Below are 56669 nucleotides of genomic sequence, written 5' to 3'. Positions count from 1 at the left end.
AAGTACGGCCTGCCGCTGAACCTGGCGATTGGTGACCGTTTGTACTGGCTGTCGACCGGTGCGTACACCACCAGCTACAGCGCCGTGGAATTCAATGGCTTCCCACCGTTGAAGTCTTACTACGTGTAAGCAATTCGCACACAAAAAACCCATGACATGTCATGGGTTTTTTTATCGGTCAGCAAAGGCTCGCGGCGCGCTGTTGGTAGGCCTCGGCCATTGCACGAACCTGTGGGTCAGTGGCTGCGGCCAACGCAGCGTGGGCCGTTCGCAAAAATTTCAGATTGCCGCCCGCCAGCGCCTTGCGCAGCCACGCCAATGCCTCGTCGATTCGACCTCGGTCAGCCACTATCGCGGCATAACTGAACTGCCCGCGAAAATCCCCGCCTTCGGCTGAGCGCCGATACCACTCGACAGCCGCCTCAAAATCCCTCGGGCAATAGTGGCCGTCTTCCAAATAACGCCCCACCAGGTTCATCGACTTGGCGTGGCCCTGCTCTGCAGCCAGCCGATAAAACCCCAGCGCTTGCGGTCGGTCTTCGTCGACACCACGACCGGTGGCCAGCAGGTTGGCATAGTTGTATTGGCCCCAGTCCAACCCGGCCTCTGCCGCCAGGCGATACTCCCGCGCAGCTGCCACCTCATCTACGGCGCAGCCCCAGCCATGTTCCAGGCAACGCCCGGCCATATTGCGTGCCATCAGCTGCCCGCCGTTGGCGGCGATCTGGAACCAGCGCAGCGCCAGCGCTTCATCGCGCGCAATGCCGCGCCCTTCCAGCAGAATTTGTCCCAGCAAGGCCTGGGCATCAACCACGCCCGCCTTGGCTGCCATCAAAATCGCCTGGGCGGCGCGCACCGGGGAATCGTCGAGCATGCTCTGCAGTTGCTCGACGTTGAGCACTTCTTCACGGCGCAATAAAAAGCCCACGTCAGACCTCGACCCAGCGGCGCAACAGGTTGTGGTACGTGCCGGTGAGCTGGATCAGCGCTGGATGGTCAGGAACATCGCGGGTCAGTTGCTGGATGGCGCCGTCCATCTCGAACAGCAAGGTGCGCTGGCTGTCTTCACGCACCAGGCTTTGGGTCCAGAAGAACGAAGCGTAACGCGCGCCACGGGTTACGGCGTTGACTTTGTGCAGGCTCGAACCTGGGTACAGCACCATGTCGCCGGCCGGCAGCTTGACCCGCTGCAGACCAAAGGTGTCCTGGATCTCCAGCTCGCCACCGTCGTATTCATCCGGATCACTGAAAAACAGCGTGGACGACAGATCGGTCCGAACCCGTTCATGGCTGCCCCGCGCCTGGCGCACGGCGTTGTCGATGTGGAAGTCGAAACTGCCACCGGCCGTGTAGCAATTAAGCAAAGGCGGGAAGACCTTGTGCGGTAACGCCGCTGACATAAACAGCGGGTTTTTCCACAAACGCTCGAGCATCGCCGCGCCAATTTCCTTGGCCAGCGGGTGGCCCTCGGGCAATTGCAGGTTGTGTTTGGCTTTGGCGGACTGATGCCCGGCGGTGATTTTACCGTCGGCCCACTCGGTATTTTCCAAGGCTTGGCGAATGCGCAGCACCTCCTCGCGAGAGAACAGGCCGGGAATGTGCAGCAGCATGGGGCGGTACCTGAAGGCAGAGAGGCGCCAATGGTATTGATTCTTATCCGCCCTGTAAAACGCGGGAGACGAACGAGTTCGTAAAAACCGTAAGCAAAAAGTGTAAAGAATGTAAATTCAGTGCGAATAGTAATGTATCGCAATTGATAGAAACTCTTGTTGACCCTATATTCCGCGGCCTTACAACCTTGGGGAAGGGACACGTCAATGTCGCGCACACTGCTAAAAACACCAGCCAGTTCACCACGCATGCTGGCTTCGGCCATCGGCGTCGCACTCAGCGCCAGCTCTGCCGCCCAATTGGCGCAAGCGGCCGAAAGCACCGAACACAAAGGCGAGCGCAACAGCATCTCCCTGGGCGCCACCAGCATTACCGGCCAGGAGCAGGACAACACGTCCTACCAGGTGGAAAAAGCCGCTTCGCAAAAGTACACCGCGCCACTGGTAGACACCCCGCGCTCGGTGACCGTGGTGCCGCAACAAGTGCTCAAGGACACCGCCGCCACCTCGTTGCAGGACGCCTTGCGCACTGTACCGGGCATTACTTTCGGTGCCGGTGAAGGCGGTAACCCTCAGGGCGACCGTCCGTTCATTCGCGGTTTTGATGCCCAGGGCGACACTTACCTGGACGGCGTGCGCGACACCGGCGGCCAGAGCCGCGAGATCTTCGACATCGAATCGATCGAAGTCAGCAAAGGCCCGAACTCCTCGTTCGGCGGTCGGGGTTCGGCTGGCGGCAGCATCAACCTGGTGAGCAAAACGCCACAGGCGCGCGACTTCACCAACGGTGGTTTCACCTACGGCTCCGACCAGACCCGCCGCTACGTGCTCGACGTGAACCGCCAGTTCCTCGACAACGCCGCGTTCCGCTTGAACCTGATGAGCCACGAGCAGAACGTGGCTGGCCGCGATGTCATCGACTATGACCGCTGGGGTGTTGCGCCGTCGCTGACCTTCGGCCTGGGCACGCCGACGCGCGTCAACTTCAGCTACTACCACATGGAAAGCAACGACCTGCCGGACTCGGGCATTCCCTACGGCTACAGCTCGCCGACCGCCACTGCCCACGGGCACGACAAACCCACCGATGGCGGCGACAGCAACAACTTCTACGGCTTGAAAGACCGCGACTTCCGCAAGACCCGCGCCGATATCAGCACGTTCTCCATCGAGCACGACCTGAACGACGACATGACGCTGAAAAACACCCTGCGCCATGGCAGCACCGGCCAGGACTACGTGCTCACTCAGCCGGACGACAGCCAGCGCAACGTCAGCCGTTTCGGCACCGTGTGGCGCCGTGCCAACACGCGAGTGTCGACCACCGACACCACCACCAACCAGACCGACCTGTTCGGCAGTTTCCAGCTGGCGGGCATGAAGCACTCGTACTCCACCGGCCTGGAATTCACCGGCGAAGAAACCCGCGTCAGCGGCTACACCGTCAGCCCGAACGCCAACCCGACCTGCACCGTGGCCAAAGGCAGCCTGGGCGGGCAGTGCACCTCGCTGAGCAACCCGACGCCGGATGACGCCTGGACCGGCAGCGTCGCGCGCAACTACTACGGCACCAACACCAAGGCCACCAGCCGCGCCGCCTACGTGTTCGATACCCTTGAGCTGGACCCGAAATGGCTGTTGAACCTCGGCCTGCGCTACGACACCTTCGACACCGAAGCCAACACCAACGCCGCCGCGGGGCGCAGCAAAATCAAGGACGACAGCCAGTTCTTCAACTGGCAGGCGGGCCTGGTCTGGAAACCGCTGGAGAACGGCAGCATCTACACCTCCTACGCCACCTCGGCATCGCCTGCCGGCGGCATGGTCGGTGAAGGCCAGGAAACCAACGGCTTCGTCACCGGCATCAACACCAGCGACCTGAAACCCGAAGAAACCGTCAACTACGAGCTGGGCACCAAGTGGGACCTGTTCCACAACCGCCTGTCCCTGACCGGCGCGATCTTCCGTACCGAGAAGAAAAACACGCGCATTCTGGTGGACTCCAACACCTACGAAACCGCGGGCGAATCGCGAGTGGACGGCATCGAACTGTCCGCCAGCGGCAAGCTCACCGAACAATGGCAAGTGTTCGCCGGCTACAGCTACCTGAAAAGCGAGCTGGTTGACCCCGGCAAAAACGGCAACCGCCAGGGTGTCGTCACTGCCGGTTCCAACAAGGGCAACCAAATGCCCAACACGCCGAAAAACACTTTCAGCCTGTGGACCACCTATGACATCACGCCAAAGCTGACCATCGGCGGCGGCGCGTTCTACGTCGACCAGGTTTACGGCGATGCGGCCAACACCGTTTACGTGCCGTCGTACACGCGCTACGACGCCATGGCCAGCTACAAGCTGACCAAGAACGTCGACCTGCAACTGAACGTGCAAAACCTGACCGACAAGACCTACTACGACAAAGCTTACGCGGCGCACTTCGCCAACCAGGCGGCCGGTCGTACGGCGTTGTTGACCACCAGTTTCCACTTCTAAACGCGGCCAACTTCTGGCCCAAAGCCCCACGCATCGGATGCGTGGGGCTTTTGCGTGTAAAACAGAATATTTCTCGTTAGCCCACGGCATAATGCGCGCCGTGACTTATATATCCAGATGAGCGAGGCGGTCCGACGTGTTGAAGAAAACCCTGTTCCAGTTGCACTGGTTCTTCGGCATTACCGCCGGGCTGGTGCTGGCATTGATGGGGATCACCGGGGCTGCGGTCTCGTTTCAGGATGAAATTCTGCGCGCGCTCAATCCGACCGTCTTGAGCGTCGAAAAACGCGAAGCCGGCGTGCTGCCGCCTGCCGAACTGGTGCGCAAGCTGGAGGCCACCGAAGGCAAGACCGTGTCGATGCTGTGGGTAGAAAGCGACAGCGGCAACGCCGCGCGCGTGTTCTTCACCGCACCACCGGGCGAGCGGCGTGGCCAGATGCGCTACTTCGACCCGTACACCGGCAACTACATGGGCGACGCCGTCGGCCAGGACGTGTTCGGTTTCATCTTGCAGCTGCACCGCTTCCTGGCGGCTGGCGATACCGGCCGGCAAATCACCGGTGCCTGCACGCTGATCCTGGTGTTCTTCTGCCTGTCGGGCCTGTACCTGCGCTGGCCGCGCCAGGTGGCAAGCTGGCGCGCCTGGCTGACGTTGGACTGGCGCAAAAAGGGCCGCAGTTTCAACTGGGACCTGCACTCGGTGTTCGGCACCTGGTGCCTGCTGTTTTACCTATTGGCCGCGCTCACCGGCCTGTATTGGTCGTATGACTGGTACAACCAGGGCGTAACCAAACTGCTCTCCGACGCCCCGCAAAATGAACGCATGCGCAAGCGCGGCCCGCCGCCCGAAGGCCCGGCGCCCGTGGCCAACTACGACGCGATCTGGAGCAGCATCTACGCCAACGCCGGCCCCGGCTTGAGCGTCTACAACATCCGTATGCCGGCCGTCGCCGGGCAGCCGGCCATTGTGTATTACCTGCTCAAAACATCGCCGCACGACCGCGCGCTGAACCAGATCAACCTTGACCCGGCCACCGGCGAGGTCAAGTCCCATGACCGCTACGCGAGCAAGACCTTCAAGTCGCAGTTGCTCACCAGTGTCTACGCGCTGCACACCGGCAGCTACTTCGGGCTGGTAGGCCGCATCATTCTGACCGTCAGTGCGCTGTGCATGCCGCTGTTCTTTATTACCGGCTGGCTGCTCTACCTCGACCGCCGCCGCAAAAAACGCCAGGTCCGCGATGCCCGCAAAGGCCTCGGCGCCAACCACAGCGACGCCCCGGCGTGGCTGATCGGCTTTGCCAGCCAAAGCGGCTTTGCCGAACAGCTTGCATGGCAGACAGCCGGGCAATTACAGGCCGCCGGCCTGCCGGTGAAGGTGCAGCCGTTGGGCAGTGTCAGCCAGCAAGACCTGTGTGAGTCAGAACATGCACTGTTTGTGGTCAGCACCTTCGGCGACGGCGAAGCGCCCGACAGCGCCCGTGGTTTCGAGCGCAGCGTGCTCGGCCAGGACCTGTCGCTCAAAGGCCTTAACTACTCGGTGCTGGCCCTGGGTGACCGCCAGTACGAACACTTCTGCGGCTTTGCCCGGCGCCTGCATTTCTGGCTGACCCACCAAGGCGGCAACCCGTTGTTCGCGCCTGTGGAAGTCGACAGCGGCGACACCGAAGCGCTGCTGACCTGGCAACAGCAACTGGGCCAGCTCACCGGGCATGCGCCGGCATCCGCCTGGCAGACCGCCCAGTACGAAAACTGGACCCTGACCCGACGCACCCTGCTCAACCGCGACAGCGTCGGCTCGGACATTTACTTGCTCGGCCTCACACCGCCTTCGCCACACACCTGGCTGGCCGGCGACCTGGTGGAAATACTGCCGCGCAATTGCCCGTGGGCCATCGAACACTTCCTTGCCGGCCTGGGCCTGGCCGGCAGCGACGGCGTGTTGATCGACGGCCTTGCGCAAACCCTCAACCAAGCCCTGGCCACCCGCCAACTGCCGGACAACCGCGCGCACTTGGTCGGCCTGCACGCCCAGGCACTGGTGAACGCCCTGGTGCCCCTGGGCATGCGCGAATACTCCATCGCCTCGATTGCCAGCGACGGCGTGCTGGAGTTGATCGTGCGCCAGGAACGTCACCCCGACGGCAGCCTGGGCCTGGGTTCCGGCTGGCTGACCGAACACGCCGCCCTCGGCTCAAGCATCAGCCTGCGCCTGCGTCGCAACAGTGGTTTCCACCTGCCAGATGCGCCAGTGCCGCTGATCCTTTTGGGCAACGGCACCGGCCTTGCCGGCCTGCGCAGCTTGCTCAAGGCACGCATTGCCGCTGGCCAGCAGCGCAATTGGCTGCTGTTTGGCGAGCGCAATATTGCCCACGACTACCTGTGCCGGGACGAGCTGCAAGGCTGGCTGGCCAGCGGTGATCTGGCCCTGCTGGACCTGGCGTTTTCACGCGACCAGCCAGAAAAAATCTACGTACAGGATCGCCTGCGCGAGTCGGCGGACGTGCTGCGTCGATGGCTGGCAGACGGCGCGGCCATTTATGTCTGCGGCAGTTTGCAGGGCATGGCGACGGGCGTGGACCAGGTGCTGCATGAGGTGCTGGGCAGCGAAGCAGTCGAGCGCCTGATCGAGCAAGGGCGCTATCGCCGGGATGTGTACTAAGCCCTCATAAACACCGAGGATCAAAATGTGGGAGCTGGCTTGCCTGCGATGCAGGCACCTCGGTGTATCAGTGACACCAGGGTGATGCAATCGCAGGCAAGCCAGCTCCCACCGTTTTTAAGTGCATTGCAGGTCAGGCCGGCTGCAGTTTTTGCTCAAACACAGAGACCCCATCCAAGTCGCGCAAAATCACCGTCAACTCCGCCGTCTGCCCATCAATCTGCACCTCACCAAAAAACTGAAACCCGGCCAGCGGCGAGGTGTTCTGCGCAGGCGGCGCCTTCTCGAACACCACCTGCGGGCCAAAGGTTTTATCCAACGGGTTGGGTCCAAAACTCCCTGCATTCAAAGGCCCGGCCACAAACTCCCAGAACGGCTCGAAATCCTGAAACGCCGCCCGGTCGGGGTGGTAATGGTGCGCCGCGCAGTAGTGCACATCCGCCGTCAGCCACACATGGTTACGCACCTGCTGGGCACGCAAAAACCCCAACAGTTCGGCAATCTCCAGCTCACGGCCCTGGGCCGGGCCAGGGTCGCCGTTGGCAATCGCTTCCCAACGCGGCACGCCGGGACTGACCTCGCCGTCAGGCACGCCAAGGCCGATGGGCATGTCGGCGGCGATGACCTTCCATTGCGCCGTTGAGGCCTTGAGTTCGTGCTTGAGCCAGTCCAGTTGCTCACGGCCCATGAACGGTTTTTCGCCTCCCAGGTTGTCGTCGTTGGGGCCACGGTAACTGCGCATGTCCAGTACGAACACATCCAGCAACGGGCCGTAACTGAGCTTGCGATAGATTCGCCCGCCGCCGTCGGCGCTTTGCCGACGCATCGGTGAATACTCCAGCCAGGCCTGACGTGCGCGGCCCACCAACGTGTTGATATCCCTGGTCTGATAGCGCTCATCGAGTTGCTTGCTCGGCGACCAGTTATTCACCACCTCGTGATCGTCCCACTGCCAGATCTGCGGCACCTCGGCGTTGAAGCGGCGCACGTTTTCGTCGAGCAGGTTGTAGCGGTAATTGCCGCGGTACTCATCCAGGGTTTCGGCGACTTTGCTCTTGGCTTCGGTGGTGATGTTGCGCCAGATGCGCCCGTCTTCAACGCTCAACTGCGCCGGCACCGGGCCGTCGGCGTAGATGGTGTCGCCGCTGTGAATAAAGAAGTCCGGCAGGCGCAGGCGCATCGCTTCGTAGATGCGCATGCCGCCAATGTCCGGGTTGATACCAAAGCCCTGGCCGACGGTGTCGCCGCTCCACACAAAACGGATGTCACGGCGTTGCTGCGGCACGCTGCGCAGGTGGCCGAACCACGGCTCGCTGGCGACGCCGGTCTGGGCGTCTTCAAAATGCACGCGGTAAAAGATCGCCTGGTCGACCGGTAACCCGGTGAGTTCGACGCGGGCGGTAAAGTCGGTGCGGCTGTCGGCCAGTGGCGAGATGAATTTTCGCGGGTTGCTGAACACGCTGCGGGTGTCCCATTCCACCACCATCTTGGCCGGGCGGTCGCTGCGGCTCCAGATCATCGCGCGGTCGCCCAGCAGGTCGCCGGACTGCACGCCATCGGTGAGTTGCGGCCGGTCCTTGACCGACGCGATCACCGCCGGCGCCAGGCCCGGCAGCAGCAGGCCGGCGCCGACGGCTTGCATCACGCGGCGACGGCCGAGATCGAAGTGGCTCATGCAGGTGCCCTCTTGAGTATCAAAAGGTCAACTAAAGCACGCGGGGATGAAGCGGATGTGACACCGACTCGGCAATTGCGGAGCGCCAAATGTGGGAGCGGGCTTGCTCGCGAAAGCGCAGTGTCAACCAACGACTGCATTGACTGGCACACTGCTTTCGCGAGCAAGCCCGCTCCCACATTTTTGACCGGTGTCAGGCCTTTCCTGCAGCTACGGTGAGTTCCACCGCCTCAGGGCGCTTGATCAGCGCATACACCAACCCAGTCAACAGGCTGCCGGTAACAATCGCCAGCAAGTACAGCAGGGCATGGTTCATCGCATTCGGAATGACCAGCACAAACAGGCCACCATGAGGCGCCGCCAGTTTGCAGCCGAAGTACATCGACAGCGCGCCGGTCAAGGCGCCACCAGCGATGCTGGCCGGGATCACGCGCAGCGGGTCTTTGGCCGCAAACGGAATCGCGCCTTCGGAAATAAAGCACAGCCCCAGAATCATCGCGGCCTTGCCGGCTTCGCGTTCGGTCTGGGCGAACTTGCGCCGCGCCAGGAACGTGGCGATGCCCATGCCAATCGGCGGCACCATGCCTGCGGCCATGGTCGCGGCCATCGGCGCGCCGCTGGAAGCGGCCAGCAAGCCGACGGAAAACGCATACGCCGCCTTGTTGATCGGCCCACCCAAATCGACGCACATCATGCCGCCCAGGAGGATGCCCAGCAGCACCGCATTGGTGGTGCCCATGGTGCTGAGAAAGTCGGTCAGGCTGGTGAGCAGCCGTGCGACCGGCGGGCCGACCAGATAAATCATCGCAAGGCCGGTGAACAAACTCGCCAGCAATGGAATGATCAGGATCGGCTTGAGCGCCTCCAGGCTCTGCGGCAATTTCACCGCGCGGGTGATCAACTTGACGCAATAACCCGCGAGGAAACCGGCGAAAATCCCGCCGATAAACCCCGCGCCCAGCGTGCCCGCGAGCAGGCCGCCAATCATGCCCGGCGCGAGGCCGGGGCGGTCGGCAATCGAGTAGGCGATATAGCCCGCCAGCAGCGGCACCATCAGCATAAAGGCCTGGTCGCCGACGGTTTTGAGTGCCGCCGCCAAGGTGCCTTTTTCTTCAAAGGCATGAATGCCGAACACAAACGACAAGGCGATCAGCAACCCGCCGGCCACCACCATCGGCAACATGAACGACACACCGGTGAGCAGGTGTTTGTACACGCCGGTCTTTTCCGATTTTTTCGCCACCGCGCTGCCGGCCGCACTTTCCACTGTGCCTTCGGCCAAGGCTTTGTTGAGCGTGGCTTCGGACTGTTTGAGGGCAATGCCGGTGCCACAGCGGTAAATCTTCTTGCCGGCGAAGCGCTCGGTGGCCACTTCAATGTCGGCCGCCAGCAACACCACGTCGGCATTGGCGATGGCCTCCGGGCTCAAAGGCGTGCGCGCGCCCACCGAGCCTTGGGTCTCGACCTGCAAGTCGTAGCCCAAGCGCTTGGCGGTTTGCTGCAAGGCTTCGGCAGCCATAAAGGTGTGCGCTACGCCGGTGGGGCAGGCAGTGACCGCGACGATACGCGGCGCGGTGTTGGCTGCCTGCTGCGTCGCCACATAGACCTCAGCCTCTGCGGCGCCGCGACGCAATACTGCGTCTACATCCGCCAACGCCTGGGCCGGCGTGCTCTGGAACACACGCTTGCCGACAAACCGCTGCATCTCCACCGGCGTGCTGCTGACCAGCAACACCCAATCGGCGTCATCGAGCGTGGCCTGGGACAACTGGCGCTCCGGGTGCTGCACGTCCACCACTTCGACGCTGGTGTGCAAGCCCTGGCGCTGCGCGGCAGCGTCCAACAAGCGGGCGCACAGCACACTGGTGACCATGCCGTTCGGGCAGGCGGTAACAATGGCTAACTTCATCACAAACCCTCTTATTGTTCTGTCAGCGCGCGCACATGGACGCCGCTTTCGAGACGCGCCAACTGCGCGTCATCGCTGATGCCAAACCCGATCTGTGTGACGGCCATCGCGGCAATTGCCGTGGCGCGCCGCAAGGTGGTTTGCGGCAGATCAACCCTGAGCAAACCGTGCAGCATCCCGGCCAGCAGCGAATCGCCGGCGCCCACCGTACTGGCGACGCTGACCTTGGGCGGCGTGGCGTGCAGCGCGGTGCCCGGGCTGAACCAGTTCACGCCGTCGGCACCGTGGGACACCACCACATGTTCCACGCCTTGAGCGTGCAACCGCTCGGCGGCCTGGGCCTGTTGCGCGATGGAGTCCGTGGCGCAATCCAAGGCCTCGGCCAACTCTTCAGTGTTGGGCTTGATCAGCCACGGGCCCGCCTGCAAACCGGCGCGCAAGGCTTCGCCGCTGGTGTCGAGGGCGACTTTCAAACCGAGGCTTTTCAGGTGTACCAGCAAGCCCTGAAACCACTGCGCGCTGATGCCGCGCGGCAAACTGCCGGCAACCACCACCGCGTCGTGCCCCGGCGCAATCAGCGTCAGTTGATTGAGCAACGCCTGCTGGGCCTGCTCACTGACCTGCGGCCCCGGCGCATTGACGTCGGTGACCCGGCCGTCCTGCTCGGCGATCTTGATGTTGCTGCGGGTTTCGCCCGGTACGCGAATAAACGCGTCGGCAAAACCACGCCGGGCAATCAACGCCTCGAAGGCTTGCGGATTGTCCTCACCGAGAAAGCCGCCGACGGTGACGTGATGACCAAGGTCCGCCAACACTTGGGCGACATTCACACCTTTGCCGGCGGCATGGGTCAGCAGGGTTTCGCTGCGGTTGACCGCCCCCGGCTCCAGGCGTGCCAGGCGTACCGTAAGGTCCAACGCCGGGTTCAGCGTCAGGGTCAGAATCTTTGCCATTTACACGGCCTCCACTAGGGCTCGCACTTGCGCGGGCGAACCCACCGCAAGGGCTTTTTGCGCCAGGCTCTGGGCCTCGCTCAGACTGAATTCGCGTACCCGCGCCTTCACTTCAGGAATGCTGCGGGCCGACACGCTCAACTCATCCACTCCCAGCCCGATCAGCACCGGCACTGCCAGCGGGTCCGCCGCCAATTCGCCGCACACGCCGACCCACTTGCCATGGGCGTGGGCAGCACGCACGGTGATATCGATCAATTGCAACACCGCCGGGTGCAGGCCGTCGGCCTGGGCCGACAGCGTCGGATGGCCGCGATCGATAGCCAGCGTGTACTGGGTCAGGTCGTTGGTGCCGACGCTGAAAAAGTCGACTTCCTTGGCGAGTACCGGCGCGAGCAAGGCGGCGGACGGCACTTCGATCATGATGCCCAGCTGCAAGTCGGCGACCGGGATTTCCAGGCGCAGGCGCTCGGTCATGTCCCGGGCCGCGCGCCATTCATCGACGCTGCCGACCATGGGGAACATGATGCGCAGCGGTCGGTTGTCCGCCGAGCGCAGCAGCGCACGCAATTGCGCTTCCATGATCTGTGGGCGCTGCAAGGTCAGGCGAATACCGCGCACACCGAGGAAGGGGTTTTCTTCCTGGGCGATGGGCCAATACGGCAGCGGTTTATCACCCCCAACATCTAGGGTGCGCACCACCAGCGGGCGGCCGCCCAGGCCGTCGAGTACGCGGCGGTATTCGGCCTCCTGAGTGGCTTCATCCGGCGCTTGTGGGTGAGCCATGAAAATCAGCTCGGTACGCAGCAGGCCGATGCCTTCGGCGCCCTGCTCCACCGCGCCGGCAACACCGGCGCTCTCGCCGATATTGGCGAACACTTCCACGGCATGACCGTCACGGGTCAACGCCGGTTCGTGGCGCTGCGCCGAAGCCGCTTGCAGGCGCTGCTCGCGGGTGTCGCGCTCAACGCCGGCGCGTTGCAAGGTGGTGGCATCGGGGTCGACATGCAAGCGACCGCGCTGGCCATCGAGCAACAATGGCGTGCCGGACGCGAGCAGCAACACCGCCGCGCCCGCGCCTACCAAGGCGGGAATGCCCAGGGCCCGCGCGACGATGGCGCTGTGCGCCGTGGCGCCGCCACGCGCGGTGAGAATGCCGGCGACACGGGCCGGGTCCAGACGCGCGACGTCGGAGGGGCCGACTTCGTCCATCACTAAAATGTAGGGTTCGCTCGGCTCCTGGGCGGTTTCGACGCCGCACAATTGCGCCAGCACCCGACGGCCGATGTCGCGCAGGTCGGCGGCACGCTCGGCGAGCAAGGCATCCTGCAGCGACTCCTGCTGTTTGGCGGCGGCCTCGATCACGCTCATCCACGCCGCTTCGGCGCTCTCGCCCTGCTTGAGGCGGGTGTCGACTTCGTCGGTCAGTTCCGGGTCGTCGAGCATTTCCTGGTGGGTGATGAAGATCTCGCGGATGGCTTTGGCCTGGCTGCGTTCGATCAGGCCCTGGATATCGCGGCGCACATCGGCCAGGGCGCTCTGCAGGCGCTGGCGCTCAACGGCCGAGGACTCGCCGCGAAGGGGGTAATCGAAGACGTGCTGAATCTGGATATGTGCAGGCCCGATGGCGATGCCCGGCGCGGCAGCGATGGCCTGGATCTGGCTGCCGGCTGCGGGCGCGCTGATGGCCGGTTCGCTGTCGACGGTGGCGGGCTGGGCACTTACGGTCGGCAGTGGCTCGACCTCTTCGCCCAGACCCTCTTCTACCGCCGCGAGCAACGCAGGCAATGCATCGCCGGCAATTGTCGGTTCAGCGACAAACTCCAGCACCTGGCCGCGACGGGCGCCAAGGCTCAGCAACTTGCTCAAACTTTTCACCGACACGGCGCCCACCGGGCCATCCACCAGGCGCACGCGAATGTCGCCGTCAAAACCTTTCGCCAATTGCGCGAGGATCTTCGCCGGCCGCGCATGCAAGCCATGGGCGTTGGCCAGGGTGACGCGCACGCTGGGCCAGTCAGGCGGCAGTTCGCCGCCGAGCACTTCGAGCACCGCGCGGCTGCTGGTGGCACGGCCGAGTTCCTGGCCGCGCCCTTCAATGAGCAACGCACACAGGCGTTCGAGCAAACTCTGGTGCGCTTCGCCGAGGCTGGCCAGGCAAAACAAACCGTTGAGCGGCTGGCCGAGGTAACGCATGGGTTTGTCCGGCGTGACGAACGCAAGGCCCGGACGCTTGACCGTCTGCTCGCTGTGCAACCACCACAGGCCATCGCCCAGCGGCAACGCGTCGACCTGCTGCAACACGGCAGCAAAACCATTGCTCACGCAATCAGCCTGGCGCAGCAGACGCGCGCCTCGCCAGACAAGCTCCTCGAAGTCATCGGCGGACACGCCAAGGCTGATCATTTGCGCGTCCAGCGCCAGTTCCTGCGGCGCGCCTTGCAGCAGCTTCAGCAAGGCGTCAGCCGAACCGGCACGGCGCAGCGCCTGGCCCAGATCGGTTTCACCGAGGGCGCGGGTCAGCAATTGCAGCAAACGCAGGTGTTCATCGGATTTGGCGGCAATGCCGATGGCCAGGTAGACGATCTGGCCATCACCCCAGTCCACCCCTTCGGGGAACTGCAGCAGGCGCACGCCGGTGGAAAAAACCTGGTCGCGGGTTTCGGGGGTGCCGTGAGGGATGGCAATGCCTTGGCCGAGAAAGGTCGAGCCTTGGGCTTCACGCGCTTGCAAGCCACTGAGGTAACCCTCGGCGACCAGGCCGTCGGCCACCAGTTTGTCAGCGAGCAGGTGCAAGGCAGCAGATTTATCCACAGCCACCTGGCCCATGGATATCTGCTCTACAGTGAGCTCAAGCATGCCGTTCTCCTAGTTAGTGCGGTGGGCGCACTAGGTATTGTTTTGAATAAATCAGCGGGGCTGCGTTCAAAAATAGCTGACTGAGTGGTCAATTGGCAGTAGCCACTCAGTCACGAACGTCGTAAAAATACGCTGGCTGAAACGTTTAATCTAGAATTTATGGCAGATTACGCGCTAATTATGCAAGCTTGAAGCGCCACTCGGCGCTTGAGCTCAGCCAATAGTCGTGTGCAGTAATCGGTTACGATTGGACAAAATGTCGGGGCAAGCTCTAAAAAACAAGGAAATCCCGGTTTGAAACTCAGTGATATCGCACGTCTGGCCGGTGTGTCCGTGACCACCGCAAGCTACGTCATCAATGACAAGGCCGCGCAACAACGCATCAGCAGCGCAACCGTCGAACGGGTGCGCGCGGTGGTTGAAGCCCATGGCTTTACCCCAAACCCTCAGGCGGCCGGGCTGCGCAGTCGGCACACGCGCACCTTGGGCTTTATCCTGCCGGACCTGGAAAACCCCAGTTACGCACGGATCGCCAAATTGTTGGAACAAGGCGCACGGGCACGCGGCTATCAGTTGCTGATCGCCAGCTCCGACGATGAGGCCGAGAGCGAGCGCCAATTGCTGCAGCTGTTCCGCGCGCGGCGCTGCGATGCGCTGTTTGTGGCCAGTTGCCTGCCGGCCAGCGATGACAGCTACCGTGAGCTGCAAGCCAAAGGCCTGCCAGTGATTGCGATCGACCGGGTGATGGAAACGGAGCAGTTTTGCTCGGTGGTCAGTGATGACCGCCAGGCCTGCCAGCAGTTGACCAGCAGCCTGCTGCAACCGTTGCCCAAACAGATCGTATTGATCGGTGCGCGTCCCGAGCTGGGCATCAGCCAGGAGCGCGCCGCCGGTTTTCATGAAGCGCTGCAAGGCTTCACGGGTGAGGTCATCGTCGAACAGGGCGAGGCCTTCAGCCGAGATTGTGGCCGACAGCTGATGGAGCAACTTCTGCAACAACTGGGGCATTTGCCTGACGCGCTGGTGACCACTTCATACGTGCTGCTGCAAGGTGTGTTCGACGCGCTGCACGACTTCCCGCTCAAATCCCGGCCGCTGCGCCTGGGCACTTTTGGTGACACCCAGTTGCTGGACTTTCTGCCGCTGCCGGTCAACGCCATGGCCCAGCAACATCAGCTGATTGCCGACACCGCCCTGCGCCTGGCGTTGGCCGCCATCGAGGAAGAACAGTACCAACCGGGCGTGCACGCCATCGGCCGGACCTTCAAGCAGCGTATTCACGAGGCTTGAGCGTGGAGCTGATCGACACCCATACCCACCTGGATTTCCCGGACTTCGACCATGATCGCCGGCAAGTCCTCGCCCACAGCCGCCAACTCGGCGTGCAGCGCATGGTGGTGTTGGGCGTGTATCAGCAAAACTGGCAACGGCTGTGGGACCTGGTGCAGGAAGACGAAGGCTTGTTCGCCGCCTTTGGCCTGCACCCGGTGTACCTCGATGAGCATCGCCCCGCCGACCTGACAGAGCTGGGCGACTGGCTGACGCGCTTGAAGGGCCACCGGCAACTGTGCGCCGTCGGTGAAATCGGCCTGGATTACTTTCTCCAACAGCTGGACCGCGAGCGCCAGCAGCGTCTGTTTGAAGCGCAGCTGAAACTGGCAGTGGACTTCCAGCTCCCGGCCTTGCTGCACGTGCGCCGCAGCCACGCAGCGGTGATCGCTACCCTCAAGCGCATTCGCCTGCCACGCGGTGGCATCATCCATGCGTTTGCCGGCAGTTTTGAGGAAGCCCGCGAGTACATCAAGCTGGGTTTCAAACTCGGCCTGGGCGGTGCCGCCACGTGGCCGCAGGCGCTGCGCATGCACAAAGTACTCGCGCGATTGCCCCTAGACGCGGTGGTGCTGGAAACCGACTCGCCCGACATGGCGCCCGCCATGTACCCAGGCCAGCGCAACAGCCCGCAACACCTGCCGGACATCTGCGCCGACTTGGCCGAACGCATGGCGATCAGCCCATTACTGCTGGCCGAGACGAGCGCACGCAATGCGCGCGAGCTGTTCAACTGGTAGCGGTTTGACCGCCTGCAAGTTCAATGTCAGCCGTTGCCGATGGCGGGCGTAACGCAACACGAGAAAGTGCATCAGCACCGCCACCAGCGAAACGTTGAGTTGCCCTACAACGCTGAGCAACCCGACCCACTCAGCCACCAGCGCCACAATCAGCACCGAGCAGGTCAATACCACCATGCTCGGGGCCACCATGGCCCAGTGGTCCAGCGCCTTGAACTGGCGCAACTGCCTGGGGCATATCAACTGCAGGGTACGTTGGCAATAGGGGCATTCGAAGGGCTCGTGGATGGCAATCGCATTCACTTGCCAGGGCTTGAGTTCAAACGTGATGTCGCAATGGGCGCAATGCCCTTTGATCCCCATGGCAGTGGCCATCGCTGTGCCTCCCTTGAACCGTGACGGGTTGAAACAAATTCTCACCCATTCAGGCATTCAAAAAAGGCATACAGAGAAATCAGGACGGGCACCACGGCCCACAAAGGCCAAGTCCTACGCGCCTGCCCTACACACGAAACGCGCCGATCAATTGCTTCAACTGGACGACTTGCACCGACAGCAGCCGACTGGCCGTTTCGGTCTGATGCGCGCCCTCGGCGGCATGCTCGCCCGCACGATTGATGGCAACGATGTTCTGGTCGATATCGTGGGCAACGGCGGTTTGCTGCTCCACGGCCGCGGCAATCTGCTGGTTCTGATCGACGATCATACCGACGGCGCCCAGGATATTTTCCAGGGCTTGCTGGACCTTTTCCGACTGCCCCACGGTGCCATTGGCCATGGCATGGCTGGTGCCCATGGCCTTGACGGCCGCGCCGACACCGCTATGCAGTCGGCTGATCATCTGTTCGATTTCTTCAGTGGACTGCTGGGTGCGTCGGGCCAGGGTGCGCACCTCGTCGGCCACCACGGCAAAACCGCGGCCCTGCTCGCCGGCGCGCGCCGCCTCAATAGCGGCATTCAGCGCCAGCAGGTTGGTTTGTTCGGCGATGCTCTTGATCACCTCGAGCACGCCACTGATCGACTGGCTGTCGGTGGCCAATTGGTTGATGACCTGCACTGACGCCTCTATCTCTGACGCCAGGCTCGCGATGCTGCCCTGCTGGGATTGCACCAGGCCCCGGCCGCTGACGGTTTCGTCGTTGACGCTGTGGGCACTGCTGACCGCCGCCGCCGCACTGCGCGCCACTTCCTGGGCGGTGGACGACATCTGGTTCATGGCCGTCGCCACCTGCTCGATCTGGCTGCGCTGCCCGGAAACCGCCTGGTTGCTGTGGGCCGACACGGCTTGCACTTGACCGGCTTGCCACTCGACCTGGCAGACGGTGTGACCGACGCGCTCGATCAAGTCATGAATCCTGGCCACCGTGCCGTTGAATACCTGGCCCAACTCCCCGAGTTCGTCGCGGCTGTGGGCAACAAAGCTGACGGTCATGTCGCCGCCCGCGACCTTGTCCATCATCGCCCCCAGGCGACGCAACGTGGTGCGGGTCGACGCATAGAAACCGGCATACAAATAAAAGATCAGCACAAACACCGCCACCAGCGCCGAGATCAGCACCACCATGTGCGTGCGTTTTTGAGCCAGACGCTGCTCAAGTTGCCGTTCGAGAAACGTCAGGGTCGCTTCATTGAGTTGGTAGGTTTGAGCCATCAACTGGCTGACGCTTTCATAAAAACCCTGCCACGGCGCATCGAGGGTTTCGGCCATCACCACCTGCTCTTCAAACAACTCGCTGCCGTGCTTGAGACTCGCGCTGCTGGCCGTCGCCAGCGGGTCGAGCGCCGTATGCGCGGCGGTGCTGGCGCCCAGTGCGTCCTGCAACTTCAGGGCGTACTCGGCCTGGAGTTTTTCCAGTTGCTGCAGCAGTTCATCAAAGCGCGTACTGGACGATGAATTCAGAAACCCCTGGCCCAAGGAGTACGCGCCCATGGCCCGCCCTTCACCCAGGGTTTGGGTGACTTGCGGGGTAACGCTGGTGACCAGCTCGCTGAGTTGGCGCAAATCGCCCTGAGGGTCACGGCTCAAGCCGGACTGGCTGGCGATGATCTGGCTGAGCATCTGGGCCTTGTTGAGCAATTTGCCAATCAGCGCGCTTTTGCTCAGCAGCGAGGTTTCCTGTTGCTGAGCCTTGAATACGGCGATCATCTCGTCGCGCTTGCCATCAAAAACACGCGTGTGTTCAGGGTCGCCGGTCATCGCGCTGAGGCCTTGCAGGCGGCTCAACACGCTCTGTTCCAATGCACTGATCTTGCCCTCCAGATCACCGGCCTTGCCGGACTGCCCCAGCACCGCGTTGATCTGCACCTGGTTATTGAGGGTTTCCAGGTCACGGCGCAGCGCCAGGCTGCGGCCGAGCAGATCGAGGCTTTGCAGTTCGATGCGAGTGCCCTGCCATTGCGACCAGGAATCACGCACCAGGAAATAGTTGGTGGCCAGCATCGGCAGCAGGAACAGCACGCTGATCAGGTTGAATTTCATGCCGAAACTCAGGCGGTTCATCAGCGCGACGGCGGGATAGAGCAAGCTCTTCACAGGTGAACTCCCTTTCTATTATTTTTATTGAGGCGCAGGGGCGCAGCGGCAGATAGCCACTATTTGGCGCTCTGCCTGTATAGCTCAATTTGAAAGGGAGTTTTGTAACGTAAGGTTAACGAGCTGTGGTGAGCGGTTTTTTGTGGCGTGGCTACAAAGTCCCTCGCCACAAAAACCCGGTCGTCTGGCCAGCTACGGCAGTACGGTCCAGATCGCAAACCCGGCATACCACAGCACCGCCGCGCGCAGCAGCAGTTCCCACAGCCGATCCAGGCTGTTGATACCCTCAGGCCCCACCACGGGCGGTGGGATTTCAGCCGCCGCCAGGCCGACTTTTTCTACCAGTTGTGCAGCGCTGATGTCCCAGCTCAACAACTCATGCAACATCACGCGCCCGACCGCGACAAAGTTACCCACCAGGGCAAAACTTGCCGCCAGAAGGCGCACCGGCACCCAGTCAAACGCGTGACGCAATTGCCCGGCACGCTCGGCGACTTGCGGGTTCTGGCTGTATTCGCTGGCCAATGCCAATAGGCGATACGCCAACGCCGCCACCGGCCCCAACAGGAAGTACCAGAAGATCACTGCAAAAAAGCTTTGGTAGGCCTGCCATAGCAAATGGCCTTGAACGCGCTCCAGCAGTTGCTCGCCATTGTCAGCCACCACCTTCAGGTCTCGTTCGGCCACATGCTCGGCGGCCTGCAGGTCACCGCGTCGCCATGCATCGCGAAATGGCCCAAGCCCAGCCAGCAGATCGCCGCGCCCAAGGCTGTAAATCACCACCAGCAGATGCACCGGCAGCGCCAGCAGGCCATAAGCCACTGGTTCCAGCACCAACAGCAACAACGCCAGCAAGGCCACCGGCAGTAACACCAGCAGGACAAGAATCAGCCAGGGCCGCTTCCCCATACGCGGGCTGGATTCCAGCTTGGCCAGCTCACGCAACCATCCACCGTCGCGTTGTAACCGCTGACGCAAGGCCGAGAACTTCTCGATCCAGACCGCCAACACCAACACCAGGAAACTCATCGTGCGTGTCCTCCATCCTGCAGGGCGCTGCGAAAGCGCGTCCAATCAAAAGCCGGGCCCGGGTCGGTCTTGCGACCCGGTGCGATATCACTGTGACCACAAATACGCTGCCGGGTGATGTCTGGATAAGCCGCCAGCAGCTGTCGTGTGAGGTCAATCAGCGAAACATACTGAGCCTCGGTAAACGGTAGCTCGTCCGTCCCTTCCAGCTCGATTCCCAGGGAAAAGTCATTACACACCTCGCGCCCCTCGAAGCTCGATATCCCGGCATGCCAGGCGCGGTCCAGGCACGACACAAATTGCGTCACGCTGCCGTCGCGCTCAATCAGAAAATGCGCAGACACCCGTAGGTCGGCAATGCCTTCAAAGTAAGGATGTTGCGTGACATCCAGGCGATTCTGGAAAAACTCATGCACCTTGCCGGTGGCAAACTGTGCCGGTGGCAGGCTGATGTTATGCACCACCAACAGTGAGATCTCGCCGGCGGGGCGCTCGTTGAAGTTGGGCGAAGGGCAATGGCGAATGCCCTGGCACCAACCGCTGGTGGGGTCCAACTGCATACGGGTTCCTTGATTGAGACGAGGTGTTACCAGTATGCCGCGTTCAGGCCTGCGGTTGCGATCACTTGCCGCGATTGAGTTGACGCAGGTTGCCCACCACGCACGCCAGCGCGCGGTCGAACAGCAGCCCGTCGTCCAGGGTACGCAGGGCTCCGCGCTTGAACGCCATGGCCAACTGGTCGGCACTTTTCTCCAGGACTTTGAGCCCGGTACGGCTGACAAAAATGTAGCTGTTGGCCGGCGCCATGATCGCCGTCAACTTGCAGCGCAACGCTGTGGTTTCGTCCTGCTGGAACTCAAACCAGCCACCAACGCGCAGCTGGTGAGCCTTGAGCAGGTCCGGGTCATCGCTCGGCAAGGGTTGCAGTGAATCAGGCAACCCGACACTGAACGAAAACGGCTCACGCACTTTGATCAGCGCGTCGATGCATTCGCCTTCGGCAGACTGAACATGCATGGCTTGCAACTGAACAAAAAACTCACGGGTGCTGAAAGGGTCGAACGCCGCGCTGGTCAAGCCGTTGCGCAACGCCGTGAGCAGCCCGGGCAGTTGCTCCAGCAGGTGCCGGCCGGCCTCGGTGCCTGTCTGCAGGCCCACACTCCAGATCAACTCGTCCATGGTCCGCACGCCCGCCTGCCACTGCACCGATTGTTCGCCGTGCTTGAGGCTGGCCAACAACAGCACCTGGCTCCACGCCTGTTGCAGAAAGCGCACCACCGATTGCGGCAAGACCTTGCCGAGCAAGCGCCGATTGAGCAGATCGGCCACACGTTCACGTGCGGCGTGCGTGCGTATGCGCCCCTCTTCGGCTTCACGGGTGTGTTGTTCCAGCAACGCGCTACGGCGTTGTTCATCCGAGGTGAACGCCGTGAACTGCGCCAGCAGTTGGGAAAAAATCGTCAGGTCTTCGACGAAGTCATTCAACAAACACTGCACCACTTGCTCAATATGCAGGTACAGGCTGTCGCGCTGATAGCCATCGTGCGGGCTCCAGCCCATGGCAGCCGAGGCGATTTCATTAAGCAGTCGACGTGCCGGGTGGCTGGCGCGGCTGAAGAGGCTCTTGTCCAGCACCGCCACTTTCAACATCGGAATCTGCAAGCGCGCGATCAAGCCCTTGAACGCATCAGGCACGGTGCGATCGTTGAGGATGAACTCGAAGAGCAAGGCGACCAGATTGATCACATCTTCATCGGCGCCTTCCACCACACGCGACTTGCCACTCTTGACGCTGACGCGGGTCAACAGTTGTTCAAGCTGGTTACGCAGGTCGAAATCGTCTTCGGCCTCAGGTTCTGGCACATATTGTTGCAAGTGCGAGAGCAGGCGCAGCAGGTCGCGCGAGGCAATGGGTTGCGGTTCGGCGCAGGCTTCCAGGGTAGGCGCCACGCTGCCACGCACCGCCGCCAACAAAACCTGCAGGGCGGCGAAGGCTTGCTGGCCGTTCTCATCCTGGGGCGGGTCGATGGTTGGCGGGTTGCCTTCACGCTGCTGGTCACGGGCGGCACGCCCACCAGGCCGACGCGAGGGCACCGCCTTGAGTTCGGGCAAAACCCCGGTGGCGACCAGCAACTGATTGGCTTCGCCGAACAATTGGTCGGCGTCACTGAGCACGTACTTTTCAAACAGTTTGAGCATGATCAGCTTGACGCGAATCTCTACGCCCAGGCTGCGCCCCGCGCGCAAAAAGAACTCGCACAGCAGCGCCGGACCCAACGGGTTGTCGCGCTCGCTCAGAGGCTTGCCAAGCAATGCACTCAAGCGCGCGGTCAGTTGGCCCAGCGCCAGGCCATCGCGATGTCGCACCCGGCCGAGCATGGCCTCCAGCGCAACGGCCTTTTCCAATTCGTCGCTGGACGTGCCGCGCGCCGCCTCATACGACACCACCGGCACCAAATGCGGCTCGCCTGGCTCTGCGTGGCCCAGACTGGCGAAAGCGGCAAACAGCTGCTCCATGAACACGCGTTCAAAATTTTTGCGCTTTAGGCGCAAGTCACGCATCGCTTCAAAGAAGATGTGATGGTCAACGTTACTGCGAGCCTTGTCGGCCATTTCGAACAGCGTGTCATCGGCGTTATCGAACAGTTCCTGCAGACCTTGCTGCAACTGTTGGGCAGCCTTGTCGCGAACCTGCAGCAACACCACCGGCAGGCGCGCAAGCGGCGATGGCGTGGCGTGCGCCTTGTTGATTGGCACCACCTTTCCGTCAATGTGCATCCTGGCCTCCTGAAACGGCGGTGTTGGGGTGGGGAACGATCAGCTACAGGCCCCGATGGGGGCTGCGAAAACCGGTTATCACCAGGACGTCAAAGCTATGACGCCAATTGCAAGGCGCAGGATTATCTTGCAAATGAGGGTAGTTGCGCCAGCAAACTCTGCCTTTGCTGTGTAAATGAGTGTTGAGTATGGGTTCACAGCCGCGCTGCCCCTATAATCCGAGGCACTTTGTTTGTGGAGCCTGTTATGCCGAATCTCCGTCTTGCCGACCTCACCGCCGAAATCGAAGCCAACGTGCGCCGTGCACTGCTGGAAGATATCGGCAGCGGCGACATCACTGCGCAATTGATTCCGGCCGAACGGCTGGCGAAGGCTACGATCATCACCCGCGACGCGGCCGTCATCGCCGGTACGGCCTGGGTCGATGCAGTGTTCCGCCAGCTCGATCCGCGGGTCGCGGTGCATTGGCAGGTTGCCGACGGTGAGCGTGTCAGTCCCAACCAGGCGCTGTTCCACCTTGAGGGCCCTGCCCGCTCACTGCTCAGCGGCGAACGCTGCGCGTTGAATTTTCTGCAGATGCTGTCAGGCGTTGCCACGCGCGCTCAGTACCTGGCGGATTTCGTCGCCACGACTCAGGTCAAACTGCTGGACACCCGCAAAACCCTGCCGGGCCTGCGCCTGGCGCAGAAATACGCGGTGACCTGCGGCGGTTGTCATAACCACCGCATCGGGTTGTATGACGCATTCCTGATCAAGGAAAACCATATCGCGGCGTGCGGCGGGATTGCGCAGGCGATTGCCGCCGCGCACAAGATCGCGCCGGGCAAGCCGGTGGAAATCGAAGTGGAAAGCCTGCTGGAACTGCGCGAAGCGCTGGCGGCGGGCGCCGACATCATCATGCTCGACGAATTGAGCCTGGATGACATGCGTGAGGCCGTGCGCCTGAATGCGGGCAAGGCCAAGCTGGAGGCCAGCGGCGGGATCAATGAAACCACGCTGCTGCCCATCGCCCAAACCGGAGTGGACTACATCTCCATCGGCGCAATGACCAAGGATGTGAAGGCGGTGGACTTGTCGATGCGGCTGAGCATCTGACGCTTTAATGCAAGCGCCGGCAAGCCGGCGCCTGCACAGTGTTTCAGATCGCGAGATTGTTCATCCCGCAATACTCGTTCCAGTCGACACCCAGCACCTCGGCGGCCTCCTTGTGCAAGGCCAGACGTGCGGCCTCGAACTCTTCCGGCGTCGAGGTGTACTTGAGGGTCAATTCCCATGGCTGCAGGCCCTGGGCCTCGGCCTCATCCTCAAATGACCATTGGATCTGGTCCCTTTGATCATCGGCGCTCAGGTCCTTGATCTCATCCAGCAGTTCCGGCGACTCCGCAACGTACTTTTTGAGGGCTGCTTCGTGCCGCGCTTCCTGGGTCATTTCTGGTGTGGTCATGTTGTTCTCTTAGATCGAGGAATGGGGATGCATCTGGGTCATCAAGGTTGCGCAGATACGAAAGAGCAAGCATGAATGCCGGCTCGTCTGGCCTTCAGAACCATTCTGGGATCATCTGAAAACAGTGTTGCCTTTTAAAACAGTGTTGCCTTGTGCCCGAGACAGGAATCGAACCTGCGACCTTCGCGTTACGAGTGCGCTGCTCTACCGGCTGAGCTACACGGGCGGTGGGCTAAAGCTAGCACCGCATTGGGCAGGCGGCAACTAACTCGCCTACCGCCCGACGGCCGTCAGGCCCCGTCGGCGCCGCAGCCTTTGGCAACGTATTGCGCTTCAGCCGTGGTCGCGCACGTCCAGCCCGTGGTGGCGCTGCGCGTCAACGTGATGGTCTTGCCCAGCACGGGCGCAGGCGCATCAAGAATTTCACAGCGAATGGAGCCTGCGCCGGTGGCCACATCGCCTGCCACGTCGATCTTGCAATTGGCAGTGGGACTGGTGCCGCCGATCAAGGTCAGGGTCGGTACGGTGCCCTGGTTGAGGGTGTCCTCGAAACCTGCCTTCAGCGCGGAGACTTCAGCCAACCCCGCGGTGAACTTGGCCTTGGCCTGGTACTTGGTATACATGGGCAAACCGATAGTGGCCAAAATGCCGATGATTGCCACGACGATCAACAGCTCGATCAAGGTAAAGCCTTTCTGACGCATCACATTCACTCTCCAGAATAAAAAACGCTCACAAGGCGCGTCCTGCGCCCCGCATTGTGCAACGGCGCCAGTGTACTCATCCACGCACGACCAATCGCCTGCAATACGCACAATCTGACATTTTATCCTTCGCCGCCAGCCTGTCCGAATCCCTCACCTGACTAAGCTATAAATCTTCAACGACCTGTGTGCGGAAACGTGACATGAATGACGCTGCAACGATCTACGCCTGGGAAGGCATCAACCGCAAAGGACGCAGAGTCTGCGGGCAAACCACAGGCCAGAACCTGGCGCTGATCAAGGCACAACTGCGCGAGCAAGGGATTTGCCCCGGCCGCATCCGCAAGAAAACCCCACGCCTGCCAAGCTTCGCCCCGCCGATAAAACCCGCCGATATTGCCCTGTTCACCCGCCAGCTGGCGACATTACTGAAGGCTGGCATACCGCTGTTGCAGGCGTTCGACATCATTGGCGAAGGCTTCGACAACCGCCTGATGCGCCAGCTCATCAAGGGCTTGAAACAGGAAATCGCTGCCGGCAACAACCTGGCGGCCGCGCTGAAAAAACAACCGCGCTATTTCGATGACCTGTATTGCCACCTGATTGCCGCCGGCGAGCACGCCGGCGCCCTGGAAACGCTGCTGGAGCGCGTTGCCATCCATCTGGAAAAAAGCCAGCAGCTCAAGGCGCGCATCAAGAAGGCCATGACCTACCCCATTGCCGTCATTGTGATTGCAGGCCTGGTCAGCACGGTCTTGCTGATCCACGTGGTGCCGCAGTTCCAGAACCTGTTTGCCGGTGTCGATGGCACACTGCCGGGCTTCACCCTGAGTGTCATAGCCTTGTCCGAGTTCCTGCAGCATGCCTGGTGGATGGTGGCACTGGGCCTGGCCGCGACACTTATCGGGCTGCGCCACGCCTACCGCGAATCTGCCGGTCTTCGTCACTGGCTGGACCTTGGTTTGTTGAACGCGCCACTGGCAGGCACACTGGTGAAAAAAACCGCGGTTGCCCGCTACGCCCGCACACTCTCAACGACCTTCGCCGCGGGCGTGCCGTTGGTGCAGGCGCTGGATTGCGTGGCGGGAGCGGTGGGAAATGGGTTGTTCAAACAGGCGATCGAGCATATGCGTCACGATGTATCCACTGGCATGCAGTTGCACCAATCCATGGCCAACAGCCGCCTGTTTCCCAGTATGGCAATCCAGATGACGGCCATCGGGGAAGAATCGGGAACCCTGGACCGCATGCTGGAAAAAGTCGCCAATCACTACGAGGCCGATGTGCAAAACCTGGTCGATAACCTCACCAGCCTGATGGAGCCCCTGATCATGGTGGTATTGGGCGGCATCGTTGGCGCACTGGTGATAGCCATGTACCTGCCAGTGTTCCAGCTGGGGTCGGCATTTTGAACCCGTTGCTGAATGAACAACCGTGGCTCTTTGTCGGGCTGTCAGTGGTGCTGGGCCTGATTGTCGGCAGTTTCCTCAATGTGCTGGTGTGGCGCCTGCCGAAAATGCTCGAGCGCGAATGGCGCGCCCAGGCCCAGGAGGTGCTCGGCTTGCCTGCTGACCCTGGGGGCCCGGCTTACAACCTGGTGCGCCCTCATTCCTGCTGCCCCCGGTGCAATCATCCGATTCGCGCGTGGGAAAATATTCCGCTGCTCAGTTACCTGCTGCTCAAGGGTCGTTGTGCCCATTGTCGTGAACCTATCAGTGCCCGCTACCCGATCACCGAACTTGCCGGCGCGCTGGTCTCGGCGGCGGTAGCTTGGCATTTCGGCTTCGGCTGGCAAGCCGGTGCAGTGATGCTGCTGAGCTGGGGGTTGCTGGCGATGAGCCTGATCGATGTGGATCATCAACTGCTGCCCGACGCTCTGGTGTTGCCGCTGTTATGGCTGGGGCTGATTCTCAACAGCGTGGGCTTGCTGGCAACGCTGCCGGATGCGCTTTGGGGGGCGGTCATCGGATACATGAGCCTGTGGACGGTGTTCTGGCTGTTCAAGATGATCACCGGCAAGGACGGCATGGGCTATGGCGACTTCAAGTTATTGGCCTTGCTCGGCGCCTGGGGTGGCTGGCAGATTCTGCCGATGACACTGCTGATGTCTTCGTTGCTCGGGGTGCTTGCAGGGCTGATCCTGCTGCGCTTGCGCAAGCCCCAGGGGTCGGCACCGATGCCGTTTGGTCCGTGTCTGGCGATTGCCGGCTGGATTGCATTGCTCTGGGGTGGTCAAATAACCGGCTTCTATTTGCAGTCCGTCGGTTTCAAATGACCACTTCTGTCGCAACACCCTGGATTCTTGGCCTCACCGGCGGCATCGGCAGCGGCAAAAGCGCGGCCGCTCAGCACTTCATGGACTTGGGCATCGACCTGGTCGACGCCGACCATGCCGCGCGCTGGGTGGTTGAGCCCGGCCGCCCGGCATTGAAGCAAATCGCCGAGCACTTCGGTGCAGGCGTGCTGTTACCCGACGGCCAGCTGGACCGCGCCGCGTTGCGCAAACTGATCTTTGAGGTGCCGCAAGAACGCCGCTGGCTGGAAGCCTTGCTGCACCCGCTGATTGGCGAGGAGATTCGCAGCCACCTGGCGCGCGCGCGGTCGCCTTACGCGATCCTGGTGTCACCGCTGCTGATCGAGTCCGGCCAGTACAGCATGACCCAGCGCATCCTGGTGATTGACGTGCCGCAATCACTGCAAATTCAGCGTACCCTGCAGCGCGACGGCATCAGCGAACAGCAGGTGCAGGCGATTCTGAAGGCCCAGTCCAGCCGTGAAGACCGCCTGAACCATGCCGATGACGTGCTGGTCAATGACCAGGACCTCGCCTGGCTGCACAGCGAGGTCGAGCGACTGCACCACTTTTACCTTACTTTGTGTGGAGGCCGATCATGAGCCAACCTATGACCGTCGACTGCCCAACCTGCGGTGCACCCGTGGAATGGAAAACAGACAACCTCAATCGGCCGTTTTGCTCGGACCGTTGCAAACTCATCGACCTGGGCGCCTGGGCATCAGAGGAGCACAAGATTCCGGTCAGCCCGGATGCCGAAGACGACCTGTTCTCCGAAGACTTTCAGCCTAAGCACTAAGGCCGCATAAAGGCGTATTCCTGCTGGTCGTCGAGGTTCTCTGCAAGGTATTGCAGCTCGTCGGCCAGGTCTTCGAAACTGCGCACACCTTTACTCTGCTGCACCACGGCGCTGAGCATGGCGCGCAAGGTCAAGCCTGGGTCGAAACCGATTTCCTGTGCGGCGTCCTGACTTCTGCGCAACTCCTGCCGTGCCCATTCATACACACTCATGCCCTGCGCTCCTTCAAGAATTTCGCAGAGCATGGGCCTGTGTGGCCGCCCGGGATTTGATCTGGGTCAACGCCGCGAATCGTCGTCCTTCCATGGCGCAGAGAGATAGCGCGTACGGTTGAAGGTCTCAAGCCACTCCGGGGAAAACACCACCAGGGCGCTGATGACCATGCCGTTGATAAAGGCTTCGGGGAAGATAATCAGCCACAGGTAGCCGATAAAGTCTTCCAGCCACTCCGGCATCGCAAAACGCCCGTCAAACCACAGCAACCCCAGCGCAGCCAGCAAACAGAGCAGCGCCGACAGTGCGGCGGCGAAAAAGCCCGAGCAGAAGATATACACAAAGGGATTGCGGGGTTGGGCGCGCTCTACCAGCACTGCACAGCCTTCCGTAACCAGCACCGGCAACACGATCAGCAGCAGGCCATTGACCCCGACGGCGGCCAAGTCCTGACGCCCCAGCAACACCAGCCCGAACTGCGCCGCCAACCCGCCGACGATTGCCAGAGGCCAGTCGAGCAGCAGGGTCACGGCGGTCATGCCGATAAAGTGGTAGGAAACGCCCGTATCGAAATCCCGCCGCACCAGCCACAACATGAACAGCGCGAACACCGTACCAAACAGCAGATGCTGACGCCGCCGGTCGGCGAACAGCTCGACCCATGGCGAGCGCAGGATTGCCCACATCACCACGGGCGCATACAACAGCCAGCCGATGCTGAGGGTTTCCGGCGCCAGCACGGCGGCACTGATCACGGCTTCACCTGCTCCAGTGCCTGGCGCAGCTCGTCGGCGGAGCTGTATTCGTGCTGCGCAATCAACTTGCCGCTATCGAGTTGCAGCCACAGCACTTTATCCACAGCCCCTGGGTAACGCGGGGCAATACGCGCATCACGGTCCAGCATGACCCGGTAGTTGTAGGCCTGCATCGCCGGCACGGCGAACAGCTTGGCGATGAGCCGGGGCATGCGCTGGATATCGGCGATGAACACCGCGTGGCGCGCCTCGAGGTAGCCCTTGGGCTGGCCTTGCAGCGCGGCATCTACCTGCTTGGCGGCGTCCATGCTGCGGGCTACCAGCAAAATCTGCGCCTGGTCATCCAGGGTGTAGGCCTGGTCGAACTGGTCGAGCAGGGTCCATGGCGCCACGCGCTCACCCACCTCAACGGCTTGGGCCCACAACGGTAAAAGACTCAGCAACAGCACCACGAAAAACTTCACCGCAGACTCCTTGATTCGAATGAGGGTCGAGTAGCCAGTCTACACCGGCCGTTTAAAGCAAGACTTCCTGCGGTCATCATTTGGACGCTAAGCTGCAAATATGGATGACTCAGATTACTTGCGCCTGCTCACCGTAGCGGCCGAACAAGCCAATGCGTTCCTGTCCAATGCCCGCAAATGGGAGCGTGAGCGTTGGGTCTGCCAGCGCCTGCTGCAAGGCTTGAATGTGCCCTACCGGGCCGAGGAGTTTCATGCCGCCGGTCAAGAACCGCCGGATGTGTTGTTTCGCGACGCCTGTTTCGAGGTGTTTTTTGTATTGGATGAAGGCCGGCGCCTGAACGACGAATGGCGCGATGAGTTGCTGCGCCGACGCAGCGCGTTTTCCCTGAGCCAGTTGGTCCGGCGCGAAGCCAAGCCGCGGCGCATCCCCGCCCATGAATTCCTGTTGCGCCTGGCGCCGACGCTGCGCAAAAAAGCGCACAACTATAAAGAACGCGGCATTGACCTGGGCGAGCTGGACCTCATCGCCTTCACCAGTCTCAAGCGCGAAGTGCTGGACCTCAACAGCCATTTTCCGCCCCCTACCGAATACTTGCGCCAGGGCTGGCGCTCGCTGTCGCTGGTCGGGCCGACCTTTGCCCGGGTGCTGTTCGCTCATCCTGATGCCCCGGATTTCTTGCGCAACAACTTGGGCCGCAGCATAGTATTCGACGTGGGCATCAGCCTGTGACGCGGGCACAGGCTACGCTTGTGGCGACACCGCCAATCTGCTGACTGTAACGTGGCGCCCTTTTGCAACGTCTACCTGACGAGGCCTTTATGACCAGCCGCCTGAACCCCGATGACCAACAGCATGTCGAAGAGTACCTGCAACTCTCCCAGAACCGAGTCGAGCGCAAGCCTTTCCGGCCGTGGCTGCTCCTTGGTGTGGTGCTGGTGGCGGTGATCGGGCTCGGTCTGCTGAGCCGCCTTTTGAGTTACCTGACGCTATGAGCTGCCTGGCGCTCGCGGGGGTAACTGCTCCGATTTCTTTTAGCCTTGCGAGATATCCCCATGACCCATCGTATTATTATCGTCGGCGGCGGCGCCGGCGGCCTGGAGTTGGCTACCCGCCTGGGTAAGACTCTGGGCAAGCGCGGTACCGCCAGCGTTACGCTGGTGGACGCCAACCTGACCCACATCTGGAAGCCACTGCTGCACGAAGTAGCTGCCGGCTCGCTGAACTCTTCTGAAGACGAACTCAATTATGTTGCCCAGGCCAAATGGAACCACTTCGAGTTCCAGCTGGGGCGCATGAGCGGACTTGACCGCGAACAGAAAAAGATTCAGCTGGCCGCCACCCTTGACGAAGAAGGCCGCGAACTGGTGCCGGCGCGCGTGCTGGGCTATGACAGCCTGGTGATCGCAGTCGGCAGTACCACCAATGATTTCGGCACCGAGGGCGCAGCGCAACACTGCCTGTTCCTCGACACACGCAAACAGGCCGAGCGTTTCCACCAGCAGTTGCTCAACCACTACCTGCGCGCCCATGCCGGGCAGACCGATACCATTGAACAGATCAGCGTTGCCATCGTCGGCGCCGGCGCCACCGGCGTTGAGCTGGCCGCCGAGCTGCATAACGCCGCCCACGAGCTGGCAGCGTACGGCCTGGACAAGATCAAACCGGAAAACATGCACATCACCCTGATCGAAGCCGGCCCGCGGGTATTGCCCGCGTTGCCGGAACGAATTGGCGGGCCGGTGCATAAAACCCTGGAGAAACTCGGGGTCACCGTGCTGACCAATTCGGCGGTCAGTGAAGTGACGGCCGACGCCCTGATCACCAGCAGCGGCCAGGTCATTCCGGCCAGCTTGAAGGTGTGGGCCGCCGGGATTCGCGCGCCGGGCTTCCTCAAGGACATCGACGGTCTGGAAACCAACCGCATCAACCAATTGCAGGTGTTGCCGACGCTGCAGACCACCCGCGACGAAAATATCTTCGCCTTTGGCGACTGCGCCGCCTGCCCGCAACCAGGCACCGACCGCAATGTACCGCCCCGCGCACAAGCAGCTCACCAGCAGGCTTCGTTGCTGGCCAAGTCACTGAAACTGCGGATTGAAGGCAAGGACCTGCCGTCCTACAAGTACACCGACTACGGCTCGCTGATCTCGCTGTCACGTTTCTCGGCGGTGGGTAACTTGATGGGCAACCTGACCGGCAGCGTGATGCTGGAAGGCTGGCTGGCGCGGATGTTCTATGTATCGCTGTACCGCATGCACCAGATGGCGTTGTACGGTTTCTTCCGCACGGCCATGCTGATGCTCGGCAGCAAGATCGGGCGCGGAACCGAGCCAAGGCTCAAGCTGCACTGATTGACTGAACGGCAGGAAAAAATCCCCCTGTCTCACGATAGGGGGATTTTTTATTGGGCTAAATCTGCTGGTAGAACTCAGCCATGTAGTCGACAAACGCCCGCACCTTCGGCGCCAAGTGCCGGGACTGTGGATAAAGGGCGTAATAGTGCCGCTCGCCCAATGAATAATTGGGCAGGATTCGCACAAGCTGACCGTGCGCCAAGTCGCTGTGCACAGTGGCCTGGGTGAAACACGCAATACCCGCCCCCGCCAACGTGGCCGCGTGCAACGCACTGATGGTGTTGGTGCTGAACCGCCCCGATGGGGTGACCGTAACCACCGCGCCACGCGCCGCGCTCAGTTGCCAATCCGACGAAGCCCCAATGAAAGTCAGCAAGTGATGGTTGTCGAGCTCCTGCGCCGAACGCGGCAACCCATGGCGGCCGATGTAGCTCGGCGACGCGACCAGAACCTGGCTGGACAGGGTCAACGTGCGGGCAATCAATGACGTGTCCGCCAGGGCGCTGGCAATGCGTATCGCGACATCAAACCCGTCGGCCACCAGGTCGACGAACTGATCATCACAGCACAGCTGCAGCTCAATATCCGGATATCGTCGTTGAAAACCCGGTAGCCAATGCGGTAGATCCAGTGTGCCCACCACCAGCGGCACACTGACCCTCAGCAGGCCTTCGGGGCGTTGGTGCCCGTGGGCGATGGCCTGGGATGCAGCGTCAAGACGATCAAGGATATCCACGCACGCGGCGTAGTACTGCTCCCCGGCCCCCGTCAGACTGAAGCGTCGCGTGTTGCGGTTGATCAGTTGGGCGCCCAGCTCAATCTCCAATTGCTGCAATTGCCGGGAAATCGTCGAATGCGTGGTCTCCAGGCGTTCTGCGGCTGCAGAAAAACCCTTGGCTTCGACGATGCACCGAAAGGCGCGCATGGCAGATAACTGGTTCATGAAGCAGGCGATCCCAAGGTGGTCAGGGGAATCAGTTAACCGGCAAAGCGATAATTTGCGAGGTGGTCAGCACCGAACCGAAGGTGTCTTCGATTTCAGCCAGTGCCGAGTTGTGCAACTCATCCTTGGTTACCGAACGGCCATCGGCGCGGGTAATAGCCCGTGTGGCACTGGCATCGGATGCTACCACAACGTCATAGCCCAACGGCGCGGCGTCACGGGCGGCGCCGGCGACACAGGCGTGAGTCATCAGGCCACTGATAATCAGGGTTTTGACGCCGGCTTTCTTCAATTGCGCATCCAGGTCGGTGCTGGCAAACACGCTGACCGTGGTCTTCTGCACGAGCTTGTCTTGTGCACGAGGCTTCATCAGCGGGTGAAAATCGACGGTCTTGCCATTCTTGGCGAAGACCGGCGCGTCGTCCGGGGCAATGTGCTGCACGTGAATGACCGGGATGCTTTCCTTGTCGGCAAACTTGATCAGACGCTGGGTGTTTTCCAGGGCTTTCATGCCGTCAGGGATCGGCATGCGGCCGGTGAAGTATTCATTCTGGAAGTCGATGATCAGCAAAGCGGTGGTTTTCGGGTCAAGACGGTCGGTCGGCTTTGCCCCCAACATCGCGCGAATGGTCGGCTGCGGGTGCGTGGTTGTTTCAGCGGCGACAGCGTAAGGGCCGAGGCCCACCATCATACCGAGGCCAACGAGCGTGGACTTGAGTACGGCAGATAGCGAACGGACAGGGAGAGCGGTTGGAGTGAGGATCATCATGCAGATTCCTTGAGGCGAGTGAATTGACGAGGCCCAGTCTAGGAGGCCGCGGTCAGTGCACCAACGCACCCATCAGCACAATATCTGTTTGGAATTCGCACAAGTGAGGCCAAACAACAGGCAAAAAAAATCCCCGTATCTTTCGATACGAGGATTTTTAATATGGTCGGGGTAAGGGGATTCGAACTCCTGACATCCTGCTCCCAAAGCAGGCGCGCTACCGGACTGCGCTATACCCCGGTAAAAAAAAGGCGACCTTTCAGTCGCCTTCTGCGACCAGGGCTTTTGACCTCTGATCTTAAGATCTGATCCCAGCGTTAACTGGTCTCAAAAATGGTGGGTCGTGTGGGATTCGAACCTACGACCAATTGGTTAAAAGCCAACTGCTCTACCAACTGAGCTAACGACCCAAAAATGGTCGGGGTAAGGGGATTCGAACTCCTGACATCCTGCTCCCAAAGCAGGCGCGCTACCGGACTGCGCTATACCCCGGTTTTGAAATTGGCTCCGTGACCAGGACTCGAACCTGGGACCCAATGATTAACAGTCATTTGCTCTACCGACTGAGCTATCACGGAACTGCATATTTCAAATGTGTAACTTTACTGCGTTGAAACGTTCTCTTCGGCTTGTCCGTATCGCTACGTTCATGTCTCTGAGGCGCGCTATTCTACAATCTTAAAAACCCCTGTCAACCCTTTAAATTGCTTTTAAGACAATGATTTGCGCTTCTTTCTGATTTCTTCTTGGGGAGAAGAAACCCGTGGGCTGACGTTGCTGCGGGGCGCACTTTACAAGCCTTTGCCTTACAGTTCAACGCCCTATCGAAAAAAAAGGCCCCGCAATGCGGGGCCTCCTCTTATAGCCATACAGGCTGGGCTCAGTGGAAGACGATTTCGTCGTTTTCCACAGTCGCCGTGACACTGGTGCCCGGCATGAAGCTGCCCGACAGGATCAACTGCGCCAATGGGTTCTCGATCCAGCGCTGGATCGCACGTTTCAGTGGCCGTGCGCCATACACCGGGTCATAACCCACCGCGATCAGCTTGTCCAACGCCTCGCTGCTCAGCTCCAGGTCGAGCTCGCGCTCGGCCAGGCGGCCACGCAGGCGCCCCAACTGGATCTCGGTGATGCCCGCAATCTGATCCCGCGCCAGAGGCTCGAAGATCACCACTTCATCGACCCGGTTGATAAATTCCGGACGGAAATGGGAGGTCAGCGCATCCATCACCGCGGCGCGCTGGCCTTCGCGATCACCCACCAACTCCTGAATCTGCGCCGAGCCCAGGTTGGAGGTCATCACGATCACCGTATTACGGAAGTCCACGGTACGCCCGTGGCTGTCCGTCAGACGGCCGTCTTCCAGCACCTGCAGCAAGATGTTGAACACATCCGGGTGGGCCTTCTCGACCTCGTCCAGTAGGATCACCGAGTAAGGCTTGCGACGCACGGCTTCGGTCAGGTAACCGCCCTCTTCGTAGCCCACATAGCCAGGTGGGGCGCCGATCAAGCGAGCCACCGAGTGCTTCTCCATGAATTCGGACATATCGATCCGCACCATGGCCTCTTCGGTATCAAAGAGGAACTCGGCCAAGGCCTTGCACAGCTCGGTCTTACCCACGCCGGTCGGGCCGAGGAACATGAACGAGCCACTCGGACGGTTCGGGTCGGACAAGCCGGCCCGGGAACGCCGTACCGCGTTGGACACAGCCACCACGGCCTCTTCCTGGCCGATGACGCGCTGGTGCAACAGGCTTTCCATCTTCAGCAGCTTGTCGCGCTCGCCTTCAAGCATTTTCGACACCGGGATACCGGTCCACTTCGAAACGACTTCGGCGATTTCTTCCTCGGTCACCTTGCTGCGCAACAATTGGTTCTCGGGCTTACCGTGCTGATCGACCATTTGCAGGCTGCGCTCCAGGTCCGGGATCACCCCGTACTGCAACTCGGCCATGCGATTCAGGTCACCTTTACGGCGCGCGGCTTCCAGTTCCTGCCGGGACTGCTCGATCTTTTGCTGAATCTGCGCAGAACCCTGCACCTCGGCTTTTTCCGAGGTCCAGATTTCCTCGAGGTCTGAATATTCACGCTCCAGACGCACGATTTCTTCCTGGAGTTTTTCCAGGCGTTTCTTCGCGGCCTCGTCTTCTTCTTTCTTCAAGGCCTGGGATTCAACCTTCAGTTGAATCAGGCGCCGATCCAGACGGTCGAGCACTTCAGGCTTGGAGTCGATCTCCATGCGAATACGGCTGGCCGCTTCGTCGATCAGGTCGATGGCCTTGTCCGGCAACTGGCGGTCAGTGATGTAGCGGTGGCTCAATTTGGCCGCCGCAATAATCGCCCCGTCAGTGATCGCCACCTTGTGGTGGACCTCATAGCGTTCTTTCAGGCCACGCAGGATCGCGATGGTGTCCTCTTCGCTGGGTTCTTCCACCAGCACTTTCTGGAAACGACGTTCAAGGGCCGCGTCTTTCTCGATGTACTGGCGGTACTCGTTCAGCGTGGTGGCGCCCACGCAATGCAACTCGCCGCGCGCCAAGGCTGGCTTGAGCATGTTGCCGGCATCCATCGAGCCCTCGCCCTTACCGGCGCCGACCATGGTGTGCAACTCGTCGATGAACAGAATGATCTGCCCTTCCTGCTTCGACAGTTCATTAAGCAGGGATTTCAGGCGCTCTTCGAACTCGCCACGGAACTTGGCGCCGGCGATCAGCGAGCCCATGTCCAGGGACAGCAGACGTTTGCCTTTAAGACCGTCCGGCACTTCACCATTAATGATGCGCTGGGCCAGGCCTTCGGCAATCGCGGTTTTACCCACGCCAGGCTCACCAATCAGCACCGGGTTGTTCTTGGTGCGGCGCTGCAGCACCTGGATGGTGCGACGAATTTCGTCATCACGGCCGATCACCGGGTCAAGCTTGCCTTCTTCGGCGCGCTTGGTCAGGTCGACAGTGTATTTGTCCAGGGCCTGGCGCGACTCCTCATGATTGGGGTCATTCACCGCCTCGCCGCCACGCAGGTTGTTGATGGCGTTTTCCAAGGCCTTTTTGCTCACGCCCTGGCCCAGCAACAATTTGCCAAGCTTGCTGTTGTCGTCCATCGCCGCGAGCAGTACCAGTTCGCTGGAGATGAACTGATCACCTTTTTGCTGAGCCAGGCGATCTGCCTGGTTAAGCAGGCGCGCCAGATCCTGCGACATGTTCACGTCGCCGGTAGGGTTTTGGATTTTTGGCAGTTGGTCGAGCTCTTTGCTCAACTCTTTGCGCAGGCTGTTGACGTCAAAGCCCACCTGCATCAGCAAGGGCTTGATAGAACCACCTTGCTGTTCCAGAAGCGCCTGCATCAAGTGCGCAGGCTCAATCGCCGGATGGTCGAGGCCGACCGCCAGGGATTGGGAGTCTGATAGAGCTAACTGCAATTTGCTGGTTAAACGATCAATACGCATTAGTCACCTTCCTTTTGAGCAGGCCGGAGCTATGTGCGAGCGAGCTTGCTCGCGAGTAACGCATCCTGAATGAAGAAACCTGCCAGATACCCCTATAGATGGGGTGGATTCTGCAAGATTCAAGCGGGTTATCGTTGATGTGGATCAGCATTTACCCAAGTCAAGAGAGTCTAGCGCTCAAGCCAGATAAGGGAGGCAAATCGACCCGTGCGGGGGCTGCGACGGTAAGAAAAGAAGCGCGGGTCAGTCACGGTGCAATAACCGCCACCATAAACAGCGGTGACTCCACGCGCGGCGAGCCGCAAACGCGCCAACTGGTAAATGTCAGCCATGTACTTGCCGGGGTTGAGGCTTGGCACGAAGGCTTCAGCGGTGATCGGCAGTTGCTGCATGAAGGTTTCGCGCACTTCCGGGCCGACTTCAAAGGCTTGTGGGCCAATGGCAGGGCCCAGCCAGACCAACACATCGGCTGGCTCGCAGCCCAGGCTTTCGAAAGCGGCTTCAAGCACACCCGCTGCCAGCCCACGCCAACCGGCATGGGCGGCCGCCACGCGAGTACCGGCGCGGTTGCAGAACAACGCGGGCAAACAATCGGCAGTCATGGATGTGCAGGCGATACCAGGCGTGCTGGTCCAACTGCCATCGGCTTCGGCGATGCGCGAGGGGTCAGCCTCGACCACGGTCACGCCGTGGACTTGGCGCAGCCACGCAGGCTGAATATCAAAGGCGTCGGTCAGACGACGGCGATTCTCAAGGACGGCTTCAAGGCTGTCCTCGACATGATCGCCCAGGTTGAGGCTGTCGAACGGCGCCAGACTGACGCCGCCCGCACGGGTGGTGACGCAGGCTTTAACCTGAGCCGGCGCTGGCCAGTCAGGAATCAGCCAGTCATTCATCCGATAAACGCCTCGCGATCCTGCTTGAGCAGCGACAACAACCAGACCAGATCGTCTGGAAGAGGCGATTCCCAGCTCATCCGCTTACCGCTCGTCGGATGATCAAGCTCCAGGAAACGTGCATGCAGCGCCTGACGCGGGAAGGATTTCAGCGATTCAACCATGGTCTGACTCGCCGCCGGCGGAATACGGAAGCGACCGCCGTAGGCCGGATCTCCGACCAACGGGAAGTTAATGTGCGCCATGTGTACGCGAATCTGGTGCGTACGACCGGTTTCCAGCTTGACCCGCACGTGAGTGTGGGACCGGAAACGCTCCAGCACACGGTAGTGGCTGACGGCCTGCTTGCCGCCTTCCATCACCGCCATACGCTGGCGCTGCTGGCCGTGGCGACCGATAGGGGCGTTGATCTTGCCACCCGCCACCACCACGCCAATCACGATGCACTCGTAGATGCGGCTGACGCTACGGCTCTGCAACTGTGTGACCAGCTGCGTCTGGGCCTGGATAGTCTTGGCCACCACCATAAGGCCGGTGGTGTCCTTGTCCAGGCGGTGCACGATGCCGCAGCGCGGGACATTGATGATGTCCGGCACGTGGTGCAGCAAGGCATTGAGCAAGGTGCCATCAGCGTGCCCGGCGGCCGGGTGAACCACCAGGCCTGCGGGTTTATTGATGACCAGGATGTCGTCGTCTTCATAGACGATGTCCAGCTCGATGTCTTGGGCGACCCATTCTCCCTGGGCTTCCTGCTCGGCAGTCAGCTCAAGAATCGCACCGCCATGGACTATGTCTCGCGGGCGGATAACCGCTCCATCCACAGTCAGGCGGCCGTCTTTGATCCAGGCGGAAAGGCGCGAGCGCGAGTGCTCAGCGAATAATTGTGCGGCGACTTGATCGAGGCGTTGGCCGCCCAATTCGGACGGCACCTCTGCGCGAAGTTCAATTTTATCGGACATGCTCAGACTAGGCGTGGCACAGCCTTTGGTTTCGGCTGCGCGCTTGTGGTTAAATACGGCGTCTTTTGCCCCGAGGCTTTCAACGGGGCGCTCATCATAACAGGACGGCCCCGCCCAAGACAGCGGCCGTCATAGGGACGCAAGCCGCCATGCAAGTGAAACACCTGCTGCTGATCGCCATCCTCGCCATGACTGCTGCTTGCTCGTCAACAAAGGAAGTCGTCGACGAAAACCTGAGCGAAGTCGAGCTGTATCAATTAGCTCAAAAAGACTTGGACAATAATAGCTACACCAGCGCCACAGCCAAGCTGAAGGCCCTGGAGTCGCGCTATCCGTTCGGGCGCTACGCCGACCAGGCACAGCTCGAGCTGATCTACGCCAACTACAAAAACGCCGAGCCGGAAGCTGCCAAGTCCGCCGCCGAGCGTTTTATCCGCCTGCACCCGCAGCACCCGAACGTGGACTACGCCTACTACATGAAGGGCCTGACCTCGTTCGACCAGGACGTGGGCCTGCTGGCGCGCTTCCTGCCGCTGGACATGACCAAGCGTGACCCCGGCGCTGCCCGCGACTCGTACAACGAGTTTGCCCAGCTGACCAGCCGCTACCCAAACAGCCGCTACGCGCCGGATGCCAAGCAGCGCATGATCTACCTGCGCAACCTGCTGGCGTCCTACGAGATTCACGTGGCTGACTACTACCTGACCCGTCAGGCATACGTGGCTGCCGCCAACCGCGGTCGCTATGTAGTAGAAAACTTCCAGGAAACCCCTTCCGTGGGTGATGGCCTGGCGGTGATGACCGAGGCTTACCAGGCATTGCACCTGGATGCATTGGCAGCCACCAGCCTGGAAACCCTGAAGCTCAACTACCCAGACTCGCCAAGCTTGAAAGACGGCCAGTTTGTGCCGCGGGTTGCCGAAACGGACAACCGCTCGTGGTTGAGCAAGTACACCCTGGGCCTGATCAGCTCCCGTCCACCCTTGCCGCCGGGCGAAACCCGCGCCAACCAGGACGTGATCAAGCAGTTCCAGGACGCCAAGGAAGCGATTCCTTCGGAGCTCAAGCCGCATGACGAGAATGGCGATGTGATCGAAGAGCAAGAGCCGCAGGCCCTTGGCAACAACGAAGATCGTTCGTGGTTCAGCTACATGACGTTCGGCGTATTCGACTGATTACACTCAGCGTCATCAAGAAGGAGCCTTTCGAGGCTCCTTTTTTATTACCCGGCGTTATTGCGCTGTGCGCCTGCCACGACCTTGGCTAAACTGGCGCATTCCTTGTCGAGAAACTGCCCATCATGCTTCGTCTACTGTTCTGGATTGCCGTCATTGCTGCCGCGGTATGGTTCTGGCGCAAATTCAAAAGCCCGGCCGCCAGGCAGCAACGCGCCAGCGAGCCGGACGCAGCCCTGATGGTGCGCTGCGCCCACTGCGGCGTGCACTTGCCGCAGGATCGCGCGCTTAGTTCACGCCAGGAGTGGTATTGCAGTCAGCCACACCTGGAACAAGGGCCGAAGTCTATCCAGCGTTGATTCGACCTGCGGGCGCATAAGGGGCCGGGTCAATGATCGGCGTACGCCCCAGCAACAAGTCGGCAAACAACTGGCAGGATGCCGGGGCAAGCACCAAGCCATTGCGGTAATGCCCGCAATTGAGCCACAACCCTTTGAAGCCAGGGACTTCACCGATATAAGGGATACCTTCCGGTGAGCCGGGCCGCAAACCGGCCCAATGCCCCACGACCTCGGCGCGCGCCAAGGCTGGAATCAACTCCACCGCCGAAGCCTTGAGGCTTTCCAGCGCCGAGTCGGTCGGGGTCTTGTCGAATCCTTCGTGTTCAAGCGTGCTCCCGATCAGAATGTGCCCATCACGCCGTGGGATCGCATAACGCCCTTTGGCTAGAACCATGCTCGAGAGGAAATCCGAGGCGCATTTGTACAAAATCATTTGGCCTTTGACCGGTTCTACCGGCAGCGCCAAGCCCAATTTGCCGAGCAACTCGCCGCTCCAGGCACCCGCAGCCAACACTATCTGGTCGCCAAGGATCGGTCCCGCCGCGGTATTCACGCCTACTACGTCTTCGCCTTCAAGTACAAAACCCTGTACTTCGCACTGCTCATGAAGGGTCACACCGGGTAGCGCCAACAGCGCCGCCTTGAGGGATTTGACCAGGCGCGGGTTGCGCACATTGGCCACGTCCGCCATATAGATTGCCTGGGAATACCCGCCGCCCAGTACCGGCACCGCATCGTGCGCAGCCGACACATCCACTTTGCTCAGCGGCCGCCCCTCGCGGGCAGCCCAGGCCAACGCCTGGGCCTCGTCTTCCAGGTCCAGCCAGTACAGGCCCGTGGTGTGAACCTCTGGATCAACACCCGTGGCCGCGAACAGACGTTCGGCCAATTGCGGATAATAATCCTGGGACCAATGCGCCAGTGCAGTAACCGCAGGGCTATAGCGCCACGGGTACAACGGCGACACGATCCCGCCGCCCGCCCAGGAGGACTCCTGGCCAAGCCCGGAGCGCTCCAGCAGTATGACGGACTGCCCTTGGGTGGCCAGGTTGTACGCCGTCAACAACCCGATTACTCCGCCACCGACAATCACCACTTGCTGTTGCTTAGCCATCATTTGATCCAGCCGATAAAAAGGGAAAAGCGCACCCGGCGCCCACTCATCCAGCACTCTCATCATTGCCCCCAGCATGCCTTGCGCGACATTCCAGGTGCCGCGCCCGGGTTGCTGCGCACGCCGGAGCTGGTCAGGCTGAATTCAGCACAAGGGTCACCTGCCATGACTGAGCCAACGGCAGGCGTGGCCACCAGGGTGAAGTCCTGAGGGTTCAATGCAGCGCCGATTCTATAGCGATCATTGCCCGCACTGACGCCGTTTGCATCAATAAAAGTACCGTTGCGCGTGTAAAAGCGTTCCAGGTAATGGACTTGCTCGGATAACAACGCAACGATTTCTGCGCGATAAGCTTTTTTTACATGGCCGGTATACGCCGGATAAGCGATCCCGGCCAGAGATGCGATGATCGCTACAGCGATCAACAACTCGATCAGGGTAAAACCTTGGCAATCCTTGCCCATTGATACGCTCCTTATTGAAGTTGCCGCCATAAAATCCGACGAAATCTCGACCCTGCTTCTTCGTTGACCTGCGCATATACCGTCTCCAGAACGGTGCGCGATTGGCCACTGACGCCCACCGCCGTCACCCGGTATAACCTGGCAGATGTGTACGGAGGTAAACCCGCCAGCCCTGTGCCCTGCCCCAACGCTTGAATGCCATACAGGCCACCCTTCAAGGCAACCCAAGTGACCGCTGAAACAGAACGCTCCCCGGCGCCAACCACAGAAAAAGACGCCTGTGGCGGTGCGCAGGCGCTGATCGACTGACATAACGGCAACGCCGAACCCGCACGCCGGACCATGGATTCCCCCAACCTCAGGCCGCTTTCGGCACTTTGAAAGGATTGATTGCGATGCCAGACGCCGCCGGCAATCCTTTGCTGGGACACAGCCCCTTGCATCGAGGCCAAGCCAATCAGTGACAACACCAGCAAAAACACCAGACTGATCAAGAGGACCATGCCCGTCTGCCGTGGATGGAAGCCGTGACAACTGCGCATGATCGCTCTACTCCAACCTGTTGCGCAGCGCTGCCACGACGCTGTAGGCCTGATCCTGAACGCGCCCCGACGGGTCTCTCAGCGTCATCCGGATACGCACGCTGCGTATCAGCGATTCGTCGGCCGGGGTGGGGTCATAGCGCACAACGCGAGCCGAGCCGGGCTTGGCTGCCACACCGAAACTGAGGTCGAACGCCTCTACGTTATCCACCAGAACCGCCTTGGCCGGCGCAGCCGGTGTACTGACCTTCAGTTGGCCCGCTTCAAAGGTGTAGGTGAGCTGGCGTATCGCAAACCGGGTCTGGCCTGGCGCGGGCGTCGGCGAGTTGCCCGCATAAGCCTGGGCCGTGGTCATGCAGTCGGAAAGTACCGTCCAGTCTGGCCTGCCACCCTCTCCACTTGCATCCGCGGTGACTAACGTCAGTGACTTCGCGCTGCCCGAGGTGCTCCAGCCGATCGGTCGATCAAAGGCCGCCGGCGCATTATCGATAGCGGCCGTCGCCAGGCAGCCAAACACACCCGCCTGGCGAATATCCTGAGTCATTTTGCCCAGCACAAACCGCGCATCATCCTGCAGCAACATGGCTGCCTGCTGGCTGGCGTGGGTGGTTCGAACACTGATGACGACTTGGCTGACCCCGAGTATCAGCACCAACCCGACGGACAGCGCCAGCAACAACTCCACCAGGCTGAATCCTCGTGCAAAGCGATTCATTGCGCGACCCCAGACTCGCCGGCAATGCGACTGGCAAGGGTAAAGGTTTCCCGAGCGCCGCTGCGGTTCGCGCCCCTGGCGTCGTCCCAACTGATACTGACGGTCACCTCGCTGCCACTGACCACGACGGAGCCTTTTGCACTCGCTCCGGCAAACCCGACGATATTCGCTTCGAAGTCATGCAGGTCCAGGTCACGCACGCTGGCGCTGGCCGTACCGATGGGTGCGCCTTCGGTTCGGCTCCATGAATAGTCGGCGCCCGAGTTGGCTCGAACCCGGTCCAGCATGTCGTAGGCAATGAAACTGGCCTGGCTGATCATCCTTGAGCTGTCGGTGTATTTGAGGGCGTTGAGCTGGATCACCGCCGCGCCCAGCAACCCGACCGCAAGAATCAGCACGGCCACCAGCACCTCGATCAGCGTCATACCGGATTGTTGGCGAGGTAAGACGCAAGCAAATTTTATGTGCGGACAAACAAGCATCACCGTCGTCATCCCTGTCGAAGGCCGGAGAAAAGCAGGAAAAACCTGCTGTGCGGCCCAAGACTAGCGTCGGTTTTCGGCTGGCGCTGCCGCCGGAACAAAGGGAAATACTTTGGACATAAAGGCCACCACTCCACGCCAGGAACGGGCGGCTATACCTATGCCTGTCACCTGAAACAGTGAACCCGTCCATGGAGGGACAACACATGACGCAACGCGGATTCACCCTGGTCGAGCTTCTGCTGAGCCTGTTGCTGAGCGGTATCCTGGCAAATCTCGCAGTACCCGGTTTCAAAGGCTTGCTTGAGTCGCAGCAACGACAAACAGCTGCGCAGGCCTTGGCCAGCGGCATGCGTTATGCGCGCACCGAGGCCATTGCACGCAATCGTGCGGTGATCATTCACGCGCGGGATGAAAACTGGAGCCAGGGATGGCGAGTAATACTGGACAAAAGCGGACGTGGCCACCTGGACGAGAACAATCCGGTGCTGCTGGAACGACAGGACAGCGGGCACGTAGCGATTGTTGGCAATGGGCCCGTGAAGAGCGAGGTCCGCTTCAGCGGATTGGGCGAGCCGATTTTTTCAGCAGGAGGGTTCCGTGCAGGCACGGTGCACGTGTGCGACGCGGATCAGGCGCAAAGCCTGTTTCAGGTGGTCCTTGCCCCCAGCGGGCGCATCAGCCTGCGCAGTGACACCACTGAGCAGGCGTTATGCCGGAAAGACTCCGGCACCTTGGCACTCACAGCAGCGAGCGAACCCGCAGCTCCTTGGGCATGGAGAACGTGATGTTCTCTTCACGACCAGCCAATTCATCGGCACCGGTGGCACCCCATGCCTGCAATTGCTGGATCACACCGCGCACCAGTACTTCTGGAGCCGACGCGCCCGCGGTAATTCCGATACGCTCGACACCGTCGAACCAGCTGCGCTGCATGTCTTCAGCGCCGTCGATCAGGTAGGCCGGCGTGGCCATGCGCTCGGCCAGTTCGCGCAAGCGGTTGGAGTTGGAACTGTTGGGGCTGCCGACCACCAGCACGACGTCGCACTCATCGGCCAGTTGCTTGACCGCATCTTGACGGTTTTGTGTGGCATAGCAGATGTCGTCTTTGCGCGGGCCACCGATGGCCGGGAATCGCGTGCGCAAGGCATCGATTACACGGCTGGTATCGTCCATCGACAAGGTGGTCTGCGTGACAAAGGCCAGCCGCTCAGGGTTTTGCACCTGTAAGTTGGCAACGTCCTTTTCGTCTTCGACCAGGTAAATGGCGCCGCCATTGCTGGCGTCGTACTGGCCCATGGTGCCTTCGACTTCCGGATGGCCGGCATGGCCGATCAGGATGCATTCACGTCCGTCACGGCTGTAGCGCGCGACCTCGATATGCACCTTGGTCACCAGGGGGCAGGTGGCGTCGAATACCTTAAGGCCGCGGCCGGCAGCCTCGGTACGCACGGCCTGGGAAACGCCGTGGGCGCTGAAGATGACGATGACATCGTCCGGCACCTGATCGAGTTCTTCGACAAAGATGGCACCGCGCGCGCGCAGGTCTTCAACCACAAATTTGTTATGGACGACTTCATGGCGCACGTAAATCGGCGGCCCGAAGACTTCCAGAGCGCGATTGACGATTTCGATCGCGCGGTCCACACCGGCGCAAAAGCCACGGGGGTTGGCGAGTTTGATTTGCATGCTGTGCCTCGTGTCTTGCAGGGCAAGAAATTGGATCAACTCAACTCTACAGGAGTGAGCCCCTGTGGCAGCCGGGCTTGCCCGCGATGCAGACGACCGGGTGTATCACGTACACCGAGGTGATGCTATCGCAGGCAAGCCAGCTCCCACATAAACCAGCCCCACAGGAGCCAGCGTCGTTGATCAGAGCGCTTTAACGTCGATGATTTCGACGTCAAACGTCAAGGTTTTACCGGCCAACGGGTGGTTGAAGTCGATGGTCACTTGCGTGTCATCGAAGGTTTTCACCACGCCGGGCAGCTCGGTATTCGCCGCATCGTTGAAAATCACCAACAGGCCTTCCGACAGGTCCATGTCCTGGAACTGCGAACGCGGGATGATCTGTACGTTTTGCGGGTTGGGCTGGCCAAAAGCATTTTCCGGCAAAATCTGCAGGGTGCGCTTGTCACCGGCCTTGAAACCGAACAGTGCAGCTTCGAAACCCGGCAGCAGGTTGCCGTCGCCGACCTTGAAGGTCGCCGGGGCTTTGTCGAACGTGCTGTCGACCGTGTCGCCATTCTCCAGGCGCAGTGCGAAATGCAAAGTGACTTCCGTGTTCTGGCCGATGCGTTGCTCAGCCAATACCTGATCAGTCATTGACGGTCTCTCCGGTTTTCTTACTTTTGAACATGTCCAACGCCAGCATGATTGCACCGACGGTGATGGCGCTGTCGGCAAAGTTGAACGCTGGGAAGTACCAGCGGTTCTGCCAATGCACCAGGATAAAGTCGATCACATGGCCCAGGGCAATGCGGTCGTAAAGGTTACCCAGCGCGCCGCCCAGCACCAAGGCCAGGGCGATGGCGAGCCAGGTGTCATCGCGGCCCAGGCGTTTGAGCCAGACCACCAGCACGGCACTGACCCCCACGGCGATCAGCGCGAACAGCCAGCGCTGCCAGCCGGAGCTGTCGGCGAGGAAGCTGAAGGCCGCGCCGGTGTTGTAGGCCAAGGTCCAGCTGAAGTAGTCAGGAATGACCACAATCTGCTGGTACATCTGCAAGGCGCCTTCGAAATGAGCCTTGCTGAGCTGGTCAATGACCAGCACCAGCACGCTCAGTACGAGCCAGCCCAGACGTCCGAAACGGCTGGTGTTAGGCATAGTGGCGAACCTCGCCGGCACCGCTGATGTTGTCCACGCAACGACCGCAGATTTCCGGATGCTCAGGGTTCACGCCTACGTCTTCACGGCAGTGCCAGCAACGGGCGCACTTAGGGAAGGCCGACTTGACCACTTGCAGCTTGAGGCCCGGTACTTCGGTGGCCACGGCGTCCGCTGGCGCCTGGGCAAACGGTGCCAGGCTGGCGGTCGAGGTGATCAGCACGAAGCGCAGTTCGTTGCTCAGCTTGGCCAGGTCGGCGCTCAGGCCTTCTTCGGCAAACAGGGTGACTTCGGCTTGCAGGTTGCCACCGACGGCCTTGGCCGCACGCTGAACTTCCAGCTCCTTGTTCACCGCAACTTTGACGGCCATCACGCCTTCCCAATACTCGCGGCCCAGTTCGAAGTCAGCCGGCAGTTCGGTCAGGCCTTCGTACCAGGTATTGAGCATCACCGATTCGTTACGCTCGCCCGGCAGGTATTCCCACAGTTCGTCGGCGGTGAAGGCCAGGATCGGTGCGATCCAGCGCACCAGCGCTTCAGAGATGTGATACAGCGCGGTCTGCGCCGAACGGCGTGCCTTGCTGTTGGCGCCGGTGGTGTACTGGCGGTCCTTGATGATATCGAGGTAGAAACCACCCAGCTCCTGCACGCAGAAGTTGTGGATCTTCGAGTACACGTTCCAGAAACGGTATTCGCCGTAGCTTTCCTGCAACTCACGCTGCAGCAACAGAGTACGGTCCACAGCCCAGCGGTCCAGGGCGAGCATGTCCTCGGCCGGCAGGATGTCGGTGGCCGGGTTGAAACCGGTCAGGTTCGACAGCAGGAAGCGTGCGGTATTACGGATACGGCGGTAGGCATCGGCGCTACGGGCCAGGATCTGGTCCGACACGGCGATTTCGCCCGAGTAATCAGTCGACGCTACCCACAGACGCATGATGTCGGCGCCCAAGGTGTCGTTGATCTTTTTCGGCTCGATCACGTTCTTCAGCGACTTGGACATCTTGCGGCCCGTCTCGTCGACGGTGAAGCCGTGGGTCAGCAGCTCGCGGTACGGCGCGTGGTTGTCGATGGCGCAGCCGGTCAGCAAGGAGGAGTGGAACCAGCCACGGTGTTGGTCCGAACCTTCCAGATACAGGTCGGCACGCGGGCCGGTTTCGTGGCCCATCGGGTGCGAACCGCGCAGCACGTGCCAGTGGGTGGTGCCGGAGTCGAACCACACGTCGAGGGTGTCGCTGATCTTGTCGTACAGCGGCGCTTCGTCGCCCAGCAGCTCGGCGGCGTCCAGCTTGAACCAGGCTTCGATGCCTTCCTGCTCAACACGCTGAGCCACGACTTCCATCAGTTCGACGGTGCGTGGATGCAGCTCGCCGCTTTCCTTGTTCAGGAAGAACGGGATCGGCACGCCCCAGTTACGCTGGCGGGAGATGCACCAGTCCGGACGGTTGGCGATCATCGAGTGCAGGCGCGCCTGGCCCCAGGACGGAACAAACTTGGTGTCCTCGACAGCCTTGATCGCACGATTGCGCAGGGTATCGCCGCTGGTCGGCTCTTTATCCATGCCGATGAACCACTGCGCGGTGGCGCGATAGATCAGCGGAGTCTTGTGGCGCCAGCAGTGCATGTAGCTGTGCTTGATGGTGTCGGTTTGCATAAGCGCACCGACTTCGCGCAGCTTGTCGATGATCGGTTCGTCGGCCTTGAAGATGAACTGGCCACCGAAGAACTCGAGCGAAGGCACATAAACGCCGTTGCTTTGCACCGGGTTGATGATGTCGTCGTTGACCATGCCGTACTTCTTGCAGATGACAAAGTCGTCCACGCCATAGGCCGGCGAGCAGTGAACAATGCCAGTGCCCGAGCCCAGCTCGACGTAGTCAGCCAGGTACACCGGCGACAAACGATCATAGAACGGGTGACGGAAGTTGATCATTTCCAGCGCGGAGCCCGTGGTGGTGGCGACCACCTCACCTTGCAGCTTGTAACGGGCCAGGCAGGCTTCGACCATTTCTTCTGCGAGCACCAGCAGGCGGTCACCGACGTCCACCAGGGCATAGGTGAATTCCGGGTGCACGTTCAGCGCCTGGTTGGCCGGGATGGTCCACGGGGTGGTGGTCCAGATCACGATGGCGGCCGGCTTGGCCAGCGATGCCAAGCCAAAGGCTTCAGCCAGCTTGGCGTCGTCGGCAACCGGGAAGGCCACGTCGATGGTCGACGAGTCTTTGTTTTCGTACTCGACTTCCGCTTCGGCCAGGGCCGAACCGCAGTTGAAGCACCAGTTCACGGGCTTGAGGCCCTTGAACACAAAGCCGCCCTTGACGATTTCGGCCAAGGCACGGATCTCTCCGGCCTCGTTCTTGAAGTTCATGGTCTTGTAGGGGTTGTCCCACTCGCCCAACACGCCCAGGCGGATGAATTCGGACTTCTGCCCTTCGATCTGCTCGGTGGCGTAGGCACGGCACAGTTCACGGGTTTTATCCGCGTCCAGGTTTTTGCCGTAGGTCACTTCGACTTTGTGTTCGATCGGCAGGCCGTGGCAGTCCCAACCCGGAACATAAGGTGCGTCGAAACCCGACAGGGTTTTGGAGCGCAGGATCATGTCCTTGAGAATTTTGTTCAGCGCATGACCGATGTGAATCGTGCCGTTGGCATAAGGAGGGCCGTCGTGCAGGACGAATTTCGGACGATCCTTGCCAATTTCGCGCAACTTTCCGTACAGGCCAATACTGTCCCAGCGCTGCAGGATCTGCGGTTCGCGCTGTGGCAGGCCGGCCTTCATTGGGAAGGCGGTGTCCGGAAGGTTTAGCGTGGCTTTATAGTCGGTCATTTAAGGCTCTTCGGTTAGCGATGGGCGCTAGGTGCGGCTAGTGCACGGGCGGCGGCGACATCCGCATTGATCGCCGTTTTCAACGCCTCAAGCGAGGCGAAACGCTGCTCTTCACGCAGCTTCTGGTGGAAAACCACCGTCAAACGCCGGTCATACAAATCACCGGCAAAATCCAAAAGGTGAACTTCCAGGTGGGCCTTGCCATCACCTGCAACCGTGGGCCTGACGCCTATGTTGGCGACTCCCGGCCACGATTGGCCGTCGATGTCGACGCTCACCAGGTAAACCCCGGTCAGTGGCACACGACGGCGCTTGAGTTGCACGTTGGCGGTTGGCGTGCCCAGTTGGCGCGCCAGCTTCTGGCCGTGCAGTACCCGCCCGGCAATGCGGAACGGGCGGCCGAGCAAACGCTCGGCCAAGGCGAAGTCGGCAGCGGCCAGCGCATTACGCACCTGGGTACTGCTCACGCGCAGACCGTCCAGTTCGACGGTTTGCGCGGCTTCGACGGTAAAACCTTGATTCACGCCGGCGTGCTGCAGGAAGTCGAAATCCCCGACGCGGTCGCAACCGAAACGGAAGTCATCGCCGACCTCCAGATGCTGTACGCCCAGGCCATCCACCAGGATACGGTCGACGAACTCGGCGGCGCTGAGGCTTTGCAGACGCTGGTTGAAAGCCAGGCAGAGCACACGGTCCACGCCCTCTTCGGTCAGCAGCTGCAGCTTGTCGCGCAAACGCGCCAAGCGCGCCGGCGCCGTTTCCGGGGTAAAGAATTCCCGTGGCTGCGGCTCAAAAATCACCACGCAGCTGGGCACGCCCAACTCGACCGCGCGGTCACGCAGCCGGCCCAGGATAGCCTGGTGGCCACGGTGAACACCGTCAAAGTTGCCAATAGTGGCGACGCAGCCCCGATGCTCGGGGCGCAGGTTGTGGAGACCTCGAACCAGCTGCATAACGCGCTTCTTGCTCATAAAGTGGTCGATTATAACCACACCCGGCCCCGGACGACAGGCAACAGCGCAGGCCAAATGGATCGAATCGATAAAACAACCGTTTTATCGCGGCAAAGTCTCTATCCCAGGGACTTGCGATTGAAATCACGCAGACGAAAGCCTTGCAGCAGCAACATCCCGAAGTACACCACCACGCCGGCAACCACCAAAATGCCCAGGCGCATGAAGCGCTCCAGCATATGGCCTTGGTCCCAGGCGGGCATAAAGTGCATCAGGCCCAGCAACACGGCCGACATGGTCGCCACCGCCACGAGCAGCTTGAGGGCGAACATCCCCCAGCCTGGTTGAGGCTGGTACATCTGTTGTTTGCGCAGTTGGTAAAACAACAGGCCGGCATTGATGCAAGCACCAGCGCTGATGGCCAGGGCCAGGCCGGCGTGAGCCAGCGGACCGATGAATATCAGGTTAAGCAGTTGAGTGACGATCAGGGTGAAGATTGCGATCTTGACCGGTGTGCGGATGTTTTGCTGGGCGTAGAACCCCGGCGCCAGCACCTTGATCACAATAATGCCGAGCAACCCAACGGAGTAGGCGACCAGCGCACGCTGGGTCATCGAGGCATCAAACGCGCTGAATTGGCCGTATTGAAACAGCGACACAGTCAGCGGTTCGGCCAGGATGCCCAAGGCCAGAGAGCACGGCAGTACCAGCATAAAACACAGGCGCAGGCCCCAATCGAGGATCCGCGAATACTCCTGGCGGTCCTTGCTCGCATAGGTGCGCGACAAGGTTGGCAGCAAAATGGTGCCCAGGGCCACGCCGAGCACGCCGGACGGCAGCTCCATCAGACGGTCGGCGTAGTACATCCAGGACACTGAGCCTGAAACCAGCAGCGAGGCGAACGCGGTATTGATGATCAGCGAAATCTGACTGACAGAGACCCCGAGGATCGCCGGCAACATATTGCGCATCACGCGCCAGACGCCGGTGTCCTTGAGGTTCAGGCGCGGCAGCACGAGCATGCCGATCTTTTTCAGGTGCGGCAGCTGGTACAGCAATTGCGCCAGGCCACCGGCCAGCACGGCCCAGCCCAGGGCCATCACCGGCGGGTCGAAGTACGGCGTCAGGAACAGCGCGAAAATAATCATGCTGACGTTCAGCAGCGTTGGCACGAAGGCCGGCACCGAGAAACGGTTCCAGGTGTTGAGGATCGCCCCAGCCAGGGACGACAGGGAAATCAGCAATATATAAGGAAAGGTCACTCGCAGCAGATCAGTGGTCAGCGCGAATTTTTCCGGTGTATTGGCAAAACCCGGCGCCGTGGCCCAGATCACCCAGGGCGCGGCGAGCATGCCGGCGATGGTGACCAGCATCAGCACCAGGGTCAGCAGGCCCGAAACGTACGCGATAAAGGTGCGGGTGGCTTCTTCGCCCTGCTGGGTTTTGTACTCGGCCAGGATTGGCACGAACGCCTGGGAAAATGCTCCCTCGGCGAAGATCCGTCGCAGCAGGTTGGGCAATTTAAAGGCAATAAAGAACGCATCCGTGGCCATGCTGGCGCCAAAAATGCGCGCCAGCAGGGTGTCACGCACGAACCCCAAAACCCGGGAGATCATCGTGATAGAGCTGACGGCAGCCAACGATTTGAGCAGATTCATTGAAAGAGTTTGCGCCTATAGATAAAGAGCAGGCGAACAAAGCGCCCACTTATGCGATACTGCGCGCCTGCAACAGCACAGAGCCAAAGCTCGCGAGTTTACAGGTCAAGCGCCGGAAATAAATCACCCGCCTCTTCAGATCGACCACTCAGCAGTTCGCATCAGCCGCCCTTGACAACCCATCAAGTCATCGGCATGATTCGCGGCCTATTTTGTTTGCTATTTCCTAAAAAGTCTTTCGAGGAGCTCGACGGTGGCCAACACACCTTCCGCCAAAAAACGTGCAAAACAGGCTGAGAAGCGTCGCAGCCACAACGCCAGCCTGCGTTCCATGGTTCGTACCTACATCAAGAATGTAGTTAAAGCCATCGACACCAAAGACGCTGAAAAAGCCCAAGCTGCTTACGTTCTGGCCGTGCCAGTTATCGACCGTATGGCCGATAAAGGCATCATCCACAAGAACAAGGCCGCTCGTCATAAGAGCCGCCTGAATGGCCACATCAAGGCTCTGAACGTCGCTGCAGCAGCCTAAGTGGTAAAAACTGCCACGTAGCCCAGGTTGCGTAACAGTTAAGAAATGCCCCGTACCGAAAGGTGCGGGGCATTTTTGTTTGCTTGCAGAATCACCACAGTTCTCCTTGTGGGAGCGGGCTTGCTCGCGAAGGCGGTGTGTCAGTTAATGCATGTGCTGACTGACACCGCCTTCGCGGGCAAGCCCGCTCCCACATTTGGACTGGGGTACATTTTCAAGGCAAAAAAAACGCCCCGAACCAGTCGGGGCGTTTTTGCTACCTATTGATCAAACCACAATCAATGGTGATGACCGCCTTCACCGTGAACGTGGCCGTGGGCCACTTCTTCTTGGGAAGCGTCGCGGATGGCAACGATCTTCACTTGGAAGTTCAGGCGCTGGCCAGCCAGAGGGTGGTTACCGTCAACAGTCACGTCATCGCCGTCCAGATCGCGGATGGTGACGATCTGCATTTGGCCGTCCGGTGCGGAAGCGTGGAACTGCATGCCCACTTCCAGCTCGTCAACGCCTTCGAACATGCTGCGGCTCAAAGTGCTGACCAGTTCGGCGGAGTATTCGCCGTAGGCATCTTCAGGTTCTACGGCGACGGTCAGTTCGTCACCGACGTTCTTGCCTTCCAGAGCCTTTTCCAGGCCCGGGATGATGTTACCTGCGCCTTGCAGGTAGACCAGCGGCGCGCCGCCGGCGGAGCTGTCGATGACCTCACCAGCGTCGTTGGTCAGGGTATAGTCGATGGAGACAGCCTTGTTAGCGGCGATCGTCATGGGGCGAGACCTTTTGCATAAGAATGAAGAACGGACAAGTCTAAACAAGGATTTGCCCGAAAGCGAACACAACCCGGACAGACGGGGCCGATCAACGGCATCCTTCATCCTCGGATTCCACCAGGATGACGACCGGCACTGGGTCGCCGAGCTGTCCTGCGGCCACACCCAGCACCTGCGCCACCAACCGCCATGGCAGTCGCGCGCCTGGGTCCTGGATCCTGCGCAACGCCTTGAAAAAATAGGCCAACCCTTTGCGTGTGGCTGGTGTGCGCAAGCGCTCGAATAACGATAACCTTGGCGTCTGATTCCCGGTAGGTGCTCAACCATAGAGCGCCACCGAAGCCATGCAACTCCAGAGAATTCGCATGCAGACTTTTTTTATCGCGCCCACCGATTTTGGTGTGGGTCTGACCTCCATCAGCCTTGGGCTGGTGCGTACCCTTGAACGGGCCGGGCTGAAAGTCGGCTTCTTCAAACCCATTGCCCAACCTCACCCGGGCGACACCGGCCCCGAGCGCTCCACCGAGCTGGTGGCACGCACCCACGGCCTGAAACCGCCACAACCGCTGGGCCTGGCCCACGTAGAACGGATGCTCGGCGACGGCCAGCTCGACGAGCTGCTGGAAGAAATCATCACCCTTTACCAGCAAGCCGCCGTGGGCAAGGACGTGTTGATCGTCGAAGGCATGGTGCCAACCCGCAGCGCCAGCTATGCGGCGCGGGTCAACCTGCACCTGGCCAAGAGCCTGGATGCGGAAGTAATCCTGGTCTCGGCGCCGGAAAACGAAGTACTCACCGAACTCTCTGGCCGGGTGGAGCTGCAGGCGCAACTGTTCGGCGGCCCGAAAGACCCGAAAGTGCTGGGCGTGATTCTCAACAAAGTACGCACCGACGAAAGCATGGAAGCGTTCTCGGCGCGCCTCAAAGAGCATTCGCCACTGTTGCGCAGCGGCGACTTCCGCCTGCTCGGCTGCATCCCCTACCAGCCCGAACTCAACGCGCCGCGCACCCGCGACGTGGCCGACCTGATGGGCGCCCAGATCCTCAACGCCGGCGATTACGAAACCCGGCGCATGACCAAAATCATCATCTGCGCGCGCACCATGCGTAACACCGTGGAGCTGCTCAAACCCGGCGTGCTGGTGGTGACCCCAGGCGACCGCGACGACATCATCCTCGCCGTCAGCCTGGCCGCGATCAACGGCGTGCCGCTGGCCGGCCTGCTGCTGACCAGCGACACCCTGCCCGACCCGCGCATCATGGATCTGTGCCGGGGCGCGTTCCAGGCCGGGCTGCCGGTGTTGTCGGTGAGCACCGGTTCCTACGACACCGCCAACCAACTCAACAGCCTCAACAAAGAAATCCCGATTGATGACCGCGAGCGCGCAGAAATCATCACCGATTTCGTCGCCAGCCACCTCGATGCACGCTGGCTGCATCAGCGTTGCGGCACGCCACGGGAGATGCGCCTTTCGCCGGCCGTGTTCCGCTATCAGCTGATCCAGCGCGCCCAGGCCGCTAACAAACGCATCGTGTTGCCCGAAGGCAGCGAGCCGTTGACCGTGCAAGCTGCCGCCATCTGCCAGGCGCGCGGCATTGCCCGTTGCGTGCTGCTGGCCAAACCGGCGGACGTGGAAGCGGTGGCCCGCGCCCACGGCATCGAGCTGCCCGAAGGCCTGGAGATTCTCGACCCGGACCTGATTCGCCAGCGTTATGTCGAACCGATGGTCGCGCTGCGCAAGAGCAAGAGCCTCAACGCGCCGATGGCCGAGCAGCAACTGGAAGACACGGTGGTGATTGCCACCATGATGCTCGCGCTGGACGAAGTGGATGGCCTGGTCTCCGGCGTCATCCACTCCACCGCCAACACCATCCGCCCTGCCCTGCAGCTGATTAAAACGGCGCCGGGCTGCACCCTGGTGTCGTCGGTGTTCTTCATGCTGTTCCCCGAGCAAGTGCTGGTCTACGGCGACTGTGTGATGAACCCACACCCGAGCGCGGCGGAATTGGCGGAAATCGCCTTGCAAAGCGCCGACTCGGCCGCCGCGTTCGGCATTACGCCGCGCGTGGCGATGATCAGCTATTCCAGCGGCGATTCGGCCAGTGGCGAAGAAGTGGAGAAAGTCCGCGAAGCCACCCTGCTCGCCCACGAACAACAAAGCTCGCTGCTGATCGACGGGCCGTTGCAGTACGACGCCGCCGCCAACGAAACTGTGGCCCGGCAGCTGGCGCCCAACAGCCTGGTCGCCGGCAAGGCCACGGTGTTTGTGTTCCCGGACCTGAACACCGGCAACACCACGCACAAGGCCGTGCAACGCAGCGCCGATTGCGTAAGCCTGGGGCCGATGCTGCAAGGCCTGCGCAAACCGGTGAACGACCTGCCGCGCGGCGCTCAGGTCGACGACATCGTGTACACCATCGCCCTGACTGCGATTCAAGCCGCCAACCGACCTATGGATATTTAAATGCTGGATTTTCTACCTGCCGCCGTGCGCGGGGTGATCGCGTCCTTGTTGTTGGCGCTGAACACGATCTTGCTGTGCTCGTTTCTGTTTATCGTCGCGCTGTTCAAGGCGCTGCCATTTGCCAAGCGCTTCAGCGAATGGCTGATGAACCACACCCACGAAGCCTGGGTCACCAATAACAAGGGCTGGATGAACCTGGTACGGCGCACGCGCTGGCACCTGACCGGCCTTGAGGGGCTGGACTACGAGCACTCGTACCTGGTGACCAGTAACCACCAGAGCTGGGTGGACATCATGGTGTTGCAGTACGTGCTCAATCGGCGGATTCGCCCGCTGAAGTTCTTCCTCAAGCAGGAACTGATCTGGGTGCCGGTGATAGGCCTGGCGTGGTGGGCGCTGGGTTTTCCGTTCATGAAGCGCTACACCAAGGCTTACCTCGAGAAGCACCCGGAAAAGAAAGGCAAAGACCTGGAAACCACCCGCAAAACCTGTGCGAAATTTCGCGACAACCCGGTGGGCATTTTCAACTTTGCCGAAGGAACACGTTTTACGCCGGGCAAGCATGCCCAGCAGAAATCTCCATTTCGCTACCTGCTCAAGCCTAAAGCCGGCGGGATTGCGTTTGTGCTGGACGCCATGGGCGAGCAATTGAAGTCACTGGTGAACGTGACTATTCACTACCCTGCCGGGCGCCCAGGCTATTGGGATTTGCTCTGCGGGAATGTGAAGGACGTGGTGGTGCACTTTGAAGAAGTGCAGATTCCGGCCGGGTTTATCGGCAAGAATTATGAGCAGGATGGGGAGTACCGGTTGGCGTTTCAGGGCTGGATCAACCAGCTGTGGGAAGACAAGGATGCGCTGCTGGACAAACTGCACACAGACTTCCCAGAGCGCCACTGATCAAAATGTGGGAGCGGGCTTGCTCGCGAATACGGTGCGTCAGCCTCACATGTATTGACTGACACTCCGTTTTCGTGAGCAAGCCCGCTCCCACAGTTGACCGAGTTGTTTTCAAGACTCCATGAAAAAGCCCGCCACCGAGTCATCGGTGGCGGGCTTTTTTGTGGCGGCGAGGTTTAGATCGCGCCGCGTTGACGCAACAGTTCCAGCACTTGCTTGACGCTGTCTTCCAGCGACAAAGCCTGAGTGTCGATGACCAGGTCGGCATTCAATGGCACATCGTACGGGAAGGACTCGCCAG

54 protein-coding genes and 5 tRNA genes (2 of these 59 cut by a window edge) are annotated in these 56669 nt (G+C 60.9%); 20 read left to right on the top strand and 39 right to left on the bottom strand.

Annotation, left to right across the window (positions count from 1 at the left end):
* Positions 1–129: the end of a type III PLP-dependent enzyme gene (locus C4J83_RS04260; RefSeq protein WP_017138295.1), read on the top strand. The gene continues 1035 nt to the left of window position 1, outside the view; only the last 129 of its 1164 coding nucleotides appear in the window; the start codon falls outside the window, past its left edge; the stop codon is at positions 127–129.
* Between the two features lie 49 nt (positions 130–178).
* Here the strand turns inward: C4J83_RS04260 and C4J83_RS04255 are convergent, their stop codons facing one another.
* Complete coding sequence (locus tag C4J83_RS04255; RefSeq protein WP_124416418.1) at positions 179–928, bottom strand: tetratricopeptide repeat protein; 750 nt, start codon at positions 926–928, stop codon at positions 179–181.
* Between the two features lies 1 nt (position 929).
* Entirely contained in the window at positions 930–1610 is a 681-nt protein-coding gene (locus C4J83_RS04250; RefSeq protein WP_106578624.1) for a Fe2+-dependent dioxygenase, read from the bottom strand.
* A gap of 207 nt (positions 1611–1817) precedes the next feature.
* Between C4J83_RS04250 and C4J83_RS04245 the strand changes: the two genes are divergently transcribed.
* On the top strand, positions 1818–4103 hold the full coding sequence (locus C4J83_RS04245) for a TonB-dependent receptor (RefSeq protein ID WP_106578623.1): 2286 nt from the start codon (positions 1818–1820) through the stop codon (positions 4101–4103).
* A gap of 136 nt (positions 4104–4239) precedes the next feature.
* Positions 4240–6765 (top strand): PepSY domain-containing protein, encoded by a 2526-nt coding sequence (locus tag C4J83_RS04240; RefSeq protein WP_124416417.1) that lies wholly within the window; start codon positions 4240–4242, stop codon positions 6763–6765.
* Positions 6766–6898: 133 nt separating this feature from the next.
* Here the strand turns inward: C4J83_RS04240 and C4J83_RS04235 are convergent, their stop codons facing one another.
* From C4J83_RS04235 to ptsP, 4 genes are all read right to left on the bottom strand, one after another.
* The gene (locus C4J83_RS04235) at positions 6899–8440 is read right to left on the bottom strand and encodes an alkaline phosphatase D family protein (protein ID WP_124416416.1); all 1542 of its coding nucleotides are present in this window, start codon (positions 8438–8440) and stop codon (positions 6899–6901) included.
* 193 nt (positions 8441–8633) lie between these two features.
* Entirely contained in the window at positions 8634–10349 is a 1716-nt protein-coding gene (locus tag C4J83_RS04230) for a PTS fructose-like transporter subunit IIB (protein WP_124416415.1), read from the bottom strand.
* Positions 10350–10360: 11 nt separating this feature from the next.
* Complete coding sequence (gene pfkB / locus C4J83_RS04225; RefSeq protein ID WP_119736551.1) at positions 10361–11302, bottom strand: 1-phosphofructokinase; 942 nt, start codon at positions 11300–11302, stop codon at positions 10361–10363.
* Entirely contained in the window at positions 11303–14161 is a 2859-nt protein-coding gene (ptsP, locus tag C4J83_RS04220) for a phosphoenolpyruvate--protein phosphotransferase (RefSeq protein ID WP_124416414.1), read from the bottom strand.
* Positions 14162–14455: 294 nt separating this feature from the next.
* Between ptsP and cra the strand changes: the two genes are divergently transcribed.
* Entirely contained in the window at positions 14456–15451 is a 996-nt protein-coding gene (gene cra, locus C4J83_RS04215) for a catabolite repressor/activator (RefSeq protein WP_124416413.1), read from the top strand.
* Positions 15452–15453: 2 nt separating this feature from the next.
* A complete protein-coding gene (locus C4J83_RS04210) occupies positions 15454–16230 on the top strand; it encodes a TatD family hydrolase (RefSeq protein ID WP_124416412.1) in 777 nt (258 codons plus the stop codon).
* Here C4J83_RS04210 and C4J83_RS04205 read toward each other — a convergent pair.
* From C4J83_RS04205 to C4J83_RS04185, 5 genes are all read right to left on the bottom strand, one after another.
* The gene (locus C4J83_RS04205) at positions 16177–16605 is read right to left on the bottom strand and encodes a hypothetical protein (protein WP_124416411.1); all 429 of its coding nucleotides are present in this window, start codon (positions 16603–16605) and stop codon (positions 16177–16179) included. The genes C4J83_RS04210 and C4J83_RS04205 overlap by 54 nt on opposite strands.
* Positions 16606–16732: 127 nt before the next feature.
* A complete protein-coding gene (locus C4J83_RS31015; RefSeq protein ID WP_372239316.1) occupies positions 16733–17437 on the bottom strand; it encodes a methyl-accepting chemotaxis protein in 705 nt (234 codons plus the stop codon).
* Positions 17438–18955: 1518 nt separating this feature from the next.
* Positions 18956–19792 (bottom strand): regulatory signaling modulator protein AmpE, encoded by an 837-nt coding sequence (gene ampE, locus C4J83_RS04195; RefSeq protein WP_106578613.1) that lies wholly within the window; start codon positions 19790–19792, stop codon positions 18956–18958.
* Positions 19789–20352, bottom strand: coding sequence for a 1,6-anhydro-N-acetylmuramyl-L-alanine amidase AmpD (gene ampD, locus C4J83_RS04190; RefSeq protein ID WP_106578612.1), 564 nt, complete (start codon positions 20350–20352; stop codon positions 19789–19791). The genes ampE and ampD overlap by 4 nt, the downstream gene beginning before the upstream one ends.
* Before the next feature lie 61 nt (positions 20353–20413).
* Entirely contained in the window at positions 20414–22570 is a 2157-nt protein-coding gene (locus C4J83_RS04185; protein WP_124416409.1) for a DUF1631 domain-containing protein, read from the bottom strand.
* 246 nt (positions 22571–22816) lie between these two features.
* Between C4J83_RS04185 and nadC the strand changes: the two genes are divergently transcribed.
* On the top strand, positions 22817–23665 hold the full coding sequence (nadC, locus tag C4J83_RS04180) for a carboxylating nicotinate-nucleotide diphosphorylase (protein WP_119736538.1): 849 nt from the start codon (positions 22817–22819) through the stop codon (positions 23663–23665).
* 43 nt (positions 23666–23708) lie between these two features.
* On the opposite strand, the gene C4J83_RS04175 is transcribed toward nadC, so the two are convergent.
* From C4J83_RS04175 to C4J83_RS04165, 3 genes are all read right to left on the bottom strand, one after another.
* Positions 23709–24014, bottom strand: a complete 306-nt coding sequence (locus C4J83_RS04175) for a DUF6388 family protein (protein ID WP_106578609.1) — start codon at positions 24012–24014, stop codon at positions 23709–23711.
* Between the two features lie 153 nt (positions 24015–24167).
* Positions 24168–24240 (bottom strand) — tRNA-Thr (locus C4J83_RS04170).
* A 64-nt stretch (positions 24241–24304) separates the two neighbouring features.
* Positions 24305–24718, bottom strand: a complete 414-nt coding sequence (locus tag C4J83_RS04165) for a pilin (RefSeq protein WP_124418836.1) — start codon at positions 24716–24718, stop codon at positions 24305–24307.
* A gap of 203 nt (positions 24719–24921) precedes the next feature.
* Here C4J83_RS04165 and C4J83_RS04160 point away from each other — a divergent pair, with 203 nt between their 5' ends.
* From C4J83_RS04160 to yacG, 4 genes are read left to right on the top strand one after another with little or no spacing between them, the layout of a single operon-like run.
* Positions 24922–26130: a type II secretion system F family protein gene (locus tag C4J83_RS04160; protein ID WP_124416408.1), complete on the top strand. Its 1209-nt coding sequence runs from the start codon at positions 24922–24924 to the stop codon at positions 26128–26130.
* Complete coding sequence (locus tag C4J83_RS04155; protein WP_124416407.1) at positions 26127–26993, top strand: prepilin peptidase; 867 nt, start codon at positions 26127–26129, stop codon at positions 26991–26993. Before C4J83_RS04160 ends, C4J83_RS04155 begins: the two co-directional genes overlap by 4 nt.
* On the top strand, positions 26990–27613 hold the full coding sequence (coaE, locus tag C4J83_RS04150) for a dephospho-CoA kinase (protein ID WP_106578605.1): 624 nt from the start codon (positions 26990–26992) through the stop codon (positions 27611–27613). Before C4J83_RS04155 ends, coaE begins: the two co-directional genes overlap by 4 nt.
* Complete coding sequence (gene yacG, locus C4J83_RS04145) at positions 27610–27810, top strand: DNA gyrase inhibitor YacG (protein WP_106578604.1); 201 nt, start codon at positions 27610–27612, stop codon at positions 27808–27810. The genes coaE and yacG overlap by 4 nt, the downstream gene beginning before the upstream one ends.
* On the opposite strand, the gene C4J83_RS04140 is transcribed toward yacG, so the two are convergent.
* From C4J83_RS04140 to C4J83_RS04130, 3 genes are all read right to left on the bottom strand, one after another.
* On the bottom strand, positions 27807–28022 hold the full coding sequence (locus C4J83_RS04140; RefSeq protein WP_003171680.1) for a hypothetical protein: 216 nt from the start codon (positions 28020–28022) through the stop codon (positions 27807–27809). The two genes, yacG and C4J83_RS04140, sit on opposite strands and share 4 nt — an antisense overlap.
* Before the next feature lie 66 nt (positions 28023–28088).
* A complete protein-coding gene (locus tag C4J83_RS04135) occupies positions 28089–28778 on the bottom strand; it encodes an energy-coupling factor ABC transporter permease (RefSeq protein ID WP_124416406.1) in 690 nt (229 codons plus the stop codon).
* Positions 28775–29242, bottom strand: a complete 468-nt coding sequence (locus C4J83_RS04130) for an FAD/FMN-containing dehydrogenase (protein ID WP_124416405.1) — start codon at positions 29240–29242, stop codon at positions 28775–28777. Before C4J83_RS04130 ends, C4J83_RS04135 begins: the two co-directional genes overlap by 4 nt.
* 100 nt (positions 29243–29342) lie before the next feature.
* Here C4J83_RS04130 and C4J83_RS04125 point away from each other — a divergent pair, with 100 nt between their 5' ends.
* The 3 genes from C4J83_RS04125 to C4J83_RS04115 all read left to right on the top strand — a co-directional run bounded on the left by C4J83_RS04125 (position 29343) and on the right by C4J83_RS04115 (position 31594).
* On the top strand, positions 29343–29972 hold the full coding sequence (locus C4J83_RS04125) for a DUF1780 domain-containing protein (RefSeq protein WP_106578601.1): 630 nt from the start codon (positions 29343–29345) through the stop codon (positions 29970–29972).
* An 89-nt stretch (positions 29973–30061) separates the two neighbouring features.
* Complete coding sequence (locus C4J83_RS04120; RefSeq protein ID WP_064450648.1) at positions 30062–30235, top strand: DUF3094 family protein; 174 nt, start codon at positions 30062–30064, stop codon at positions 30233–30235.
* 60 nt (positions 30236–30295) lie between these two features.
* The gene (locus C4J83_RS04115) at positions 30296–31594 is read left to right on the top strand and encodes an NAD(P)/FAD-dependent oxidoreductase (protein WP_106578600.1); all 1299 of its coding nucleotides are present in this window, start codon (positions 30296–30298) and stop codon (positions 31592–31594) included.
* Positions 31595–31652: 58 nt separating this feature from the next.
* Here the strand turns inward: C4J83_RS04115 and C4J83_RS04110 are convergent, their stop codons facing one another.
* The 9 genes from C4J83_RS04110 to rluD all read right to left on the bottom strand — a co-directional run bounded on the left by C4J83_RS04110 (position 31653) and on the right by rluD (position 38609).
* A complete protein-coding gene (locus tag C4J83_RS04110) occupies positions 31653–32540 on the bottom strand; it encodes a LysR family transcriptional regulator (protein ID WP_164487908.1) in 888 nt (295 codons plus the stop codon).
* 31 nt (positions 32541–32571) lie between these two features.
* Positions 32572–33306, bottom strand: coding sequence for a cysteine hydrolase family protein (locus C4J83_RS04105; protein WP_119736652.1), 735 nt, complete (start codon positions 33304–33306; stop codon positions 32572–32574).
* Positions 33307–33472: 166 nt separating this feature from the next.
* A tRNA-Pro gene (locus C4J83_RS04100) sits at positions 33473–33549 on the bottom strand.
* A gap of 94 nt (positions 33550–33643) precedes the next feature.
* Positions 33644–33719: transfer RNA gene (locus tag C4J83_RS04095), tRNA-Lys, on the bottom strand.
* 5 nt (positions 33720–33724) lie between these two features.
* Positions 33725–33801: transfer RNA gene (locus C4J83_RS04090), tRNA-Pro, on the bottom strand.
* A gap of 10 nt (positions 33802–33811) precedes the next feature.
* Positions 33812–33887: transfer RNA gene (locus tag C4J83_RS04085), tRNA-Asn, on the bottom strand.
* A 302-nt stretch (positions 33888–34189) separates the two neighbouring features.
* Positions 34190–36754, bottom strand: coding sequence for an ATP-dependent chaperone ClpB (clpB, locus tag C4J83_RS04080; RefSeq protein ID WP_119736524.1), 2565 nt, complete (start codon positions 36752–36754; stop codon positions 34190–34192).
* A gap of 170 nt (positions 36755–36924) precedes the next feature.
* Entirely contained in the window at positions 36925–37650 is a 726-nt protein-coding gene (gene pgeF / locus C4J83_RS04075) for a peptidoglycan editing factor PgeF (protein WP_124416404.1), read from the bottom strand.
* Positions 37647–38609 (bottom strand): 23S rRNA pseudouridine(1911/1915/1917) synthase RluD, encoded by a 963-nt coding sequence (rluD, locus tag C4J83_RS04070; protein ID WP_005784662.1) that lies wholly within the window; start codon positions 38607–38609, stop codon positions 37647–37649. The genes pgeF and rluD overlap by 4 nt, the downstream gene beginning before the upstream one ends.
* A 149-nt stretch (positions 38610–38758) precedes the next feature.
* Here rluD and C4J83_RS04065 point away from each other — a divergent pair, with 149 nt between their 5' ends.
* Together C4J83_RS04065 and C4J83_RS04060 are read left to right on the top strand one after the other, a co-directional pair.
* Positions 38759–39784 carry an outer membrane protein assembly factor BamD gene (locus C4J83_RS04065; RefSeq protein WP_106578596.1) on the top strand — a complete coding sequence of 342 codons (1026 nt, stop codon included), beginning with the start codon at positions 38759–38761 and terminating at the stop codon, positions 39782–39784.
* 125 nt (positions 39785–39909) lie between these two features.
* On the top strand, positions 39910–40143 hold the full coding sequence (locus C4J83_RS04060; RefSeq protein ID WP_119736520.1) for a PP0621 family protein: 234 nt from the start codon (positions 39910–39912) through the stop codon (positions 40141–40143).
* Here C4J83_RS04060 and thiO read toward each other — a convergent pair.
* From thiO to pilV, 5 genes are all read right to left on the bottom strand, one after another.
* A complete protein-coding gene (gene thiO, locus C4J83_RS04055) occupies positions 40130–41239 on the bottom strand; it encodes a glycine oxidase ThiO (RefSeq protein WP_124416403.1) in 1110 nt (369 codons plus the stop codon). The two genes, C4J83_RS04060 and thiO, sit on opposite strands and share 14 nt — an antisense overlap.
* Before the next feature lie 62 nt (positions 41240–41301).
* Positions 41302–41703, bottom strand: a complete 402-nt coding sequence (locus C4J83_RS04050; RefSeq protein ID WP_106578594.1) for a type IV pilin protein — start codon at positions 41701–41703, stop codon at positions 41302–41304.
* 11 nt (positions 41704–41714) lie between these two features.
* Positions 41715–42206 (bottom strand): pilus assembly PilX family protein, encoded by a 492-nt coding sequence (locus C4J83_RS04045; RefSeq protein WP_124416402.1) that lies wholly within the window; start codon positions 42204–42206, stop codon positions 41715–41717.
* Positions 42207–42252: 46 nt separating this feature from the next.
* Positions 42253–42960 (bottom strand): PilW family protein, encoded by a 708-nt coding sequence (locus C4J83_RS04040; protein WP_119736514.1) that lies wholly within the window; start codon positions 42958–42960, stop codon positions 42253–42255.
* Positions 42957–43442: a type IV pilus modification protein PilV gene (gene pilV, locus C4J83_RS04035; protein ID WP_124418834.1), complete on the bottom strand. Its 486-nt coding sequence runs from the start codon at positions 43440–43442 to the stop codon at positions 42957–42959. Before pilV ends, C4J83_RS04040 begins: the two co-directional genes overlap by 4 nt.
* Positions 43443–43648: 206 nt before the next feature.
* Here pilV and C4J83_RS04030 point away from each other — a divergent pair, with 206 nt between their 5' ends.
* Entirely contained in the window at positions 43649–44230 is a 582-nt protein-coding gene (locus C4J83_RS04030; protein WP_124418833.1) for a GspH/FimT family pseudopilin, read from the top strand.
* Here the strand turns inward: C4J83_RS04030 and ispH are convergent.
* The 6 genes from ispH to murJ all read right to left on the bottom strand — a co-directional run bounded on the left by ispH (position 44184) and on the right by murJ (position 51704).
* Positions 44184–45131: a 4-hydroxy-3-methylbut-2-enyl diphosphate reductase gene (gene ispH / locus C4J83_RS04025; protein ID WP_083360219.1), complete on the bottom strand. Its 948-nt coding sequence runs from the start codon at positions 45129–45131 to the stop codon at positions 44184–44186. The two genes, C4J83_RS04030 and ispH, sit on opposite strands and share 47 nt — an antisense overlap.
* 183 nt (positions 45132–45314) lie before the next feature.
* Complete coding sequence (gene fkpB / locus C4J83_RS04020) at positions 45315–45752, bottom strand: FKBP-type peptidyl-prolyl cis-trans isomerase (protein WP_169875912.1); 438 nt, start codon at positions 45750–45752, stop codon at positions 45315–45317.
* 7 nt (positions 45753–45759) lie between these two features.
* On the bottom strand, positions 45760–46269 hold the full coding sequence (gene lspA / locus C4J83_RS04015) for a signal peptidase II (protein ID WP_119736507.1): 510 nt from the start codon (positions 46267–46269) through the stop codon (positions 45760–45762).
* Positions 46262–49093 (bottom strand): isoleucine--tRNA ligase, encoded by a 2832-nt coding sequence (ileS, locus tag C4J83_RS04010; protein ID WP_124416401.1) that lies wholly within the window; start codon positions 49091–49093, stop codon positions 46262–46264. Before ileS ends, lspA begins: the two co-directional genes overlap by 8 nt.
* Positions 49094–49107: 14 nt before the next feature.
* On the bottom strand, positions 49108–50046 hold the full coding sequence (gene ribF / locus C4J83_RS04005) for a bifunctional riboflavin kinase/FAD synthetase (RefSeq protein ID WP_164487907.1): 939 nt from the start codon (positions 50044–50046) through the stop codon (positions 49108–49110).
* 119 nt (positions 50047–50165) lie between these two features.
* A complete protein-coding gene (gene murJ / locus C4J83_RS04000; protein WP_124416399.1) occupies positions 50166–51704 on the bottom strand; it encodes a murein biosynthesis integral membrane protein MurJ in 1539 nt (512 codons plus the stop codon).
* Positions 51705–51957: 253 nt separating this feature from the next.
* On the opposite strand from murJ, the gene rpsT reads away from it, so the two are divergent.
* A complete protein-coding gene (gene rpsT, locus C4J83_RS03995; protein ID WP_003171647.1) occupies positions 51958–52236 on the top strand; it encodes a 30S ribosomal protein S20 in 279 nt (92 codons plus the stop codon).
* 278 nt (positions 52237–52514) lie between these two features.
* Here the strand turns inward: rpsT and C4J83_RS03990 are convergent, their stop codons facing one another.
* On the bottom strand, positions 52515–53000 hold the full coding sequence (locus C4J83_RS03990; protein WP_003188398.1) for an FKBP-type peptidyl-prolyl cis-trans isomerase: 486 nt from the start codon (positions 52998–53000) through the stop codon (positions 52515–52517).
* On the opposite strand from C4J83_RS03990, the gene C4J83_RS03985 reads away from it, so the two are divergent.
* The 3 genes from C4J83_RS03985 to yihG all read left to right on the top strand — a co-directional run bounded on the left by C4J83_RS03985 (position 52999) and on the right by yihG (position 56368).
* Positions 52999–53289, top strand: a complete 291-nt coding sequence (locus tag C4J83_RS03985) for a DUF3565 domain-containing protein (RefSeq protein ID WP_106578584.1) — start codon at positions 52999–53001, stop codon at positions 53287–53289. The genes C4J83_RS03990 and C4J83_RS03985 overlap by 2 nt on opposite strands.
* Before the next feature lie 79 nt (positions 53290–53368).
* Complete coding sequence (pta, locus tag C4J83_RS03980; protein ID WP_106578583.1) at positions 53369–55468, top strand: phosphate acetyltransferase; 2100 nt, start codon at positions 53369–53371, stop codon at positions 55466–55468.
* Positions 55469–56368 (top strand): 1-acylglycerol-3-phosphate O-acyltransferase, YihG family, encoded by a 900-nt coding sequence (gene yihG, locus C4J83_RS03975; RefSeq protein WP_124416398.1) that lies wholly within the window; start codon positions 55469–55471, stop codon positions 56366–56368.
* 176 nt (positions 56369–56544) lie between these two features.
* Here the strand turns inward: yihG and cysN are convergent, their stop codons facing one another.
* Positions 56545–56669, bottom strand: partial view of a sulfate adenylyltransferase subunit CysN gene (gene cysN, locus C4J83_RS03970; protein WP_106578581.1) — the 3' end only. It continues 1774 nt past the right edge of the window; 125 of the gene's 1899 nt are visible here — the last part of the coding sequence; the start codon falls outside the window, past its right edge — the gene reads right to left on this strand; its stop codon occupies positions 56545–56547.

Source organism: Pseudomonas sp. LBUM920 (assembly GCF_003852315.1).
Classification (GTDB): Bacteria; Pseudomonadota; Gammaproteobacteria; order Pseudomonadales; family Pseudomonadaceae; genus Aquipseudomonas.
The sequence above is the reverse complement of the archived record's forward strand: the minus strand, read 5'-3'. Positions and strand labels throughout refer to the sequence as shown.

What these genes read in the sequence shown, in the direction of transcription:
- C4J83_RS04250 (WP_106578624.1), bottom strand. Translation starts at nt 1,610, where the DNA reads ATGCTGCTGCACATTCCCGGCCTGTTCTCTCGCGAGGAGGTGCTGCGC.
- C4J83_RS04245 (WP_106578623.1), top strand. Translation starts at nt 1,818, where the DNA reads ATGTCGCGCACACTGCTAAAAACACCAGCCAGTTCACCACGCATGCTG.
- C4J83_RS04235 (WP_124416416.1), bottom strand. Translation starts at nt 8,440, where the DNA reads ATGAGCCACTTCGATCTCGGCCGTCGCCGCGTGATGCAAGCCGTCGGC.
- C4J83_RS04230 (WP_124416415.1), bottom strand. Translation starts at nt 10,349, where the DNA reads ATGAAGTTAGCCATTGTTACCGCCTGCCCGAACGGCATGGTCACCAGT.
- pfkB (WP_119736551.1), bottom strand. Translation starts at nt 11,302, where the DNA reads ATGGCAAAGATTCTGACCCTGACGCTGAACCCGGCGTTGGACCTTACG.
- ptsP (WP_124416414.1), bottom strand. Translation starts at nt 14,161, where the DNA reads ATGCTTGAGCTCACTGTAGAGCAGATATCCATGGGCCAGGTGGCTGTG.
- C4J83_RS04205 (WP_124416411.1), bottom strand. Translation starts at nt 16,605, where the DNA reads ATGGCCACTGCCATGGGGATCAAAGGGCATTGCGCCCATTGCGACATC.
- C4J83_RS31015 (WP_372239316.1), bottom strand. Translation starts at nt 17,437, where the DNA reads ATGTCGTCCACCGCCCAGGAAGTGGCGCGCAGTGCGGCGGCGGCGGTC.
- ampE (WP_106578613.1), bottom strand. Translation starts at nt 19,792, where the DNA reads ATGAGTTTCCTGGTGTTGGTGTTGGCGGTCTGGATCGAGAAGTTCTCG.
- ampD (WP_106578612.1), bottom strand. Translation starts at nt 20,352, where the DNA reads ATGCAGTTGGACCCCACCAGCGGTTGGTGCCAGGGCATTCGCCATTGC.
- C4J83_RS04185 (WP_124416409.1), bottom strand. Translation starts at nt 22,570, where the DNA reads ATGCACATTGACGGAAAGGTGGTGCCAATCAACAAGGCGCACGCCACG.
- nadC (WP_119736538.1), top strand. Translation starts at nt 22,817, where the DNA reads ATGCCGAATCTCCGTCTTGCCGACCTCACCGCCGAAATCGAAGCCAAC.
- C4J83_RS04175 (WP_106578609.1), bottom strand. Translation starts at nt 24,014, where the DNA reads ATGACCACACCAGAAATGACCCAGGAAGCGCGGCACGAAGCAGCCCTC.
- C4J83_RS04165 (WP_124418836.1), bottom strand. Translation starts at nt 24,718, where the DNA reads ATGCGTCAGAAAGGCTTTACCTTGATCGAGCTGTTGATCGTCGTGGCA.
- C4J83_RS04160 (WP_124416408.1), top strand. Translation starts at nt 24,922, where the DNA reads ATGAATGACGCTGCAACGATCTACGCCTGGGAAGGCATCAACCGCAAA.
- coaE (WP_106578605.1), top strand. Translation starts at nt 26,990, where the DNA reads ATGACCACTTCTGTCGCAACACCCTGGATTCTTGGCCTCACCGGCGGC.
- yacG (WP_106578604.1), top strand. Translation starts at nt 27,610, where the DNA reads ATGAGCCAACCTATGACCGTCGACTGCCCAACCTGCGGTGCACCCGTG.
- C4J83_RS04140 (WP_003171680.1), bottom strand. Translation starts at nt 28,022, where the DNA reads ATGAGTGTGTATGAATGGGCACGGCAGGAGTTGCGCAGAAGTCAGGAC.
- C4J83_RS04125 (WP_106578601.1), top strand. Translation starts at nt 29,343, where the DNA reads ATGGATGACTCAGATTACTTGCGCCTGCTCACCGTAGCGGCCGAACAA.
- C4J83_RS04120 (WP_064450648.1), top strand. Translation starts at nt 30,062, where the DNA reads ATGACCAGCCGCCTGAACCCCGATGACCAACAGCATGTCGAAGAGTAC.
- C4J83_RS04115 (WP_106578600.1), top strand. Translation starts at nt 30,296, where the DNA reads ATGACCCATCGTATTATTATCGTCGGCGGCGGCGCCGGCGGCCTGGAG.
- C4J83_RS04110 (WP_164487908.1), bottom strand. Translation starts at nt 32,540, where the DNA reads ATGAACCAGTTATCTGCCATGCGCGCCTTTCGGTGCATCGTCGAAGCC.
- C4J83_RS04105 (WP_119736652.1), bottom strand. Translation starts at nt 33,306, where the DNA reads ATGATCCTCACTCCAACCGCTCTCCCTGTCCGTTCGCTATCTGCCGTA.
- clpB (WP_119736524.1), bottom strand. Translation starts at nt 36,754, where the DNA reads ATGCGTATTGATCGTTTAACCAGCAAATTGCAGTTAGCTCTATCAGAC.
- pgeF (WP_124416404.1), bottom strand. Translation starts at nt 37,650, where the DNA reads ATGAATGACTGGCTGATTCCTGACTGGCCAGCGCCGGCTCAGGTTAAA.
- rluD (WP_005784662.1), bottom strand. Translation starts at nt 38,609, where the DNA reads ATGTCCGATAAAATTGAACTTCGCGCAGAGGTGCCGTCCGAATTGGGC.
- C4J83_RS04065 (WP_106578596.1), top strand. Translation starts at nt 38,759, where the DNA reads ATGCAAGTGAAACACCTGCTGCTGATCGCCATCCTCGCCATGACTGCT.
- C4J83_RS04060 (WP_119736520.1), top strand. Translation starts at nt 39,910, where the DNA reads ATGCTTCGTCTACTGTTCTGGATTGCCGTCATTGCTGCCGCGGTATGG.
- thiO (WP_124416403.1), bottom strand. Translation starts at nt 41,239, where the DNA reads ATGGCTAAGCAACAGCAAGTGGTGATTGTCGGTGGCGGAGTAATCGGG.
- C4J83_RS04050 (WP_106578594.1), bottom strand. Translation starts at nt 41,703, where the DNA reads ATGGGCAAGGATTGCCAAGGTTTTACCCTGATCGAGTTGTTGATCGCT.
- C4J83_RS04045 (WP_124416402.1), bottom strand. Translation starts at nt 42,206, where the DNA reads ATGGTCCTCTTGATCAGTCTGGTGTTTTTGCTGGTGTTGTCACTGATT.
- C4J83_RS04040 (WP_119736514.1), bottom strand. Translation starts at nt 42,960, where the DNA reads ATGAATCGCTTTGCACGAGGATTCAGCCTGGTGGAGTTGTTGCTGGCG.
- pilV (WP_124418834.1), bottom strand. Translation starts at nt 43,442, where the DNA reads ATGCTTGTTTGTCCGCACATAAAATTTGCTTGCGTCTTACCTCGCCAA.
- C4J83_RS04030 (WP_124418833.1), top strand. Translation starts at nt 43,649, where the DNA reads ATGACGCAACGCGGATTCACCCTGGTCGAGCTTCTGCTGAGCCTGTTG.
- ispH (WP_083360219.1), bottom strand. Translation starts at nt 45,131, where the DNA reads ATGCAAATCAAACTCGCCAACCCCCGTGGCTTTTGCGCCGGTGTGGAC.
- lspA (WP_119736507.1), bottom strand. Translation starts at nt 46,269, where the DNA reads ATGCCTAACACCAGCCGTTTCGGACGTCTGGGCTGGCTCGTACTGAGC.
- ileS (WP_124416401.1), bottom strand. Translation starts at nt 49,093, where the DNA reads ATGACCGACTATAAAGCCACGCTAAACCTTCCGGACACCGCCTTCCCA.
- ribF (WP_164487907.1), bottom strand. Translation starts at nt 50,046, where the DNA reads ATGCAGCTGGTTCGAGGTCTCCACAACCTGCGCCCCGAGCATCGGGGC.
- murJ (WP_124416399.1), bottom strand. Translation starts at nt 51,704, where the DNA reads ATGAATCTGCTCAAATCGTTGGCTGCCGTCAGCTCTATCACGATGATC.
- C4J83_RS03985 (WP_106578584.1), top strand. Translation starts at nt 52,999, where the DNA reads ATGGGGCGAGACCTTTTGCATAAGAATGAAGAACGGACAAGTCTAAAC.
- C4J83_RS03990 (WP_003188398.1), bottom strand. Translation starts at nt 53,000, where the DNA reads ATGACGATCGCCGCTAACAAGGCTGTCTCCATCGACTATACCCTGACC.
- pta (WP_106578583.1), top strand. Translation starts at nt 53,369, where the DNA reads ATGCAGACTTTTTTTATCGCGCCCACCGATTTTGGTGTGGGTCTGACC.
- yihG (WP_124416398.1), top strand. Translation starts at nt 55,469, where the DNA reads ATGCTGGATTTTCTACCTGCCGCCGTGCGCGGGGTGATCGCGTCCTTG.